At 51.0% G+C, this 47,398-nt stretch carries 45 protein-coding genes; 39 read left to right on the forward strand and 6 right to left on the reverse strand.

Features of this window, described 5'->3' with window-relative positions; genetic code table 11:
- The 7 genes from AB4Z33_RS20575 to AB4Z33_RS20605 form a co-directional block, all read left to right on the forward strand.
- On the forward strand, positions 1-458 hold a 458-nt coding region (locus AB4Z33_RS20575), incomplete at its 5' end, for a hypothetical protein (protein ID WP_442051682.1).
- A 205-nt stretch (positions 459-663) separates the two neighbouring features.
- Positions 664-1,689 (forward strand): heat-inducible transcriptional repressor HrcA, encoded by a 1,026-nt coding sequence (gene hrcA, locus AB4Z33_RS20580; RefSeq protein ID WP_442051683.1) that lies wholly within the window; start codon positions 664-666, stop codon positions 1,687-1,689.
- A 22-nt stretch (positions 1,690-1,711) separates the two neighbouring features.
- Entirely contained in the window at positions 1,712-2,266 is a 555-nt protein-coding gene (gene grpE, locus AB4Z33_RS20585) for a nucleotide exchange factor GrpE (protein ID WP_442051684.1), read from the forward strand.
- Positions 2,267-2,329: 63 nt separating this feature from the next.
- Positions 2,330-4,171 (forward strand): molecular chaperone DnaK, encoded by a 1,842-nt coding sequence (dnaK, locus tag AB4Z33_RS20590; protein WP_442051685.1) that lies wholly within the window; start codon positions 2,330-2,332, stop codon positions 4,169-4,171.
- A 230-nt stretch (positions 4,172-4,401) separates the two neighbouring features.
- Positions 4,402-5,529: a molecular chaperone DnaJ gene (dnaJ, locus tag AB4Z33_RS20595; RefSeq protein ID WP_442051686.1), complete on the forward strand. Its 1,128-nt coding sequence runs from the start codon at positions 4,402-4,404 to the stop codon at positions 5,527-5,529.
- A 337-nt stretch (positions 5,530-5,866) separates the two neighbouring features.
- Positions 5,867-6,028, forward strand: a complete 162-nt coding sequence (locus AB4Z33_RS20600) for a YfhD family protein (RefSeq protein ID WP_442051687.1) — start codon at positions 5,867-5,869, stop codon at positions 6,026-6,028.
- 1 nt (position 6,029) lies between these two features.
- Positions 6,030-6,236 carry a hypothetical protein gene (locus AB4Z33_RS20605; RefSeq protein WP_442051688.1) on the forward strand — a complete coding sequence of 69 codons (207 nt, stop codon included), beginning with the start codon at positions 6,030-6,032 and terminating at the stop codon, positions 6,234-6,236.
- Between the two features lie 80 nt (positions 6,237-6,316).
- Here the strand turns inward: AB4Z33_RS20605 and AB4Z33_RS20610 are convergent, their stop codons facing one another.
- From AB4Z33_RS20610 to AB4Z33_RS20630, 5 genes are all read right to left on the reverse strand, one after another.
- On the reverse strand, positions 6,317-7,153 hold the full coding sequence (locus AB4Z33_RS20610) for an ABC transporter ATP-binding protein (RefSeq protein WP_442051689.1): 837 nt from the start codon (positions 7,151-7,153) through the stop codon (positions 6,317-6,319).
- Positions 7,154-7,167: 14 nt separating this feature from the next.
- Entirely contained in the window at positions 7,168-8,283 is a 1,116-nt protein-coding gene (locus tag AB4Z33_RS20615) for a taurine ABC transporter substrate-binding protein (RefSeq protein WP_442051690.1), read from the reverse strand.
- 30 nt (positions 8,284-8,313) lie between these two features.
- A complete protein-coding gene (locus tag AB4Z33_RS20620; RefSeq protein ID WP_442051691.1) occupies positions 8,314-9,090 on the reverse strand; it encodes an ABC transporter permease subunit in 777 nt (258 codons plus the stop codon).
- Positions 9,091-9,106: 16 nt separating this feature from the next.
- Positions 9,107-10,234, reverse strand: coding sequence for an FMNH2-dependent alkanesulfonate monooxygenase (gene ssuD / locus AB4Z33_RS20625; protein ID WP_442051692.1), 1,128 nt, complete (start codon positions 10,232-10,234; stop codon positions 9,107-9,109).
- 250 nt (positions 10,235-10,484) lie between these two features.
- Positions 10,485-11,078 carry a TetR/AcrR family transcriptional regulator gene (locus AB4Z33_RS20630; RefSeq protein WP_442051693.1) on the reverse strand — a complete coding sequence of 198 codons (594 nt, stop codon included), beginning with the start codon at positions 11,076-11,078 and terminating at the stop codon, positions 10,485-10,487.
- Positions 11,079-11,253: 175 nt separating this feature from the next.
- Here AB4Z33_RS20630 and prmA point away from each other — a divergent pair, with 175 nt between their 5' ends.
- Genes prmA through AB4Z33_RS20660 form a run of 6 tightly spaced genes read left to right on the forward strand, consistent with a single transcriptional unit; the run spans position 11,254 to position 15,805 of the window.
- Positions 11,254-12,249: a 50S ribosomal protein L11 methyltransferase gene (prmA, locus tag AB4Z33_RS20635; protein ID WP_442051694.1), complete on the forward strand. Its 996-nt coding sequence runs from the start codon at positions 11,254-11,256 to the stop codon at positions 12,247-12,249.
- A 14-nt stretch (positions 12,250-12,263) separates the two neighbouring features.
- Positions 12,264-12,959, forward strand: a complete 696-nt coding sequence (locus tag AB4Z33_RS20640; protein ID WP_442051695.1) for a site-2 protease family protein — start codon at positions 12,264-12,266, stop codon at positions 12,957-12,959.
- A gap of 35 nt (positions 12,960-12,994) precedes the next feature.
- Positions 12,995-13,783, forward strand: a complete 789-nt coding sequence (locus AB4Z33_RS20645) for a 16S rRNA (uracil(1498)-N(3))-methyltransferase (RefSeq protein WP_442051696.1) — start codon at positions 12,995-12,997, stop codon at positions 13,781-13,783.
- A gap of 5 nt (positions 13,784-13,788) precedes the next feature.
- The gene (gene mtaB / locus AB4Z33_RS20650; RefSeq protein ID WP_442051697.1) at positions 13,789-15,180 is read left to right on the forward strand and encodes a tRNA (N(6)-L-threonylcarbamoyladenosine(37)-C(2))-methylthiotransferase MtaB; all 1,392 of its coding nucleotides are present in this window, start codon (positions 13,789-13,791) and stop codon (positions 15,178-15,180) included.
- A gap of 19 nt (positions 15,181-15,199) precedes the next feature.
- Positions 15,200-15,325, forward strand: a complete 126-nt coding sequence (locus AB4Z33_RS20655; protein ID WP_442051698.1) for a hypothetical protein — start codon at positions 15,200-15,202, stop codon at positions 15,323-15,325.
- Between the two features lie 48 nt (positions 15,326-15,373).
- Positions 15,374-15,805: an NUDIX hydrolase gene (locus tag AB4Z33_RS20660; RefSeq protein ID WP_442051699.1), complete on the forward strand. Its 432-nt coding sequence runs from the start codon at positions 15,374-15,376 to the stop codon at positions 15,803-15,805.
- Between the two features lie 19 nt (positions 15,806-15,824).
- On the opposite strand, the gene AB4Z33_RS20665 is transcribed toward AB4Z33_RS20660, so the two are convergent.
- Positions 15,825-16,802 (reverse strand): Na/Pi cotransporter family protein, encoded by a 978-nt coding sequence (locus AB4Z33_RS20665; protein WP_442051700.1) that lies wholly within the window; start codon positions 16,800-16,802, stop codon positions 15,825-15,827.
- 129 nt (positions 16,803-16,931) lie between these two features.
- Between AB4Z33_RS20665 and AB4Z33_RS20670 the strand changes: the two genes are divergently transcribed.
- From AB4Z33_RS20670 to dnaG, 26 genes are all read left to right on the forward strand, one after another.
- Entirely contained in the window at positions 16,932-18,311 is a 1,380-nt protein-coding gene (locus AB4Z33_RS20670; protein ID WP_442051701.1) for a class I SAM-dependent rRNA methyltransferase, read from the forward strand.
- Between the two features lie 50 nt (positions 18,312-18,361).
- Positions 18,362-21,871, forward strand: a complete 3,510-nt coding sequence (gene addB, locus AB4Z33_RS20675; protein ID WP_442051702.1) for a helicase-exonuclease AddAB subunit AddB — start codon at positions 18,362-18,364, stop codon at positions 21,869-21,871.
- A gap of 8 nt (positions 21,872-21,879) precedes the next feature.
- Positions 21,880-25,791, forward strand: coding sequence for a helicase-exonuclease AddAB subunit AddA (gene addA, locus AB4Z33_RS20680; protein ID WP_442051703.1), 3,912 nt, complete (start codon positions 21,880-21,882; stop codon positions 25,789-25,791).
- Between the two features lie 37 nt (positions 25,792-25,828).
- A complete protein-coding gene (locus tag AB4Z33_RS20685) occupies positions 25,829-26,425 on the forward strand; it encodes a hypothetical protein (protein ID WP_442051704.1) in 597 nt (198 codons plus the stop codon).
- A 106-nt stretch (positions 26,426-26,531) separates the two neighbouring features.
- Positions 26,532-26,885 (forward strand): histidine triad nucleotide-binding protein, encoded by a 354-nt coding sequence (locus AB4Z33_RS20690; protein WP_442051705.1) that lies wholly within the window; start codon positions 26,532-26,534, stop codon positions 26,883-26,885.
- 86 nt (positions 26,886-26,971) lie between these two features.
- Complete coding sequence (gene rpsU, locus AB4Z33_RS20695; RefSeq protein ID WP_005547957.1) at positions 26,972-27,145, forward strand: 30S ribosomal protein S21; 174 nt, start codon at positions 26,972-26,974, stop codon at positions 27,143-27,145.
- Positions 27,146-27,160: 15 nt separating this feature from the next.
- Positions 27,161-27,604, forward strand: a complete 444-nt coding sequence (locus AB4Z33_RS20700; RefSeq protein WP_307201876.1) for a GatB/YqeY domain-containing protein — start codon at positions 27,161-27,163, stop codon at positions 27,602-27,604.
- Positions 27,605-27,770: 166 nt separating this feature from the next.
- Complete coding sequence (locus AB4Z33_RS20705; RefSeq protein WP_442051706.1) at positions 27,771-29,150, forward strand: NfeD family protein; 1,380 nt, start codon at positions 27,771-27,773, stop codon at positions 29,148-29,150.
- Between the two features lie 41 nt (positions 29,151-29,191).
- Complete coding sequence (gene floA / locus AB4Z33_RS20710; protein ID WP_442051707.1) at positions 29,192-30,187, forward strand: flotillin-like protein FloA; 996 nt, start codon at positions 29,192-29,194, stop codon at positions 30,185-30,187.
- A gap of 3 nt (positions 30,188-30,190) precedes the next feature.
- On the forward strand, positions 30,191-30,640 hold the full coding sequence (locus AB4Z33_RS20715; RefSeq protein ID WP_442051708.1) for a hypothetical protein: 450 nt from the start codon (positions 30,191-30,193) through the stop codon (positions 30,638-30,640).
- A gap of 208 nt (positions 30,641-30,848) precedes the next feature.
- On the forward strand, positions 30,849-31,127 hold the full coding sequence (gene yqfC, locus AB4Z33_RS20720; protein WP_442051709.1) for a sporulation protein YqfC: 279 nt from the start codon (positions 30,849-30,851) through the stop codon (positions 31,125-31,127).
- 36 nt (positions 31,128-31,163) lie between these two features.
- Entirely contained in the window at positions 31,164-32,357 is a 1,194-nt protein-coding gene (gene yqfD, locus AB4Z33_RS20725) for a sporulation protein YqfD (RefSeq protein ID WP_442051710.1), read from the forward strand.
- Between the two features lie 12 nt (positions 32,358-32,369).
- Positions 32,370-33,335 (forward strand): PhoH family protein, encoded by a 966-nt coding sequence (locus tag AB4Z33_RS20730; RefSeq protein ID WP_442051722.1) that lies wholly within the window; start codon positions 32,370-32,372, stop codon positions 33,333-33,335.
- A 15-nt stretch (positions 33,336-33,350) separates the two neighbouring features.
- Entirely contained in the window at positions 33,351-35,600 is a 2,250-nt protein-coding gene (locus AB4Z33_RS20735) for an HD family phosphohydrolase (protein WP_442051711.1), read from the forward strand.
- Positions 35,597-36,094 (forward strand): rRNA maturation RNase YbeY, encoded by a 498-nt coding sequence (ybeY, locus tag AB4Z33_RS20740; protein ID WP_442051712.1) that lies wholly within the window; start codon positions 35,597-35,599, stop codon positions 36,092-36,094. The genes AB4Z33_RS20735 and ybeY overlap by 4 nt, the downstream gene beginning before the upstream one ends.
- Entirely contained in the window at positions 36,094-36,459 is a 366-nt protein-coding gene (locus AB4Z33_RS20745; protein ID WP_337101610.1) for a diacylglycerol kinase family protein, read from the forward strand. The genes ybeY and AB4Z33_RS20745 overlap by 1 nt, the downstream gene beginning before the upstream one ends.
- A 155-nt stretch (positions 36,460-36,614) precedes the next feature.
- On the forward strand, positions 36,615-37,049 hold the full coding sequence (gene cdd / locus AB4Z33_RS20750; RefSeq protein WP_442051713.1) for a cytidine deaminase: 435 nt from the start codon (positions 36,615-36,617) through the stop codon (positions 37,047-37,049).
- Between the two features lie 8 nt (positions 37,050-37,057).
- Positions 37,058-37,987 carry a GTPase Era gene (gene era, locus AB4Z33_RS20755; RefSeq protein WP_337101613.1) on the forward strand — a complete coding sequence of 310 codons (930 nt, stop codon included), beginning with the start codon at positions 37,058-37,060 and terminating at the stop codon, positions 37,985-37,987.
- Positions 37,988-38,086: 99 nt separating this feature from the next.
- Positions 38,087-38,248, forward strand: coding sequence for a YqzL family protein (locus AB4Z33_RS20760; protein ID WP_442051714.1), 162 nt, complete (start codon positions 38,087-38,089; stop codon positions 38,246-38,248).
- A gap of 96 nt (positions 38,249-38,344) precedes the next feature.
- Positions 38,345-39,097, forward strand: coding sequence for a DNA repair protein RecO (gene recO / locus AB4Z33_RS20765; RefSeq protein ID WP_442051715.1), 753 nt, complete (start codon positions 38,345-38,347; stop codon positions 39,095-39,097).
- A gap of 118 nt (positions 39,098-39,215) precedes the next feature.
- Complete coding sequence (locus AB4Z33_RS20770; RefSeq protein WP_442051716.1) at positions 39,216-40,796, forward strand: MDR family MFS transporter; 1,581 nt, start codon at positions 39,216-39,218, stop codon at positions 40,794-40,796.
- 361 nt (positions 40,797-41,157) lie between these two features.
- Positions 41,158-42,045, forward strand: coding sequence for a glycine--tRNA ligase subunit alpha (gene glyQ, locus AB4Z33_RS20775; RefSeq protein ID WP_442051717.1), 888 nt, complete (start codon positions 41,158-41,160; stop codon positions 42,043-42,045).
- Positions 42,038-44,119, forward strand: coding sequence for a glycine--tRNA ligase subunit beta (gene glyS, locus AB4Z33_RS20780; protein WP_442051718.1), 2,082 nt, complete (start codon positions 42,038-42,040; stop codon positions 44,117-44,119). The genes glyQ and glyS overlap by 8 nt, the downstream gene beginning before the upstream one ends.
- A gap of 67 nt (positions 44,120-44,186) precedes the next feature.
- A complete protein-coding gene (locus AB4Z33_RS20785) occupies positions 44,187-45,002 on the forward strand; it encodes a pyruvate, water dikinase regulatory protein (protein WP_442051719.1) in 816 nt (271 codons plus the stop codon).
- A 97-nt stretch (positions 45,003-45,099) separates the two neighbouring features.
- Positions 45,100-45,573, forward strand: coding sequence for a YaiI/YqxD family protein (locus AB4Z33_RS20790; protein WP_442051720.1), 474 nt, complete (start codon positions 45,100-45,102; stop codon positions 45,571-45,573).
- Between the two features lie 41 nt (positions 45,574-45,614).
- A partial coding sequence (dnaG, locus tag AB4Z33_RS20795) for a DNA primase (RefSeq protein WP_442051721.1) occupies positions 45,615-47,398 on the forward strand: 1,784 nt, incomplete at its 3' end.

The following is a 47,398-nucleotide window of genomic DNA, read 5'->3' on the forward strand; positions in this document are numbered from 1 at the left end:
CATTTGTATATAACGGTATTAGCTATATGAAAGAAAAATTGTTTGCCGAATTAAGCGAAGAGATTGCTGCAAATAAACCAGTAAAAAGCCAAATTGGATACTTAGAATTCAATAAACCATTCATATCCAACGATAACGGGATGACTGTTTTAATGAAAGAAATTGTAGTATCGGATAAAGGAGACTACAAAGAATATACGTTTACATACGTGCAATCGAATAATACGAAGAAAGAAATAGATGAAGCGACTTTTAAAATATACTTTGAAAATGGCGAATCGGAAGCGCAGTACGGGTTTTTCGGAAAATTAATGCCAAATGAAACATTGGAGAGAACGTATACCTTTAAAGCTACGAATGATAAATTGGGTTATTGCTTGGAATATGGCGTAGACACGTTCTTTAGTGAAGAACCAGCAGCGGAAACATTAAAATGGAAGGTTGCTACAGAAAACTAAATGGAATTAAACAAGAACATGCATGTAGATGGAAAGTTAGCCAAAAGAACGGTCTGATCTTATTTCAGCTTTATTACAAACAAAAAATACCGAACCGACTTGACAATCGTTAAGCTGGTTTGGTATTTTTGTATTAATGATTAGCACTCGAATCGATTGAGTGCTAACGATGACGGTGATCAACAATTACGTAGGGGGAATTCGAATGCTGACGGATCGACAACGGATGATATTGCATGCAATAGTGGATGATTATATTCGCTCGGCTGAACCGGTTGGTTCACGCAGCATCTCGAAGCGAGGCGACGTAGCTTTCAGTCCGGCCACCATTCGCAACGAAATGGCCGATTTGGAGGAGCTTGGCTTTCTTGAACAACCGCATACGTCTGCCGGACGCGTGCCTTCTACAAAGGGATACCGTTATTATGTCGACCATTTGGTGAAGCTAGGCGAGGTTAATGAGCATGACCTAGGTATGGTTCGCTCGTTCGTTACGGATAAGATGAGCCAGATGGAGGAAGTGATCCAGCATGCTGCCGGCATTCTGTCCAATCTGACGAACTATACGTCGATCTTGCTCGGACCGGAGCTGTTCTCTAATTCCTTGAAGCATTTCGGCTTAGTACCGCTTGACGATACGTCGGCTGTAGCCATCATTGTTACGAATACAGGCCATGTCGAGAATCGGACGATTTCGCTGCCGCAAGGTTTTAAGATGGACGATATGCAGAAGGTCGTTAACATTTTGAACGAGAAGCTGACAGGCGTCCCATTGATCCGCTTAAAGTCGAAGCTCTATTCCGAGGTTGGCCAAGAGCTGGAGCGGCATGTCGATCATTTCGAGCAGGTGCTTCAAGTGCTTGACCATGCGCTGCAAAGCGACGATGAGCATCGCATTTTCTTAAGCRGAACGACGAACATGCTGACACAGCCGGAGTTCAAGGATGTCGACAAGGTGAAAACGATTTTGGATTTGCTTGATGAGACACCGGCAATAATGAAAATGTTTTCCGCTTTGCCATCAGGTATACAAGTACGTATTGGAACAGAAAATGACCACAAGGCGATAAGTGACTGCAGCTTGATTACGGCAACCTATGCCGTCGACGGCCAGTCGCTTGGAACGATCGGCATTTTAGGTCCTACCCGGATGGAATACGGCAAAGTAATCAGTTTGCTTGATCTAATATCCAAGGATATGGCGCTCTTAATGAGCCGCTGGTATAAGTAACGACTTTTAAGGAGGTGACAAGGTGACTAACGAACAACATAACGAAGCAGCAGAAGCAGTAGAAGAGCAAATATCCGAAGAGCAGCAGCAAGCTGCCGAGGAGACCTTCGCAGAGGACGTAGCAACAGATTCCCGTTATGCTGAGCTCGAGAAGCAAGCTGAAGAAGCACAACAACGATACTTACGCGCGCAAGCGGACTTTGATAATTTCCGCCGCCGTACGACGAAGGAGAAGGAAGAGCTCGCGCAATACGCTTCCATGAAGCTGATTACGCAATTGCTTCCAGTGGTTGATAACTTCGATCGCGCTATGGCTGCAGCTTCCGCAAACGGCGATTTTGAATCGCTCGCCAAAGGCGTGGAGATGATCTTCCGACAATTAGAGCAGACACTTACGGGTGAAGGGCTGAAGGCGATGAATGTCGTCGGCGAACCTTTTAATCCGGAATTCCATCAGGCTATTATGCAGGTAGAGTCCGATGAGCATGAAGAAGGCATTATTGTCGAGGAAGTGCAAAAGGGCTACATGCTGAAAGATAAAGTATTGCGTCCAGCGATGGTTAAAGTAAGCGGTTAGTTGCTTACGAAGTAAGTTTTGCTCCACTACGTTACACAAAACTTTTTAGGAGGAAATAAAACGATGAGTAAAGTAATCGGTATCGACCTTGGTACGACGAACTCTTGCGTAGCAGTTATGGAAGGCGGCGAAGCCGTCGTTATTCCAAATCCAGAAGGCAACCGCACTACGCCTTCCGTAGTAGGCTTCAAGAAAGACGGCGAACGTATTGTAGGTGAAACGGCAAAACGCCAAGCGATCACAAATCCTGATCGTACGATCAGCTCGATCAAACGCCATATCGGCACGAACCATAAAGAGCAAGTAGACGGCAAAGATTTCACGCCGCAAGAAATTTCCGCTATTATTTTGCAAAAGCTGAAGTCCGATGCAGAAGCTTACCTCGGTCAAACGGTAACGCAAGCCGTTATTACGGTTCCAGCTTATTTCAATGACAGTCAGCGTCRAGCAACGAAGGATGCAGGCAAGATCGCAGGTCTTGAAGTGCTTCGTATCGTTAACGAGCCGACAGCGGCTGCGCTTGCATACGGCCTTGAGAAAACGGAAGACCAAACGATTCTTGTATATGACCTTGGCGGCGGTACATTCGACGTATCGATTCTTGAGCTGGGCGACGGCTTCTTCGAGGTTAAAGCGACTAGCGGCGACAACAAGCTCGGCGGCGACGACTTCGACCAAGTGGTCATCGATCACCTTGTTGCTGAATTCAAGAAAGAGCAAGGCATCGACCTTTCTAAGGACAAAGCTGCCGTTCAACGTCTAAAAGACGCGGCTGAGAAAGCGAAAAAAGAATTGTCCGGCGTCCTGACTTCTTCGATCTCTCTTCCGTTCATTACAATGGTTGACGGCGTTCCTCAGCATTTGGAGATGAGCCTGACACGTGCGAAATTCGAAGAGCTGTCCGCAGCGCTCGTAGAGCGTACGCTTGGACCGACTCGTCAAGCGCTTAGCGATGCTGGCATGTCCCCGAGCGACATCGACAAAGTTGTACTTGTAGGCGGCTCGACGCGTATTCCAGCCGTTCAAGATGCGGTTAAGAAGCTAATCGGCAAAGACCCTCACAAAGGCGTTAACCCGGATGAGGTTGTAGCCCTCGGTGCTGCCGTTCAAGCAGGCGTATTGACTGGCGACGTGAAAGACGTTGTATTGCTCGACGTTACTCCGCTATCACTCGGTATCGAAACAGCTGGCGGCGTGTTCACGAAAATGATCGAACGCAACACGACGATCCCAACAAGCAAATCGCAAGTTTACTCGACCTATGCTGACAATCAGCCAGGCGTAGAAATACACGTATTGCAAGGTGAGCGTTCCATGGCGAACGGCAACAAAACGCTTGGTCGCTTCACGCTGAACGATATTCCTCTTGCTCCGCGCGGCGTACCGCAAATCGAAGTTACTTTCGATATTGACGCGAACGGTATCGTTAACGTATCCGCTCTGGACAAAGGAACAGGCAAGAGCCAAAAAATTACGATCACTTCGTCGAGCGGTTTGAGCGACGCTGAGATCGAGCAAATGATGAAGGATGCTGAGCTTAACGCAGAGGAAGACCGTAAGCGTCGCGAGCTTGTTGAAGCGAAGAACAGCGCTGATCAGCTCATCTACTCCGTCGACAAAACGATCAAAGACCTTGGCGACAAAGTAGATGCTTCCGAAATCGAGAAAGCAAATGCAGCGAAAGAAAAATTGACTGCTGCGCTTGCTACTGACGATATCGAACAAATCAATGCTGCGGCTGCCGAGTTGACTGAAATCGTTCAACAGCTTTCCGTGAAGCTCTATGAGCAAGCACAAGCTGCACAAGGCGCTGAAGGCGGAGAGCCAGAAGCAGGCGCTGGAGCTTCGAAAGGCAAAGATAACGTTGTCGATGCCGATTATGAAGTTGTAGACGACCAGAAGTAATAGGCGTTTAGCAGGAGCGTGAGGTCAAGGGCAGGCGTAGCCTGTCTTTGACCTCCTTTCGTGAATTCTAAGCATTATAAGTTTTCTACTTATAAAATGCTTAGAATTCTTCGCGAAACGGTTGCTGAAAGCCGCCATAGGGAAGGCATTGGCCGTTTACGCTTGCGAAAGCCAATAATGATGGGCCATTTTGCAGATGAAATCATAGCATATAGCGGAGGTGAGAACAGATGGCAGATAAACGCGATTATTATGAAGTGTTAGGCGTTGGCAAAGATGCCTCCGCAGACGATATTAAGAAATCATACCGTCATCTTGCTCGCAAGTTTCATCCCGACGTCAATAAGGAAGCGGACGCGGAGTCGAAATTCAAGGAAGTTAAGGAAGCTTATGACGTCCTAAGCGACGATGGCAAACGTTCTACTTACGACCGTTATGGTCATGTTGATMCGAATCAAGGCATGGGCGGCGGCRGAAATGGCGACTTCGGCGGCTTCGGAGACATTTTCGATATGTTCTTCGGCGGCGGCGGAGGCGGCAGACGCGATCCGAACGCACCGCAGCGCGGCAATGACTTGCAGTATACAATGACCGTCGAGTTCAAGGAAGCRGTATTCGGTAAAGAAACGGAAATTACGATTCCTCGCACCGAGACATGCGACACTTGTCATGGTTCTGGCGCGAAGGTTGGCACGAAGCCTGAAACGTGTACGATCTGTAAAGGCAGCGGCCAGCAAGAGGTTGTTCAGAATACGCCGTTCGGCCGTATGGTCAACCGTCGTGCTTGTACGAATTGCAGCGGCACGGGACGCGTTATCAAAGACAAATGCGGAACATGTCACGGCGCTGGCAAAGTGAAGCGTCAACGCAAAATCAACGTTCGTATCCCGGCGGGCGTGGACGAAGGTGCACAAATCAGACTTTCCGGCGAAGGCGAAGGCGGCTTGCGCGGAGGTCCAGCAGGCGATTTGTACATCGTTATCCGTGTCAAAGCGCATGAATTCTTCGAACGCGACGGCGACGACATCTATTGCGAAGTTCCGCTTACGTTCGCTCAAGCAGCGCTTGGCGACGAGATCGAGATCCCGACGCTTACAGAGAAGATTAAGCTGAAGGTGCCCGCGGGAACGCAGACGGGGACGTACTTCCGCTTAAAAGGAAAAGGCGTACCAAAGCTTCGCGGCTACGGCCAAGGCGATCAGCATGTGAAGGTAACGGTCGTTACTCCAACGAGTCTGACCGAAGAGCAAAAAGATTTGCTTCGCCAATTGGGCGGCCCGGGCTCCGAGTCTGCCGGCGATCAAGAACATCATGAATCGATATTCGAGCGCATGAAGAAGGCGTTCCGCGGTGAATAACCCGGAACGTCTTTTTTTTTAATATCAAAGATATTGAGATTGGATTTGATACAGCCAAAAATGGCCATGTGACAATCAAGTTTCAGTTTGAATGGAAAAAGTACAGGCAAATAGGAGTTTGTGGCGGGAATGAGCTGTTTCGGGCGGATTAGGTTGGAGATTATCCAGTCAAATGCAGATTTGTTGTCAAAAAGACCCATTTGACTATACGTAATCCATGCTAACGATTAAAGATATGAAATTAGGAGCTGTATAGAAAGTGAATTCAGCGAGCACTCTATTCAGGTAATGCAGTTATACGCATACGCGAAGAAGTAAACTAAAGGAGACGATACAGATGACAGATAATCAAAAGAATGAGCTCGAGAAAGTGAATTTTGCTCAATTGCCGATCGGGAAAAACGAGGACGTAGAGTTTTCCGAAGAACTGGCGGACGAGGCGGATCGCCAAGCTGCCCAGCGCGCAGCTGAAGCGGATCAACGCGCTCAGGAGCAGTAAGATGAACCAGGTCGAGATCAAAGCGACCTTCAGCGGCGAGAGCGCCGCGCAGGAGGCGCTGCACAAGCTGCAAGCGCTTCGGGTAGTCGATGTCGGCGGGCTGTATGAACAGGGCTTGCTGACCGCTACCGTTGATGCGGCCATTGCAGACAAAGCGCTGCGTCTTATCGAACAGATCGGCGGTCAAGCAGACACGTCGATTTTGTAACAGATAGACAAGAAAAGGGAGCTATCTCTTAAGGTTATTCCTTGAGATAGCTCCTTTTCTGTTTGTAAGCATGATGCTTATTATTGGGTAGAGGCAGGATCGTGCTGCGGCGTTCGCAGCGACCTGACAAGACTTTCGCGAAGTTCAGCGAAGCGAGGATGCTTGCGTCCGCTTGCGAACGGTTCTATGCGGCTGTTAAGGGGATTGGCGATATCCGAATGGATGCGGCCCGGTGATCCCTGCATCGTAATGATGCGAGTGCCTAGCAGCAGTGCTTCATCCACGTCATGGGTTATGAACAAAATGGTTTTGCCCGTCTGTATCCATAGCTTGCGCAGCAATTGCTGGAGCGCTTCTCTCGTGAGCGCATCGAGCGAAGCGAAAGGTTCATCCAGCAGCAGAATGCGCGGCTGCGGGGCTAGTGCTCTCGCAATGGCGACTCGCTGCTTCATGCCGCCTGACAATTGATAGGGAAGCAACGAGGCATAATTCGAAAGCCCAACCTGTTCGAGGACATTGTCTGCTACTTGCTTGCGCTTCGCTTTTGGCAGACCGGACATTTTTAGTCCGAATTCCGTATTTCGCTGAACCGACAACCAGGGAAACAGGTTAGCGTGTTGGAACACGACGCCGACCTCAGGATGCGGCTTGCCATGAGGCCGTTCAAACACGCTTACCGTACCAGCGGAAGGCTGCTCATAACCGGCGATAACCTTAAGCAGAGAGGTCTTGCCGCAGCCTGAAGGACCGAGCACGCATACGAATTCTCCCTCTTCAATCGTAAGATCGATACGGCGCAGAACCTCTGATTGAGCTGTTTTGCCCGGATAGATCAGGCTGATATTCTCCAGCTTAACAGCTTCCGCAGCCGCGATGTCTCCTGCTGGCTGTATGAATGGGTGAGCAGCTTCCGTCATCGCTTTTCCTCTCCTTATCGCTTAATTCCTTCGTTCCAAATTCCTTTTTGATACACATCTGCTTCCGGGGCAGTCGGAATAGTCTGCTGCTCAACGAGAAATTGCCCAGTCTGTTGCAGTACTTGTGCGAATCCGCTAATGCTGTTGTCTGTACCTAAATACTTCGCATCCTGCTGTTCTGCCGATGTCAGCCATACGAGCTCATGCAGCTGCGGCAGCGTGTCGGCTTCGGATTGGCTGAGCAGCGGCGCTACCGCTTTGGCCGCTTCTTCAGGCTTGGAGCGGTATAATTCGACAGACTCATCGAGCAGCGAGACGTAATCTTTCACGAACTGCGGATATTGCTCCGCGAAGCTGCGGCTCACAATGCCTACGTCGGCCGTAATGATGCCTTGCTCCGATAACTGCTTGGCAGAGATAAGTATTTTGCCGTCCTCAGCAATGAGCTTGGCGAGTGAAGGCTGCCAGACAAACGCTCCATCGATATCTTTACGCTGCCAAGCTGCAACGATATCCGGCGGCTGAAGGTCGAGAATCGAAACCGTAGATGGATCGACGCCTTCTTTCTTTAATGCAGACAGTAAGCTGAAGTGAGTGGTCGAACCGAATGGGACGGCAATCTTCTTGCYGCTTAAATCTTTGATGCTGTTAATATTGGAGCTATTGCGCACTGCAAGCGCTTCGTTATCGCCGATAATATCGTGCAGGAAGTATACTTGATACGGCAGATCGCTGGCAAGACCAATAGCTACAGGAACAGAACCGGCAAGACCGAGATCAATGCCGCCTGCTGCGAATGCAGTATTCACGTCACGACCGGAATCGAATTGAACCCAGGTTACTTTGACACCGGGAAACTTTTTCTCGGCTAAGCCCAGCGCTTTCGTGAGCAGCTCCGCATTCGGAATGACTTGGAAACCAATGCGGACCTCCTTAGGCAACTGCTCAGCGTTCTCAGGCTCTTCAGTGCTTTCACTTGGCTTAACGGTTTCTTCAGCCTTTGTCTCCGGCTTACTGGTCTGACTCTCTGTATTATTGCCGTTGTTCGAGCTGCATCCCGATAAGATGCCGACAAGCGCAATCAACATAATAATTGCAATAGAAACGGTTTTGGTTCTTACAGTCTTCATTAGACTCCACTCCTTAACAATATGTTTTATTTACTCTTTGCCGCTCCAAGGAACAAGCTTCCTCTCGAGCAGGCGGACCGCTGAATCGATAACTATGGCGATTAATCCCATTAGAATAATGCCTGCAAAAATAATATCGCTCCTAAGAAATTTGCTCGCGTCCAGCACCATCCAGCCGATGCCGGACATCGCGGCTACCATCTCAGCTGCAACAAGCGTCGTGTAGCTAACGCCRATCGCTGTTCTTATACCGGTGAAAATCTCGGGCAGCGAGGAAGGCAACAGTACATGCAGATACAGCTTGCTTCGGGTCGCGCCGAGCGTCTTGGCGACGCGAATGCGGTCAATCGACACCTTTCTGACACCGGCAACGACAGCAATGTAGAGCGGGGCGAAGGCCGCTAGGTACAGTAGGGCGATTTTGGATGAATCGCCGATTCCGAGCCACAGAACAAGCATGGTGTAGTAGGCGAGCGGAGGCAGCGGTCTGTAGAACTCAATGAAAGGATCGAGCAAAGCTCTGACAGTCGCCGAAGCTCCGCTAATGAGACCTAGCGGAATCGCGGTTATAACCGCGAGCGCGAAAGCACTCCCCAGGCGGAATAGGCTGTCGGCGACGTGCAGTCCGAGGGAATGGCCTTTATATCCGGATTGCCAGATTTGTGCGAATGCTAGCCATACTTTTTGTGGTGACGGGATGAATAACGGGTTGACCCAGTTGAGTGCTGTTACAGCTGTCCACACGATAATTACGAAAGCTACAGACAGTGCGGAATACAGTAAGTGACGATAATTAGCGTTTGACATGGCAGTCTCCTAACGTTTAGCGGCCGTGCTTCGGATCGTAGTGGTAAGCGATCATCTCACCGCCGCGTGACGCCGCCGGTTGGCTATCAGCTTGCTGTGATCGCAGTTTCGGAAAGAGAAGCTCGGCAACCCGGTAGGCTTCCTCTAAGTGCGGATAGCCGGACATAATGAAAGTCTCGATACCTAGTGCAGCGTATTCCTTCATTCGAGCAGCAACCAAGTCGGGATCACCGACTAGAGCTGTACCGGCTCCGCCTCTGACTAGTCCGATACCTGCCCATAGGTTAGGCGATATTTCGAGATTGCTTTGGCTCCCGCTATGAAKCTCGGTCATTCTGCGCTGGCCATGGGAGTCCATGCGCGCATAGATTTGCTGGGCTTTGGCAATCGTACCTTCATCCAGGCGGCTGATGAGACGGTTTGCTTCCGCCCAAGCCTCMGCTTCAGACTCTCTGACGATGACATGCAGCCGAATGCCGAACTTGATTTCCTTCCCCGCCCGAGCGGCAATGTCTCTCATTCGATCGATTTTTTCCTTCACCTGAGCTGGGGGCTCTCCCCAAGTTAAGTAGTAATCCGCATGTCGGGAAGCGACATCCATTGCGGCGGGCGATGAGCCGCCGAAGTATACAGGCGGGTAAGGACGCTGGAGAGAAGGGAGCATATTGATCGCGTTCTTCACTCTAAGATGGTTTCCGTCGAAGGTGACAGACTCGTTGCTAAGCACTCTGCGCCACACATCCATGAACTCGTCGGTAAGCTCATAACGTTCGTCATGGTCCAGAAACAAGCCGTCTGCTTCAAGCTCATCGGGATCACCGCCGGCAACGACATTGACGAGCAGACGTCCCTCTGAATTGCGGTCGAAGCTGGAGGCCATGCGAGCAGCTAGCGTAGGAGACATAAGGCCCGGACGGACAGCGACGAGAAATTTGAGATTTTTCGTTACGGGAATTAACGAAGCGGCGGTCACCCATGGATCTTCGCAAGAACGCCCGGTAGGGAGCAGTACCCCATCATAACCAAGATCGTCGGCTGCAGCGGCAATCTGGCGATAGTAGGCAGGCGTTGTTGACCTTGCTCCGAAATCTGAACCAATATATCGGCCGTCACCGTATGTCGGTATAAACCAAAATAGCTTCATAGCGCTCATCCTCTTCCTTTTAGTTGACTAATTAATCTCATCGGATAAGTTGGTATAATGGAAATAAAAAAAGCATAAAGACTCTTCTTTGCGAAGTTGTCCTTATGCGTCTCCAGCGGTCTGGTAGACTTGCGATGAATAATTATTCACTATGTACACATGATAGCAGCAATTTCCAAAATGAGTCAATCTTTTTTTCAAATATAAGAAAGTATAAAATTTGCTGCTTATTTCACCTTGGATAAAGATGTTATTTGAGCAGCAATGCAATCATTTTATCCGGAGTAAGCGTGGCGATTTCTTGAATACCCGGAATACTGTGCAAAATAAGGCCCTCCATCATCGACACATAAATAAGAGCAAGCTCGAAGCTGTCTCCGTTCTTGAAAATGCCAGCCGTTTGGCCTTCGGCAATAATCGCGGCCATTGGCCGCAAGTTGTCAATGAAGCGTTCGCTGACCGCCAGCGTTACTTCATGAGGTACGGCTTCCGATGTGCGTGCGTATTGAAGGATAGCGGTAATCGCCCAGCCGTTGCGGTAGACGAGCCAGTTCTCGGTATACCAATAGAGCTTATCGTATGGTGATGCGTTTAATTGCAGCGCCTCCTCGACGAACACCCGATATTCGCGCTGTCCGTTTTCGACCAAGGCTTTAAAGATTTGATCCTTTGAGAGGAAATATTTATATACATTTCCAACGCTAATTCCAGCCTGTGAGGCAATGTCCGCGATCTTCGTTGCAGGCAAGCCGCGCCGCGCAATAACGTGCATCGCTGCCTCAAGAATCTGGCTTTGCCTCTCGTCGCGAAGCCTTTGATCTTTCTCGATATTTCTAGGTGACATGGTGCTGCAGCCCTCCTGAACGTTGTATCAAAAAAGCAATCAGCAAGATTGCTTCCAGCATTTAGTAAGCATTGTAGCATAATTATCGCTAAAGTTCGCTATAACACTTTTGTGCAAAAGCCGCTCGTGGTGTACAATAGATGTTAGGTTTTTATTGTATTGGAGGACGTTATCTATGAAATGGCATGAACTAACGATCGCGACAACAGAAGAAGCGACGGAAATGATCTCGAATTTTTTGCATGAAATGGGCGCTGGCGGCGTATCCATTGAAGAATCAGGCACGCTGAACAAGCCGCGCGACACTTCGCTTGGACAATGGTATGAGCTGCCGCTTAACGATATACCGGAAGGCAAGGCCGTGATTAAAGGGTATTTTGCGGAAGAAACGAATGTTGAAGAACTGATTGCAGCGATTAAGCCGCGCGTTGAGCAGCTTAGAGAATTTGATATAGATCCGGGTAATGTGGAGTACATGTCTGCGGAAGTGGACGATGATGACTGGGCAACGGCATGGAAGCAATACTTTAAGCCGCTCCGCATATCGGATAAGCTCACGATCAAGCCGACTTGGGAAGATTATGAGGCTGGTCCAGACGAGCGGATCATTGAGCTTGACCCTGGAATGGCCTTCGGAACGGGAACTCACCCGACTACTGCTTTATGCTTGCAGACACTCGAGTCTGTCGTGCGCGGCGGGGAAGAGATGATCGATGTCGGCACAGGTTCTGGCATTCTTGCAATTGGCGCATGCCGACTTGGCGTGAAGAGCGTACTGGCGCTGGATCTTGATCCGATTGCCGTATCAAGCGCCACGGAAAATGTGCGGTTGAACGATCTGTCTGAGCAGGTGGAGGTTCGTCTGAGCGACCTGCTGGGCGTTCTGAGCGAAGATCAGGCGGATTCGGCGGGCATCGAGCACGGACTGCGCGTTACCGTTCCAGTAGATTTGGTTGTGGCGAACATTCTCGCGGAGATTATACTGCTGTTCATCGACGATGTGTTTGAAGCGCTTAAGCCAGGCGGTACATATATTGCGTCGGGCATCTGGAAAAACAAGGAGACTGACGTTGAGGACGGCTTGATCCGTTCCGGCTTCGAGATCGTAGAGAAAAGACGCGATGAGGATTGGATTGCATTCGTTGCTAGAAAACCGCAAAGGAGTGAATAAGCCTGGAAAACTTTTTGTGGTATCCGCTGGAGGACCTGCCGTTCATCGCGCTCGTCCTCATCATCGCGTTCACTGTGCATGAGTTCGCTCATGCCTACAGCGCCTACAAGTTCGGCGACGATACAGCCTATCTGGCGGGCAGGGTTACGCTTAACCCGCGCGTTCACTTGGATGTGCTGGGAACGATCCTACTGCTGATCGCAGGTTTCGGCTGGGCGAAGCCTGTACCCGTAAGGGCAAGCCGCTTCAAGCATCCGAGATTGATGGGCATTGTGGTATCGGCCGTAGGGCCGCTGAGCAACTTGCTTGTCGGGGCGCTTGGCGTTGTCCTCCTATATGTATTGAACGAGACCGGACTTCTGCATGCAGGATCAATTGGCGTTTACAGTGCGCTAGTTCATTTCTTTTATTATCTGATCACCATTAACCTGTTGTTATTCGTCTTTAATTTAATTCCGCTGCCGCCGCTGGACGGATACCGCATATTAGCTGATCTATTGCCGCTCCGCATCCGTTTCAAGATGGAGCAGAACGTGCAGTGGGGCATGTTTATTTTTCTGCTGATCGTGTTTATTCCGCCGCTTAGGGCGGTAACGCTTGATCCGATTTTGAATTTGTCCTCAGAGATATTTTTTATGCTTATTAATTGGTGCGAAAGCCTATTTACGCCGTTTGACTGGCAACGGTTTATCATGGATTTTACGAAGTGAAACATGCTATGATGAAGGATGGTTAGAGACTCACGATGCAGCGATACTTTGTAGCAGCAGATCAATTTACCGAGACGCAGGTGCGTTTGACGGGCGAGGATGCCCATCATGCGGCGCGCGTTATGCGCATGAAGCCGGGCGATAAGTTCATCGTAAGCGATGGCGCGGCTCGTACGGCGATAGCGGAAGTGAAGGATGCGTCCGCTACGCTCGTCGAAGCCGACATTGTAGAGCAGCTGTCCATGGACAGCGAGCCTCTCTGGTCGGTCACGATTGCCCAAAGCTTGCCGAAGGGCGATAAGATGGAGCTTGTTATCCAAAAGGGAACGGAGATTGGCGCTTACGCGTTCGCGCCATTCCAGTCCGAGCGGATGATCGTGCAGTATGACGGCAAGAAGGAAGCGAAGCGGCTCGAACGCTGGAGCAAGATCGCCAAGGAAGCGGCGGAGCAGTCTCATCGCAACCGTGTGCCGGTCATTGAGCAAGTGCAGAGCTGGCGCGAGCTGATGCAAGGGATCAAGAACTATGATCTTGTTCTGTTCTGCTACGAGCGCGAAGGGGATGCTGCGCATGGCAAAGGCATCCGAACGGCGGTTCAAGAGTGGATATTGCCCAGCGAACGATCCGGGAAACAAACTTCGCCTGCCAACATCATGCTTATTGTCGGTCCTGAGGGCGGCTTCACCGACCGCGAGGCTGCTGAGGCGGAAACGACAGGAGCCGTGCTTGTCGGGCTCGGCAAACGAATACTTAGAACGGAAACAGCAGGAATCGTCGGATTAACCTGCTTACTATATGAATCCGGAGAAATGGGAGGAGCGTGACCACTATGCCAACGGTCGCATTTTACACCTTAGGCTGCAAAGTTAACTTCTACGATACGGAAGCGATTTGGCAGTTATTCAAAAACGAAGGCTACGAGCAGGTCGATTTCGAATCGACGGCTGACGTCTATCTTATTAACACATGTACGGTTACGAACACGGGCGACAAGAAAAGCCGCCAAATCATTCGCCGTGCGGTACGCCGCAACCCGGATGCCGTTATCGCGGTAACGGGCTGCTACGCGCAGACATCGCCTGCCGAGATTATGGCGATTGAAGGCGTCGATCTTGTAATCGGCACACAGGACCGCGACAAAATCATGTCGTTCGTCGATCAGATTCAAGACGATCGCAAGCCGGTCAACGCCGTTCGCAACATTATGAAGACGCGTGACTTCGAAGAGCTTGACGTGCCGGACTTCTCGGACCGTACACGCGCTTTCCTGAAGATTCAAGAAGGCTGCAATAACTTCTGTACGTTCTGCATCATTCCATGGTCGCGCGGCTTGTCGCGCAGCCGCGATTCGCATAGCGTCATCGAGCAAGCGAAGCAGCTGGTTGCTGCCGGCTACAAGGAAATCGTCTTAACGGGCATTCATACCGGCGGCTACGGCGACGATATGGAGAACTATAATCTTACAAGCTTGCTGTGGGATTTGGACAAGGTAGAAGGGCTGGAGCGTATTCGGATCAGCTCGATTGAAGCTAGCCAGATCGACGACGCCATGATCGACGTCCTCAATCGTTCGAGCAAAATGTGCCGCCATCTTCATATTCCGCTGCAAGCGGGCGAGGATTCGGTGCTTAAGCGGATGCRCCGCAAATATACGACGGAGCAATTCGCGGCGAAAATTAAACGTCTGCATGAAGCGATGCCGGGTGTTGCGATTACGACGGACGTTATTGTCGGATTCCCTGGAGAGACCGAGGAAATGTTCGAGAGTGGCTACCGTTTCATGGAGGAGCTTGGCTTTGCCGAAATGCACGTATTCCCTTATTCCAAGCGGACAGGAACCCCTGCCGCGCGTATGGAAGATCAAGTGGATGAAGAAGTTAAGAATGAGCGTGTGCATAAGCTGATTGATCTGTCCGAGCGTATGCAGCTTCAATATGCAAAAACGTTCGTGGGCGAAGTGTTGGACGTGATACCAGAACGGGATTACAAAGGCGCGCCTGGCACCGGGCTCATCATGGGCTACACGGACAATTACATTCAAGTCGTGTTCGAAGGCTCGGAATCGCTGGTCGGCAAGCTCTGCCGCGTTAAGATTACGGAAGCGGGCGTTAACGAATGCCGCGCAACACTCGTAAGAGTGCTTGACGACGAACAGGCGATTATGCGCGAGTCTGACGTTCATAGCTTCGTGCTGGAGCGTCCTGAAGCCATTCGTGCTTAGTTTCGGATAACGGCTTTATATGGGATTCCTTTTCTTTTCATTGCTACTGGAAAAGAGGAAGGAATCCTTTGCTGCAATTATAACCAACTATGGCTTGTCTGCAATCGATCCTGATGATGAGCAATTGCTGGCAGCAGGCAAGTGATCCATGCTGGATATACTAATCATTAAACGTAGCAAGGGGGAAGCGGAGATGAAGGAAATATCTGCTGGAGGCGTCGTCTATCGTCGAACTGCGGAAGGAAAGCTTCAAATTCAGCTTATTCAGGACCGATACGGCAAAGTATCGCTGCCCAAAGGCAAGATGGAGACGGGCGAGACGGTTGAGCAGACGGCGCTTCGCGAGATTGTTGAGGAGACGGGAATGGAAGGCGTCATTATTGCTCCGATCGATCAAATCAAATATCAGTACGAGCATGAGAAGTTTGGATTAGTGGACAAAGAAGTTCATTATTATTTGGTCGAGGCTGTCGGAGGCTCGCTGCAGGCGCAGGTCGAAGAAATTCGCGGCGTCGATTGGTTCGAACCGAAGGAAGCGTGGAGACGCCAGAAGCAATCCGGCTATGACAACAATCATCGGATTGTCGCTGGCGCATTCCAACTTCTTGGGTTGTCGACTGATTAACGGTTTCTGGCTGAGGTTCTTACTTCTGCGGATCGAGTCCGCGCACGGCGGGCAAGTAGCAGAAAGGAAGCGCCAGCAGGGAACTTAGAATGTTGAACACGGTTTGGGCGCGCGCGATCTGTCCCGCAGGTGATTCAGACAGCCACTCTGACAGATTGGAGAGCTCTGGAAGGAAAGGCAAGAACAGCAATGCGCCCCCGGCATTCAGCAGGACATGGGACAGCGCTACATACTGGCCTGCCTTCGAGCCGCCAATCGACGCAAGCATGGCGGTGAAGCAGGTGCCGATATTGGCGCCGAGCACAACGGTGATTCCAATCTCCAGCGGCATTGCGCCAATCGCAGTGAAGCCCATTACTAAGCCAATCACGGCTGCGCTGCTGTGAACGGCAGCAGTCAAAAGCGCACCCGCTGCAATTCCCCACCACAGGCTGTCGTCCGCTTTTCCAATAAACCAATTGAACATATCGCTTTGCTGCACGGCAGGTCCAATGGATTGCATCATCGCCATGCCAGTCAAGAGCAGGCCGAAGCCGCATAGAACAACTGACGCAGAACGGATCGGATTGAGTTTMGGAGCCAAATGTCGAAGCCACGGGAGCAGCCTGACCTCCCCGGTCAGAGCAGTTAGCAGCCAAACTCCGATGGACACGATCATGATCGGAATAGCGAGTTTGTTCAAATTTAATCCGATAAGTTCCGTTGTCAGACAGGTGCCGATGTTCGTTCCTAATATGATGCCAAGCGTTCTTGGAAAGGTGAGCAGGCCTGCGTTGACGAGACCGATCGAAATGACGGTTACAGCGGTGCTGCTTTGGAGAAAAGCAGTCGTTGCCGTGCCGATGGCGAGTCCGTGGACGGGCGTCGCGGTCGAACGCCGCAGCATCATTGTCAGATAAGGTCCCGCAAGTTGATGAAGGGCAAGCTCCATAAGCTTCATCCCGCACATAAATATGGAGAAGCCAAGCAGCATGGGGATAAGGATGGATTGAAGCATAGCGAATCTCCTTTTATGAATATATGAGTGCCATCAAAGGTGCCGACAAGCCGTTAGCGGCTGCAACTATACATATGCTGGAAGTAAGACAAGCATGACAAGCTATGAGCAGAGAGGGCGTTAAGAAAAATGGGTAATGCAAAACTTTTTCTACTGAAATCGCGCAAAAAGAGGTTGGAGCAAGGCCATCCGTGGATTTACGCAAGTGAAATCGATCGCTTGGAGGGTGAGGCGAAAGCAGGGGATCTCGTCGATGTCGTGAACCATCAAGGGCGGTATTTGGCGTCGGGCTATTGGAATCCTAAATCGCAGATTACCGTTAGGATTGTATCTTATTCGCCGATGGAGGAAATGGACGGCTCATACTTCCGCAGCCGATTCGAGCAATGCAAGGAGCATCGCGCTCGGTTCGTGACCGATTCCGATTGCAGACTCGTCTATGGCGAAGCTGATTACCTGCCGGGACTCGTTGTCGATCGATTTGGAGGCGTACTCGTCATTCAAGTGCTGACGCTTGGAATGGACGCACGCAGAGAAACCATTGTAGAACAACTGGTTGCCGTGTTCCAGCCCAAAGGTATTTATGAACGCAGCGATGTGGGCGTACGCGTGCTAGAGGGGCTTGAGGAGCGGACAGGCGTCTTGTACGGTGATTGCCCAGCTATCGTGGAAATTGTAGAAAACGGACTCAAAGTCGAGGTAGATATTGTCGAAGGTCAGAAGACGGGGTATTTCTTCGACCAACGGGAGAATCGCGCTTCCATTGCACCCCTCATGAAAGGCTGGGGTGCCCGCAGCGGCATTCATTTGCAGTCTGATCCGTCCTTGAAGAACGAAGGTTCTGATGGCGGACAAGACCGTCTTGTTCCGGTTAATGCGAACGGCAAAGTTGTGACATTTCCCTATTGGGACGGTGCCACGGTACTGGAATGTTTTGCCCACACGGGCAGCTTCACGCTTCACGCATGCAAGTACGGAGCGAAGAAGGTCACTTGCCTGGATATTTCGGAGCATGCGATCGATACCGCGCGTCGTAATGCGGAGCGCAACGGTTTCACCGATCGGGTCGAGTTCGTCGTTGCGGATGCGTTCGATTATTTGCGCTCGCAGGTGAAGGGGCTGGATGAACGCAAGCAACGCGGCAGCGGAGGCGTTGACACGTCGAAGCCGCTAGCGAGTGCAGGACGATCATKGGATGTCGTCATTCTCGATCCGCCGGCCTTCGCGAAGACGAAGAGCGCGGTGCCTGGGGCAATACGCGGTTATAAGGATATTAACCTGCAAGGGATGAAGCTCGTTAACGAAGGCGGATATCTTGTAACGGCTAGCTGCTCTTATCATATGAAGCCGGAGCTGTTCTTGGAGACGATCCAAGATGCCGCTGCCGATGCTGGCAAGCTGCTGCGATTAATCGAGTGGCGCGCTGCAGGCAAGGATCATCCCCAGCTTCTCGGTGTAAGCGAAGGACATTACTTGAAGTTCGCCGTATTCGAGGTTAGAAGCAAGTAAGCTAGAAAGTACGAAAGTAAACAAGGTGTGGGAGAAGGGGAGAATGGGTTATGTCGCTGCGCTATGTCATCGGTCGATCGGGAGCAGGCAAGACGACCTGCTGCCTTAATGAAATTCGCGACAGGCTTAAGGAGAAGCCTGACGGCGGACCTCTTATAATGCTTGTGCCGGAACAGGCAACATTCCAAACCGAATACGCACTCCTCCAGGATAGCGATTTGAACGGTACGATCAGGGCGCAAGCGCTGAGCTTTCGCCGACTTGCTTTCCGCGTTATGCAGGAGACCGGCGGGACGTCTCTTGTGCCGATTAATGATACGGGCAAGCATATGCTTCTATACAAGATCGTTCATAAGTTTGGTTCGCAGCTTAAGCTGTTTCAGAGCGGCGCTGAGCAGCCCGGCTTTATTGATCGGCTTGCCGAGCTGCTGACGGAGTGGAAACGTTATGGCGTCGACTCCGAGCAATTAAAGCGCAATATGAGTGAGCCTTCAAGCGAGCACTCGGAACTGCTTAAGCGCAAGCTGCATGATCTCCAACTAGTGTATGGGCAGATGGAGCAAGAGCTTGCCGGCAAATATATCGACGCAGAGGATTATTTGTATTATTTGCGTCAAGGGTTCGCCGATGCGCCGTCGATGCGCGGTGCTGAGATATGGATCGACGGCTWCTACGGCTTCACGCCAACGGAATATGAAGCGCTGGGGGCGCTGCTCGCATCAGGTGCGAGCATAACGATATCGCTAACTTTGGATCGTCCCTATGCTAACGGAGAGCAACCTCATGAGCTTGAACTGTTCCATCCGACGGCAGAGACTTATAACAAGCTGATGGAACTCGCGGTTGCTAACGATGTAGAAGTGCTGCCTCCTGTGCTGCTCGGAGATACGAAGCTGGGCCGATTCAGCGGTAGCCCGATGCTGGCTCATATCGAGAAGCATTACGGCGATCGCGTACCGATGTTACTGCAAGGTAAGACGTTACTGCAAGCCGAGCACGAACATTGCGGCTTGTCTTTGCATGCGGCCGTGAACAGGCGGGCAGAGGTAGAAGCAGTAGCTAGAGATATGGTTAGAAGAGCAAGAACAGAGCAGCTGAGATGGCGCGATATGGCTGTTATGGTTCGTAATGCGGAAGATTATTCGGATTATATCGGACTTATTTTTGCCGATTACGGCATTCCCTTCTTCGTCGATCAGAAGCAGAAGGCGCTTCATCATCCGCTCGTTGAGTTCATTCGCTCTGCCTTGGAAACGGTGCTGTTCGGCTGGCGTTATGATGCCGTATTTCGGTGCATTAAGACGGAAATGCTGTTCCCTATTGAGGACAGCCTTCCGAGAGAATGGTTCGACTTATTGGAGAATTATGCGCTCGCGGCCGGCATTGACGGGTGGAAGTGGCTTGACCGGAAGCGCTGGCAGCCTCTCGTTCAGCAGTCGCTGGATGACGATTCCGATATGGAGACAAAGATTAGCGAGAAGCAGCAGCGCGAATTCGACATCGTCTTCGCAGCCAGAGAAGCGGTTGTGCCTCCGCTTCGCCGTTTCGGCGAGGCGTTAGCCAAAGCGGATAACGTGCAAGCGATGTGCGAGGCGCTGTACCGATTGCTTGACCATATCGATGCCGCTGATAAGTTGGAACGTTGGAGCAGGCAAGATACGGAAGCCGGCAATGTGCAGCGGGCCAGAAGCCACCGACAGCTTTGGGACGGCGTCATGCTGCTGCTCGATCAGCTTGTCGAGCTTGCCGGAGGGCAGCAGGTTACACCGGAGCTGTTCGCTGGCATGGTAGAAGCGGGATTGGACAGCTTGAAGCTGGCTTCTGTTCCGCCTGCGCTCGATCAGGTGCTGATAGGCAGCATGGATCGGACACGATCTGGACATGTAGGGGTTTGTTATGTATTAGGCGCTAACGATGGCGTTGTGCCGTTGCGTGTGAAGGAAGACGGTATTTTGACCGAGGCGGAGCGGGAACAGCTTGCCGAGGATGGCACCCCGATGGCGCCTGGCGTCAGACGCCGATTACTGGACGAGCGCTTCATGATCTACAACGCTTTAACGACGCCAAGCCGGCACCTGTGGCTTAGCTGGGCGCAGGCGGACGAGGAGGGCAAGAGCTTGCTCCCTTCGGAGATTGTGCGGCATATGAGGCAGCTGTTTCCCGGCATACCTATTGACGCTTCGGCGGCGCAGCCGTCAGCAGCCTTGTCCGACGAGGAGCAGCGCCGATTCAWTGCACATCCGCAACGGGCCTTATCTTATTTGATTGCTGCGCTTCGGGATTACCGGCAGGAAGGCCGTATTGCTCCGTTTTGGTGGGACATCTACAACTGGTTCGCGGTTCGGCCGGAATGGCAGCATAAGCTTGAAGGGCTCGTCTCGTCGCTAGGCTATATTAATCAGGAGTTATATATTCGTCAGGAAACCGCAAGAGAGTTGTATGGCGAACGGCTTAAGGTAAGCGTCTCGCGAATGGAACGTTTCGTCGCTTGTCCGTTCCAACACTTCGCCATTCACGGTTTGAAGCTGCGCGAGAGACGGATGTACAGACTCGCAGCGCCCGATGTGGGACAACTGTTCCATGCCGCGCTTAGCCGGATGGCTAGCGGACTCGGAGGCAAATGGGGAGCGATGCCGCCTGTGGAAATTAAGGCAGCGGCAGATCAGACTGTCGATGAGCTGATTCCGAAGCTTCAATCGCAGATATTGCTTAGCAGCGGACGCTTCCAGTATATAGCGCGGAAGCTGAAGGAAATCGTAGGACAAGCGGCAGCCATGCTAGGTGAGCATGCAAGAAGAGCGCAGTTCCAGCCAGTAGGCACGGAAATTGATTTTGGACCAGATGGCACTCTGCCTTCACTTATCATTCCGCTGCCTGCCGGCGGCGAGATTGAGATCATTGGAAGGATTGACCGCGTCGATGCTGCTCAGACGGATGACGGCTTGCTGCTGCGCGTTCTTGACTACAAATCCAGCGCAACACACTTGAAGCTGGAGGAAGTCATTCACGGCTTGTCTCTGCAAATGCTGACGTATCTCGACGTGCTCGTTACCCATTCCTCGGTATGGCTTGGACAGGAAGCTTCCCCGGCAGGCGTACTTTATTTCCATGTGCATAATCCGGTGCTGACACTGCCTAACGGAATTGGAAAAGCTGAAGCAAGCGGACAGCTGCTTAAGCGGTTCAAAATGCGAGGTCTCGTCACCGCGCATGCGGAGACGGTCAGACTGATGGATGACGAGCTGGAAACCGGTTACTCGGAGCTTCTTCCTGTAGCGCTTAAGCGTGACGGAAGCTTCTACAGCAGCTCGTCGGTCGTAACGAATGATCAATGGGACAAGCTTCGCCGATCCGTTCGCGGTGAGATTGCCCGTATCGGAGAGTCGATTCAGGGAGGCAAAGTATCGATTGAGCCCTATCGGATGGGGGCGAAATCCCCTTGCCAATATTGCGATTATAAAGCGGTATGCCAATTTGACACGCTGTTCGAAGGCAATGAATACAGAAAGCTGAACAAGCCAGGCAAGGATGAAATATGGCAGCAGCTCGAGAAGGAGTGACGGCACCGATGACAGCAACTGTACAACAACCAAAACCTGCGAACAGCACTTGGACGGACGATCAGTGGGATGCGATCGTGACGAGCGGCTCTAACGTGCTTGTCGCCGCTGCTGCCGGCTCGGGCAAGACTGCCGTCCTTGTTGAGAGGATTATTCGCAAAATATCGGCTAATAGCGACGTTGACCGATTGCTCGTGGCTACCTTCACGAAGGCCGCAGCGGCAGAGATGAAGGATCGTATCCGCATTGCGCTTGAGAAAGAGTTGGAGCGTAAGCCGGATTCGGAGCATTTGCGCAAGCAGCTTGCCCTCATGAACCGCGCTTCGATTACGACATTGCACTCTTTCTGTCTAGATGTCATCCGCCGCTATTATCCATTAATCGGTCTAGATCCGGGTTTTCGAATTGCGAATGAAACGGAAAGCGAGCTCATGCGTCTCGACGTTCTAGACCAGCTGTTCGAGCGCAAATACGAGTCGCCGGGCGATAACGGTGCTTTTCTGAAGCTTGCCGACAAATTCGGCGGCGAGCGCGGAGATGAGCCGCTCTACCGCCTTGTGCAGCAGCTGTATGATTTTGCGCAAAGCCATCCTTGGCCTTCCTATTGGCTGAGTCAGACTGCCGCGGCATTTGAGCTTAACGATACCGCTGAGCTCGGCGAGAGCGAATGGGTGAAGAGATTGTCGGGCCATGTACTTCTAACGTTGGAAGGGGCGGCTTCGCTGCTGCTGCAGGCGATGGATTTAACGCGTCAGCCAGGAGGTCCTTCGCCATATGCGGCTACCTTCGAAGAAGATTTTCAGCTCGTAGAGCAATTGATTGCAAGCGTGAAGGCGCAGGGCTGGGAGAACTGGTCTGAGCCGTTCCAGACGGCACAGTTCGGCAAGCTGAAGGCGATGCGCGGCGACGAATATAACAAGGACCTCCAAGAGCAGGCGAAGGCGCTTCGCGATCAAGCGAAGAAGCTTATAGCCKGGCTGGCAGCCGAATTATTCGGACGGGACGCCGAACAGTTTCTCGGGGAGTTGCAGGAGCTGGCGCCGTTAATGGCGACGCTGGCAGAACTGGTTATTGCATTTGGTGAAGGTTATGAAGCGGCCAAGAGAGCGAAAGGGCTGCTGGATTTCGGCGATTTGGAGCATTATTGCCTGCGGATACTTCGTGATCCGAGCTCGACGCCGGGCGAGCTGAAGCCTTCGATTGCCGCGATCGAGTTCCAGCAGCAATTCGACGAAATATTGCTGGATGAGTATCAAGATACGAACATGGTGCAGGAAGCGATCGTTTCGCTGATTGAACGAGCAGGGAGCGGCAATCGGTTCATGGTTGGCGACGTGAAGCAGAGCATCTATCGATTCCGTCTTGCCGATCCTACCTTGTTCTTGCGGAAATACAAATCTTACGCGACAAGGAAGGAGCTTGAGGCTGCCGGTATTGCGAATGCGGAGCAAGGGCTGCGCATTGACCTCGCTCGTAACTTCCGCAGCCGATCCGAAGTCGTGGACGGCGTTAATGACGTATTCCGTTCCATCATGCGAGAGAACGTGGCCGAGATGGATTATGACCGCCGGGCTGAGCTCGTATGCGGAGCATCTTATCCGCCGCCTCCATTGCAATCATCGAATGCTTTCCAAATTCAATTCGCCGTGTTGGACAAAGGCAAAGGCGGAGATCAGGAGGACAGCGAGGACGAAACCGGAGAAAGCGTCTACTCATCGGCAGCAGAGGATGAATCTGATGATGAAGCGGCCGGCGGAGCGGTTGCCATAGATAACRCGCAAGAGCTTAAGACGGCTCAGCTTGAAGCGAGATGGATTGCCGAACAGATTCGTTCTATGCTGGATAACGGCTTTAACGTCTACGACGGCAAAAACCGCGTGAACAGGCCGATGCAGTGGCGCGACATCGTTATCCTGCTTCGGGCGACACAGCAGTGGGCTCCGATCATCATTGAGGAGCTGCAAGCGGCAGGCATTCCCGCTTATGCGGAGCTTAGCAGCGGCTACTTCGATGCAACGGAGGTGGAGACGATGCTCTCCATGCTGCGGGTCATCGACAATCCGTATCAGGATATTCCGCTGGCCGCCGCGCTTCGATCACCGCTCTTCTCGCTTCAGGCGGAGGAGCTAGCGAACATCCGCATTCCATCTCCTGGCTCCACTTATTACGACGCGGTTCTTCGGGCGGCTGTTGACGGCCGTCTGGACGAAGAAACGAGACGCAAGCTGAATGGCTTTCTTATTCGTCTTGATAGATGGCGCAATGAAGCGAGACAAGGTTCGCTTGCGGATTTGTTATGGGATATTTATCGGGAGACCGGCTACTTTGATTTTGTCGGCGGCTTGCCGGGAGGCGTTCAGCGCCAAGCTAACTTGCGAGCGCTTCATGACCGCGCGCGCCAGTATGAGGCGACTTCATTCCGAGGTCTGTTTCGTTTCCTCCGCTTCATCGAACGAATGAAGGACAGCGGCGGCGACTTAGGTACGGCAAGAGCGCTGGGCGAACAGGAAGATGTCGTAAGAATTATGTCCATTCATAAGAGTAAAGGACTTGAATTCCCGATTGTATTCGTTGCTGGGCTTGGGAAGATGTTCAATCAGCAAGATATTCGCAGCTCCTTCCTCATGCACAAGCAGCTTGGCTTCGGCCCTCGTGTCGTCGATACGGAGCTGCGCATCAGCTATCCGTCATTATCCAATCTGTCCATTAGACGTACGATGCGCATGGAGATGCTAGCGGAGGAAATGCGTATTCTATACGTCGCCTTAACGCGTCCGAAGGAGAAAATGTTTCTTGTCGGCACCGTTTCAGACGCCGAAGTCAAGCTTAAGCGCTGGCTGACCTCAATAGATGCGGAAGGACAGTTATCCGATTTCCGAATCGCTTCGGCTCGTTCGTTCATGGATTGGTTAGGTCCGCTTGCAGCAAGCCAGATGCAGTTATCGTTATCGGATGCCGAGGATGAACGCAGCGCGTCCGTACTGGAATGGAGGAGCGGCATCGTGCCGGCGTCGATGCTCGGCATGGAAGCGGCAGCCGCTGCCGAACAACATGAGCTTGGTGCCGAGAAGGAAGAACGGCTGCAAGCTGTAGCCTCGCTCGCCCTGCTTGAGGACGCGGCAGTCGATGAGCAGCTTCGCAGCCGCTTGGAGTGGGAGTATCCGCACCAAGAAGCGTCAAGAATTGCTGCGAAAACATCGGTGACCGAGATGAAACGTCTATATGCGGAAATGCCTGAAGAAGCGGCCGCCGAACATCATACATGGGAAGAAGGACAACCGCAAACGGGATCAGACAGCCGATCATCATCGCAGGTTAGTCCGACTTCTGAGACCGCCAGCGGCAGCTATACGTTCAGGCTTCGCAGGCCCGCCTTCATGGAGGAAATCGCCTTAACTGCAGCCGAGAAAGGATCGGCGAACCATCTGCTTATGCAGCATGTGTCGCTCACGGCGCCAGCAGATCGGGAGCAGTTGCAGAACACGCTCGATTCGATGATAGATAAGCGGTTATTGTCAGTAAAGCATGCAGAAGCAATTGATTTGGATGCTGTAGCAGCATTCTTTAAGAGTAAGCTTGGTGAAAGGCTTCGCGGCGCGCAGTGGGTTAGACGAGAGGTTCCGTTCAGCTGTATGTTCCCGGCGAATCGCGTCTATCCAGGATCTGGAGATACGCTTGCGGCCGAGCCGATATTGATTCAAGGCGTTATCGACTGTTTATTCGAAGATGAGAACGGTGTTGTCCTGCTTGATTACAAGACTGACCGCATCTACATGAAGGACTGGGATCTTGCTGCCGAGCGTCATCGTTTCCAGCTTGAGCTGTATGCTGAAGCGATTGAGGCGGTATTGGGAAGACATATTGACGAAAGCTATGTGTTTTTCTTCGATGGCGGCACATCGGTTAGGATTAGGGGTTAGAGGTTCGAGGTTAACAGTGAAAAGGAGTGCTGAAGCAATGGAGAAGCAGAACGCGGGCAAACGTCCGATCGCATTGCCCATTACGCTTGTCCTGCTCGTATTCAGCTTGATCGGCAACGTGTTTTTATATTCACAATATTTGCAGAACAAGCAGCAGAACAATTACGAGTTTGGACAAACAGTTGTTGAGAAGCTGACGGAATCACGTTTATACGCGCAAGAAATGATCAAAGTGATTGATGGGCTAGCGCAGAGCTCCACTCAAGCAGACCGTTACGAACTTGCCTATCAGATCGGCCGGGCAGCTGCGGTTGGCTATGCCGTCAGCGAGCTGATGACCGAAGCGGGAGGGCTGTCTGAGTCTGATGCCGCAAGCGGAGCAGAGGAAGCGGAAGCGTATATCAACGCTGCGGCTGCCAAGCTGACGGGAATTGCCCATCAGGAAGGAAGGCTAAGCGATAATGATCAAGAGCAGCTTGCTGCGCTTAAGGCTGATTTCGAGGAGATGGAGCAAGCGCTTGGCGGCTTCAATTACGCGATCGGCGAGAATCGGGCAGCGTCGATTCGGCTTGCAAGCGGACTTGAATGGCTGGATATCGCGAAGAAAATGGAGCAAGTAATCAAGCAGCAATAAATCAAAATCGACACCTCCTTTGCACCGTTTTCACGTTGGATTGGACGAAGACTCTATTTTTCGTTATGATAGTAGAGTAAATACGGTCGCAAAGGGGTGAATTCAAATGGATTGTCTTTTTTGCAAAATCGTTGAAGGAACAGTTCCGTCGACGAAAGTGTATGAAAGCGACTCAGTTCTTGCATTCCGTGATATCGCACCTGCAGCGCCCGTACATATCATAATCATTCCGAAGAAGCATATTGMGACGATGAATGACGTTACCGAAGAAGACGATGCCGTGATAGCTGAAATATTCAAGGCTGCCCGCTTCATTGCGAAGGAGCTAGGAATAGCAGAGTCTGGCTATCGGTTAATTAACAACGTAAACGCAGACGGCGGTCAGACCTTTTTTCATCTTCATGTCCATCTGTTAGGCGGCAAGAATGTTGGCCCATTATTGGCAGATAACCAAAGTTGACTTTCGCTTTTGGTTTGACATATAATGAAATTTGATAAACCGTGTTATAAGCTCTGGACGGTCTGTTTCGGAGGGAGGGAAAACTGGTGTCTGAAACTAAAGTTCGTAAAAACGAAACTATTGATGCTGCGCTTCGCCGCTTTAAACGTTCCATCGCTAAAGATGGTGTTTTAGCTGAGGTGAAGAAACGCAAGCATTATGAAAAGCCAAGCGTGAAGCGCAAGAAGAAGTCCGAGGCTGCGCGTAAGAGAAAGTTTTAGGAGGATCCTTCCACAATGAACCTGAGCGAAAGATTGAACGACGATATGAAGCAAGCGATGAAGGATAAGGACAAGTTTAAGTTGTCCACAATTCGTATGATGCGTGCGGCAATGAAAAACTTGGAGATCGATCTTAAGCGCCCTTTGGAAGATACCGAAGTGCTTGATATATTAAGTCGTGAGATCAAACAACGTAAAGATTCCCTCCAAGAATTTAAGAAGGCCGGCCGTGACGATCTCGTTACGGATCTTGCAGCGGAAATTGAAATTATTAGTCAATACCTTCCCGAGCAGCTGACTGAAGAAGAGATTAAAGCGATTGTAACGCAGACCATCCAGGAACTCGGTGCTTCTTCCAAAGCCGACATGGGGAAAGTTATGGGCGCTCTTTTGCCAAAAACAAAAGGACGCGCTGACGGTAAACTAGTAAATCAGTTTGTACAGCAATTTCTGCAATAACGATATGTTCGGACTGCAAACACCCCTTAACCGGGGTGTTTTTTGCTATGTGCACGTATCAAGGTGAAACGACTGACGCCTTCCACTTTCCTATATTTTTAATTGAAACAATTTCGTCACAATTTCGTAGTAGGGAATACGACAATGAAAAGGGGGTAGCCTTATCTTGTACAATTCGAAGTGGCGCAACAAGGCGGTCCGCGTTTCAATAATAACGCTGCTGCTGACTGTGCTGATAGCCGGCATGTTGCCGTGGTTGACGGAAACAGCGCAAGCGGATACGACGTCTCCTATCGGGCCTGCTGTCTACATCGTACCGGTCAAGCAGACGGTGGAGTCAGGACTTCAGTCTTTTCTAGAAAGGGCTTACAAGGAAGCGGAGGAAGCAAATGCCGAGCATATTATCCTCGTAGTTAACACTTTAGGCGGTAAAGTCGTTAATGCGGAGCAGATCGGGCATATGATTCGGTCCAGCGATATTCCGACAACCGCTTTCGTAGAAGGGAAAGCTGTATCGGCCGGGACCTATATCGCACTGAATGCGGAGCATATCGTGATGCAGCCAGGCAGCACGATTGGCGCAGCGGCAGTCGTGAACGGTTCAGGCGAGCTGATCGACAATCCGAAGACGGTATCGTTCTGGGTGAAGGAAATGATGGAATCGGCCCAGCTGAATGGACGGGATGGCGATATTGCAGCGGCAATGGTCGATCCGAATGTCGAGTTGAAGCTGACTGACAAGATCGGCAGAGATAAGCTCAAAGGAAATATTCTTACGTTGTCGGCAAGCGAAGCGGCAGTGGTCGGTTATTCCGATTACACGGCAAGTTCTGTGAACGACGTCATTGAGTGGTTGCAGCTGGATGGAAGAACACTCGTAGAAGTGAACCCTTCTTTGGCTGAAAATGTCGCAAGATGGCTAGTTAATCCGATTGTGATGACTATTCTGCTTCTGCTTGGCATTGCGGGCATCGTTATCGAGTTGCTCATGCCTGGTTTCGGGGTACCAGGGATAGTCGGCTTGCTAGGCTTTGGACTTTACTTCTTCGGCCATTATGTAGCAGGCTTCGCCGGGATCGAATCCGTCGTGCTGTTCATAGTCGGCATCGCGCTGCTCGTTATTGAAATTTTCGTGCCGAGCTTCGGTATTCTTGGCCTGTTAGGAACGGCAGCTCTAATTACAGGCGTAGTCATTGCGGCTTCCGATCCAATGACCGCTTTCATCTCCATCGTCGTCGCACTTGTGGCGGCTGTACTCGTTATTGCTTTTGTGGTGAAAAGGTATAAGACCAAAGGCATTTGGAATAAGTTTATTTTGCGCGACAAGCTGACAACGGAAGACGGTTATGTATCGGCTGATGCGAAGGACTCTTTGCTGGGACTAGAGGGCATTACAGTAACGCCGCTGCGCCCGTCCGGCACGATCGTGATCGGCGATAACCGCGTCGACGTCGTGACAGCTGGAGAATTCATTCCTGCTGACCRCAAAGTTAAAGTTGTAAAAGCAGAGGGCACATGGGTTGTTGTTAAAGAATGGATAGAGTAAGCTGTCTCTAACTGCTCAAATTCGAATTGGAGGTTGAATAAATGACACTTGATCCTGTTGTATCGTTCTTGATTATTGCAGTTGTCGTTATCGTCTTGTTATCTGTTTTTCTAAGCTTCTTCCCGATTATGCTGTGGATATCCGCACTAGCTTCAGGCGTGCGAATCGGCATTATTACGCTCGTCGCAATGCGTCTGCGGCGCGTTGTTCCGAGCCGGATCGTCAATCCGCTCATTAAGGCGACGAAAGCAGGGCTGGGCCTTAATATTAATCAGTTAGAGAGTCACTTCCTCGCGGGAGGCAATGTAGACCGCGTCGTGAACGCTCTAATCGCAGCGCAGCGTGCCAATATTCCGCTAATATTCGAACGGGCGGCAGCCATTGACCTTGCGGGCCGCGATGTGCTCCAAGCGGTTCAAATGAGCGTTAATCCGCGCGTCATTGAGACGCCTATCGTTGCAGCCGTAGCGAAGGACGGTATTGAAGTGAAGGTTAAAGCCAGAGTGACCGTTCGGGCCAACATTGATCGACTTGTCGGCGGTGCGGGTGAGGAAACGATTATCGCCCGTGTCGGCGAAGGTATCGTAACGACGGTAGGTTCGGCGAATTCCCATAAGGACGTCTTGGAAAATCCGGWTATGATCTCGCGCACGGTGCTTGGCAAAGGACTTGATGCGGGTACGGCTTTCGAAATTTTATCCATCGATATCGCGGACGTAGACGTAGGCAAAAACATCGGCGCTCATTTGCAAACCGAGCAAGCTGAGGCCGACAAGAAGATCGCCCAAGCGAAGGCGGAAGAGCGGCGTGCAATGGCAGTTGCGCAGGAGCAGGAGAACAAAGCGAAGGTCGTCGAAATGGAGGCGCGTGTCGTCGAGTCCGAATCGCAGGTTCCTTTGGCAATGGCGGAGGCGCTGCGAAGCGGCAAGATCGGCGTTATGGACTACATGAATCTAAAAAATATTGAGGCCGATACGCAAATGCGCAGTTCGATCAGCAAGACAGACGGGCCGGCAGACGGTAAGGACGGCCGTTAAGAGATGCAACTATTCCAGTTCCTGCTCGATAACATCGTTGCGATAGTCGTTATATTAGGCTTCGTAGCAACATTTATGGGCAAGGCGAAGGAGAAGCGTAAGCCGAGGCAAACGGCCAGCTTCGGCGGACAGCCGGCATCTAGCCATGCCGAGGAGCTCCAGGAAGAGCGCAGGCGTCAGATCGAGGAACAGCACGCATCGATAGAGAGAGAGCGTCAGAGGGCCCGTGAGGCTGATTTGGAGCAGGGACGACGTTTGGCTGAGCGCAAGGCGCGAGAAGAGGCTAGGCGGGCGTCAGAGGCTTCTGGAGCGTCTCGCGCCAATATGGCGCATCGCTCAACCCAGATAAGCGGCAATGCAAAGCAGGAATTGCGAGCGGAGGACATCAGACGGGCGGTAATTTGGTCGGAAATATTAGGCCCGCCGCGTGCGAAGCGTTCCTTCCGTAAGTAGTCCGGTTAATACCATATGATTATTCGAGAACGGCTAAGTGAGGCGAGAATGCCTTGCTTACCGTTCTTTTTGTTGTGTCTTAAAGGCTTCATATTTCCAGTCCGCCGAGCATATTTTTAAAAGATCATCGTGTAATCGAAGCGGGTTTGGCCTTTTATAACAACAGGGCTGGCGGGATAGATCATATCGAGGGGGCATGGAACGAACAATGAGTCGCTTGAAAAAGAGATTTCGCAAACTAACAGCCGATCTGCTTGATATGCCTCAGGACGTCGTCTACGACCTTCCCCGTTTGACAATGATCGGGGATCGCCAACTATATATCGAGAATCATCGGGKAGTCGTCCATTTTTCCACGGATCGTCTGCGTCTCGCTCTCACGAAAGGAGAGCTTGAGGTAACGGGCAGCGATCTGGTTATACGGACGATCTGGACAGAGGAAGTGTTCATCGAAGGTCAAATTGCCAATATCCAGTTAATTCCGTGACTTAGGACATGAAAGACAAACGAGGAGGGGAAAGTAGTGAAATTGCAGAGCACACCGTGGATGAAAGGAATCGTGACGGTTCATATCCGAGGGGGCAAGCCTGAACAGCTTGTCAATAAAGCGTTGAMGGGGGGACTCGAACTGTCTTCCATACGTTGGACGAGCGGGGGCTTGCTTCAATTTGAAGTATCCGTGAGCGACTATTTCAAACTTCGTGCGTATTTAAAAGAGACAGGCTGCCGCGCGCATGTGGTTCGGCGGAAAGGATTGCCGTTCTGGCTTGTAAAAGCGGAGAAGCGATTGCTGTTCACATCGGGTATTGTTTTGTTTCTGGCTATTATTTTCTTATTGTCCTCGCTCGTCTGGAGTGTCGAAGTGAAAGGCAACGTGAAGCTTACGGAAGAGCAGATTCGCGCAGTTGCCATGCAAGAGGGGCTGTATCCGCTGCAGTGGTCGTTCAAGCTTGCTGATGCCGACGTATTGTCCAAGCGTCTCGTTACGAAGCTGCCGGGGACGTCGTGGATCGGCGTTGAGAAGAAAGGGACTAAGGTCGTCATCCAAGTCGTAGAATCGACGTCGCCCGACCTGCCGGAGCTGCAGAGCCCGCGTCACTTGGTCGCATCTGCCGATGCGGTCGTTACGCAGATTATTGCCGAGAGAGGCAGACCTGTCGTGAAGAAAAATGCGTTCGTCAAAAAGGGACAAACACTCATCTCGGGAACGATCGGCAACGAGATGCACTCTCAGACCGTCGTCGCCGAAGGCGTAGTCAGAGGGCTCGTCTGGTACCAATTCGACATTGCCGCTCCTCTTACACAGAAGGCGAAGGTGTATACGGGCGAGAAAAAAACGAAGTGGCATCTTGTGCTTGGTTCGCGTGCTCTGCAAGTCAGCGGGTTCGGCGGGCATGACTATGAGCAATCGGAAACGATTCGTGTGGAGGAGAAGACGGCGTGGCGTCATTGGACGCTTCCGATTGGGCGTTTGAAGGAAACGGTCATGGAAACGGAAATCCAGGAAAGAGAGCTCACTGAAGCTGACGCGCGAGGAATCGGATTGATGGAAGCGAAGGCTGCGGTCATTGATAAAGCGGGAGCCGATGCCGTCATTGTGGACGAAAAGGTTTTGCATGAAAAGACAGACAATGGTAAAGTTTATATGAAAGTTRTTTTTGAAGTCGAGCAATCTATCGTAACCGAAATGCCATTAGTTCAATTACAGGGAGATTGAGAATTGTTGCAAATGGAGACGAAGTCAGTAAAGATCCCGCTCGGTAACGCGGCGGAAGGGTTAGCCGTATTCGGCCCTCAAGATAAGTATTTGCGTATGGTGCAGCAACAGGTTGAATCGTCTATTTCTTCACGGGAAGCAGAAATTGTCATAACCGGCCCATCTGCGGAGGTTGACTCCTTAGAACAATTGTACCAGGTGCTGTTGCAGCTCGTTCGCGGCGGATATACACCGTCGGAGCGCGACGTATCCTATGCGCTGGATTTGGCAAGATCGATGCAGGCAGAAGAGCTGCTCGATCTGTTCAAAGCGGAAATTACGACCACGTTTAAAGGCAGGCCGATCCGAGTTAAGACGATCGGTCAGCGCCATTATGTCAAGTTGATTCGCAAACGGGATATTGTGTTCGGCATAGGTCCAGCCGGCACGGGTAAGACGTATCTAGCCGTTGTGCTTGCGGTAGCAGCACTTAAGGAAGGCTCGGTGAAGCGCATCGTGCTTACACGTCCGGCTGTTGAAGCGGGCGAGAACCTTGGTTTCCTGCCTGGCGACTTGCAGGAGAAAGTGGATCCTTATTTGCGTCCGCTATACGATGCGCTCCATGATGTGCTTGGTCCTGACCAGACGGCGAAAGCGCTTGAGCGCGGCTCTATCGAAATTGCGCCGCTTGCTTATATGCGCGGACGTACGCTTGACGATTCTTTTATTATTTTGGATGAAGCCCAGAATACGACGCCGGAGCAGATGAAGATGTTTCTCACCAGGCTCGGCTTTGGGTCGAAGATGGTTATTACAGGCGATGTAACGCAGATCGATTTGCCTAGGGGCAAAAACTCCGGTCTGATCGAAGCGCGTCGAATCTTGCAAGGCATCGAAGAGATCGGCTTCATGATCTTCTCCGAACAAGATGTCGTGCGCCATACCTTAGTTCAGAAAATCATTGTTGCCTACAATACAGATGCTGAGAACAGAACCTAGAAAGGACTGTGCTGCATGAACCAAACTCAAGCGGATAAACAGCCAAGCAGCTCGCAGTCGCTCGGATCGGCTCGCTGGAAGCAGAGCACGGCCGTGCAGTGGGTGCTGCTGTGTTTGTTCGTCCTGCTGTTCTATTTCAGCTTGGCGCCGTATTTGGTTCCGGAAACCTATGATATACAAGAAGGCGCCGTAAGCGAGAAAGATATTAAAGCGCCGTTCCAGATTAAGGACGAGAAAGCGACGCGGCAAGCGGAGGAAGACGCGGCAGAGCGAATCGATACGATCTACTCGATCGTTCCGCTTCGCAATGAAGCGCTTGCCGAACAAATTCTTGTTCGGATTGAGCAATTGAATGCGGATGACCAGGTATCGACGCAAAACAAGATCGAAATATATCGCAACGAAATACCGGGCCGTTATTCTGCCTATATTGACAATTTCATTAAGACGAATAAAGGCAAGGGCACGTATAATGATGGGCTGTTAGAGGAAATGTCTCTTGTTGCTAAGGATCAGCAATATACGATTCCAGAAGAAGCGTTCTACAAGATGCCGAATCTGACGTCCGAAGAGCTGGCCGAAATGCGGGACGTTGCACGCGATATCGTGCGCAAGCTGTCCGTCGAGCAGCTTCGCGAGGCGGAGACGGCGCGTACGCAGGTAGCGGAGCTTGTGAATGCGAGCCCTCTGGCGAATCGGACAAGCCGTGAAATCGTTCAAGAGGTTGCACGATTCGCCATCATGCCGAACAAGTTTCTCGACAAGCAGGCGACCGATGATGCGAAGGCGCTTGCGAAGCAGAATACGACGCCTGTCGTCATCAAGGAAGGCGATCTAATCGTCAAGCGCGGACAGACGATTACTCCTGACCTGTATCAACTGCTAGTCGATTCGTCCTTGCTGCAGGAAAAGAAAAACTATTGGCCGCAGCTGGGATTATTGATGATGTCGATTATGTTCACCGTGCTGCTATACGCTTACTTGCACAATTCCGGCAGCATTAACGGCATCAAGCCGAAGTACAATAATTCACAGTTGCTTATGCTGTGGCTTGTATTCCTAATTAACATTATTACGATTCAGATCGTTGCTCTTACACAGACCGATACGGCTTCGTATGTCGGTTTCCTCGCCCCGGCGGCGATGGGAACGATGCTTATTACACTGCTGCTGGATATTCACCTGGCGATCGTAAGTTCATTCCTGTTCGCGATCATGGGTAGTATTATACTGAATACGTCGCAGCATCAAATATTCGACTTCGAATACGGCTTCTTCATCATCGCCGTATCGTTCGCCGCAATCTTCTCGATTCATCGCGCCAGTCAGCGCTCTACGATCTTGAAGGCCGGCATTATGGTCAGCTTGTTTGGCTCGTTGTCGGTTATTGCGATGCTCCTGCTTAATGAGCAGCTCGACCGGATGCCATTCATCTATTCAGTCGCGTTCGCGTTCGCGAGCGGACTTGTTACGGCGGTGCTCGTTATCGGTCTGATGCCTTTCTTCGAGATAACGTTCGGAATTCTATCGGCACTCAAGCTCGTTGAACTATCGAATCCGAATCATCCGCTGCTGCGCAAGCTTCTTACCGAGACGCCGGGTACTTACCATCATAGCGTAATGGTCGGCAACTTGTCCGAGGCGGCGGCGGAAGCGATAGGCGCAGACGGCTTATTATGCAGGGTGGGCTCATTCTACCACGATATAGGGAAGACGAAGCGACCGAACTATTTCATCGAGAATCAGACCAATATCGAGAACCCGCATGATACGATCGATCCGAAGCTGAGCAAGTCGATTATTGTGGCGCATGCCAGAGATGGCGTAGATCTGCTAAAAGGACATAATATCCCTAAGCCGATCCGCGATATTGCAGAGCAGCATCACGGTACGACTTCGCTTAAATACTTTTATCATAAAGCATATAAGCAGGCGGAGGAGCAAGGCATCGAACCGACATTTACAGAGGATGACTTCCGGTATCCGGRGCCGAAAGCGCAATCGAAGGAAGCGGCAGTTGTCGGAATTGCGGATTGCGTAGAAGCAGCAGTAAGAAGCTTGCGCAACCCGACGGTTGAGCATATAGAAGCGATGATTCACAAAATAATTAAAAGCAGACTTGACGATAATCAGTACAACGAGTGCGATCTGACGCTGAAGGAATTGGACAAAATCGCGCAGTCGCTTAAGGAAAGCGTTATAGGCATCTTCCACTCGCGGATTGAGTATCCCGAAGATGTGAAATCAAAGGAGCGTTTGTCATGAGCTTGCAGCTCGATTGGAGCAATGAGCAACAGAAGGTAGAAATTCCGGAAGTTTGGATCGGCAGGCTGGAGCAGTTGCTTCGCATTGCAGGCGAGAAGGAAGGCATCGCAGGAGGAGAGGTAACGCTCACTTTCACGGACGATGAGGAAATTCATAAGCTGAATCTTGAATACCGCAATATCGACCGGCCGACGGATGTGCTTTCCTTCGCGATGCAGGACGACGGAGTGGACGAGCTTAACATTATTTTTGAAGTGGAATCGGAGGATGAAGTGGATCCGATATCCGGCATGCTTGGCGATATCATTATATCGGCCGAGACGGCTTTGCGCCAAAGCGAAGAGTATGGCCACTCCCTTGAGCGGGAGATCGGCTTCCTATTCGTTCACGGCTTCCTGCACTTGATCGGTTACGATCATCAGGATGAGGCAAGTGAAGCGGAAATGACGGCGAAGCAGGAAGCTGTGCTTCAGCAAGCTGGCTTGTCACGCTAATGCGCAAGTTCCTCCATAGCTTATCGGTTGCGAATGCAGGCATTCGGTTTGCCATTCGGACGCAATTGCATATGAGAATCCATCTAATTGCCGCGGCGCTAGCCTGCGGCATTGGTTTATTGGTGTCATTGCCGCGAGGAGACTGGGCAATCCTTATCTTAACGATCGCCCTCGTCATCTCAGCGGAGATGGTTAACACGGCAATCGAACAGGCAGTGAACTTAGCCAGCCCCGATATACATCCAATCGCCAAAGCGGCGAAGGATGTCGCGGCTGGCGCTGTTCTTCTTGCGGCTATTGCGGCAGTTGTAATTGGGTTGCTCTTATTAGGTCCGCCGTTATGGCGACTTTGCTTTGACGTATAGGAAAGTATATGAGTTTGCTCATACTTTCTCTATACGATTCGACGAAACGATGGCGTCTATAGAAAGGATGCCATCAGGCGTTTCTTCTTAGAATATAAGGTTGCTGCTTGCCGGTTGAATAATAGACGCAATGATATTGCAGGAGGTATGGTACAATGAATTACGAAGGTCTATCGGAAGCCTATACGTCGTTGCTTCACTCGGCTAAGGAAGCGATGGAACGCGCTTATGTGCCTTATTCGAACTTCCAAGTCGGAGCGGCTTTGCTAGACGACGAGGGCCATGTTCATTATGGCTGCAACGTCGAGAATGCTGCATACGGACCTACTAACTGTGCGGAACGTACCGCGCTGTTCCGTGCTGTCGCAGACGGAAAGCGACCAGGCCAATTCAAGGCGATTGCGGTCATTGGCAATACGGATGGACCGATTGCGCCATGCGGTGTATGCCGACAGGTACTTGTAGAATTGTGCTTACCGGATATGCCGGTTATTATGGGCAATATGAACGGACACTGGACGGTGTCGACCGTCTCCGCCCTATTGCCGGGGGCGTTCACGCCTGCTTCACTAGAGAAAGGGGAAAGCTAGAGCCTATTATGAATCAACAATCATCGAACAACCGCGGGGACGGCAAAGGAAAGTTCCGTTCCGGCTTCGTAGCTATTATCGGACGGCCGAATGTCGGCAAGTCGACCCTGATGAATCATCTGATTGGTCAGAAGATTGCTATTATGTCCGACAAACCGCAAACGACACGCAACAAAATTCACGGGGTTTATACGACGAATGATACGCAGATCGTATTCCTCGATACGCCGGGTATCCATAAGCCGCAATCAAAGCTAGGCAATTATATGATGGCCACGGCGGAAAGTGCGCTGAAGGAAGTGGAAGCCGCTTTATTTCTGATAGATGCTTCGGAAGGGCTTGGGGGCGGCGATCGCTTCATTATCGAGCAGCTTAAGAAAGTAAAGACGCCGGTATTCCTCGTCATGAACAAGATAGACAAAGTGCTGCCTGAACAGCTTCTACCTATGATTACGCAATATAATGAGCTGTTCGACTTTGCTGAAATCATCCCGATCTCTGCTCTGCAAGGAAATAACGTGAGCACGTTGATCGAGCAATTGTCGCGCTATATGCCGGAAGGACCGCAATACTATCCTGCCGATCAGATCACGGATCATCCCGAGCAATTCGTTGTCTCGGAGCTTATCCGTGAGAAAATATTGCATATGACCCGCGAAGAAATTCCGCATTCCATTGCCGTAACGATTGAAGATATGAAGGTACAGGACAATGGCGTCGTCTATATCGGAGCCGTCATTTTCGTTGAGCGTGATTCCCAGAAGGGGATTATTATCGGCAAGCGAGGGGAGCTGCTGAAGGAAGTCGGCAAGCAGGCTCGCAAAGACATTGAGGCGCTGCTGGGCTCGCGCACATTCCTCGAATTATGGGTGAAGGTGAAGAAGGATTGGCGCAATCAGGAGCGAATTCTTAAAGATCTCGGCTTCAGGCATGATTGACCTTCGCTGACGTAATTTGCTAAGGATAGTCCTCGTTTCTTTATCGCATCCTAATACCGTCTGGAGCAGCATTTCCGACACGGAAAGGGATGGATACGAATGCGAGATTTTTCGTGGAAGTATTTTACGTTGACCGGGGATGTCGAATCCTTCATGCTGTACAAAGAAATGGATCAAATGGGCATCTTGGAACAGGATGGCGCGCAAGCTGGAGAAAACGACGATTATGCCATGATGGAATTAGAGGATAGCTCCAGCTAGCAGCAGCTTGAGACAAAGCATCATTTCAATTGCRAAAAAATGTGCTTACGCCGATATGGGACGGTGTAAGCCATTTACGCTTTAAGGGGAAATAATATGCTGTATCGAGTGGAAGGAATCGTTATCCGCAGCATGGATTACGGAGAAGGAAATAAGATCGTAACGCTGCTGACGAATACGAATGGCAAGGCCGGTGTCCTTATTCGCGGCGCCAAGAAGGTGAAGAGCAAGCACGGATCGCTTGCGCAGCCTTTTACATACGGGGAATTTGTATACTTTCGCACGAGCGGTCTCGGAACGCTTAATCATGGTGAGATCATTGAATCTCACCATCTTTTGCGTGAGCAATTAGATAAAACGGCTTATGCAGCTTATGTTGTTGAGCTGACGGACCGCGCGCTGCAGGATGATGAGGTCGGCAACTATCATTTTGAGCAGTTGAAGGCTTGCTTGTCAGCACTAGAGGAGGGCAAGGACCTGCAGATCGTGTCGCATCTGTATGAGATGCGGATGCTCGACTCAGCGGGCTATGCGCCCGAGTTCGACCAATGCGTGCATTGCGGCAATGTCGTAGGACCGTTTCGGTTATCGCCTTATGCCGGCGGCGTGTTATGTTCAAGATGCACAGGCAAAGATCCTTTCGCCATGCCGCTTAGCGAAGGGGCATATAAATTGCTGAAGTTATTTCGCAGATTGGATATGCGCAGGCTTGGCCAGATCCAAGTAAGACCGGAGACGAAGGCGGAGCTGAAGCTTTGCATGCGCAAATTAATGGATACGCATATGAGCTTGCAGCTTAAGTCGCGAAGCTTCCTCGATCAGCTTGATAAGCTCAGTCCGCCTGAGTAGCGTCTCCGTCTAGAGACCGAGACAGGGCTACTGCTGTCGATGGTTACATACAGCTGATCCATGCAGTATGCTTGATGATGTTGGTTGGCTATATACAAATGATGGAGGGAATGACATTATGTCAGCAAAACAAAGCAGACTAGGCTTCGTTGTCGCGGGCTTGCTGCTCGGCATTCTAGTCGCTTCGATCGATAACACAATCGTATCGACGGCGATGGCGACAATCGTGTCCGATCTTGGCGGTCTGGACAAATATGTGTGGGTAACTTCTGCTTATCTTGTCACCGAAATGGCAGGCATGCCCATTTTCGGAAAACTGTCGGATATGTATGGGCGGAAACGGTTTTTCGTACTCGGCATATCGTTATTTTTGATTGGTTCCGTATTATGCGGAACGGCGGAATCGATTACACAGCTTACGATTTATCGCGCGATTCAAGGGATTGGCGGCGGCGCTATGATGCCGATCGCGTTCGCAATCGTATTCGATATTTTCCCGCCGGAGAAGCGCGGGAAGATGGGCGGTCTCTTCGGTGCCGTATTCGGCACGTCCAGCTTGTTCGGTCCGCTTGCCGGAGCTTATTTGACGGAATATGTGAATTGGCGCTGGATTTTCTACATTAACGTACCAATCGGTCTTGTTGCATTGGCATTCATTATTATTTATTACAAAGAGTCTTTGTCGCATGCTAAGCAAGTAATCGACTGGTGGGGCGCATCGACGTTAGTCGGCTCGATCGTTTGCTTAATGTTTGCCCTAGAGCTGGGCGGCGCGGAATATGCTTGGGATTCCGTTCAAATCATCGGTCTCTTCGCAGCCTTTGCGGTTCTGTTAATCGCATTCTTCTTCGTGGAAACAAAAGCGAAAGAACCGATTATTGCGTTCAGCATGTTCAAGAAACGGTTGTTTGCCAGCAGTACCGGAGCAGGCTTATTCTACGGTGCAGCCTTCATTACGGCGGCACTCTATATTCCGATGTTCGTTCAAGGGGTCTTTGGAGGCACGGCCGTCAATGCAGGCCTAACGCTGCTGCCKATGACACTAGGCTCGGTATTCGCAGCGCAGCTTGGCGGTTTTCTTGCCAATAAGATTTCATACCGCAGTGTCATGACGTTATCGGCGGTTATCTTTATTACCGGCATTATACTGTTATCGACAATTACGCCTGATACGACGCGCTTCTTATTGTCGGTTTATATGTTCATTACCGGCTTCGGTATCGGTTTCTCCTTCTCCGTTCTTGGCATGTCGTCGATTCATGACTTCGATATGCGTCAGCGAGGAAGCGCGACATCGACGATGTCATTCGTGCGTTCGCTCGGCATGACAGTCGGCATTACGATCTTCGGCATCATTCAGCGCAATCATTTTACGAGCGGCATGGCCGAAGCATTCGCAGGCAGTGAAGGAAGCGGAGGTGGGGCGCCTATGACGGATAACGCACGCGAATTGCTTTCTCCGGAGAAGCGCGCAGAAATTCCAGCTCCGGTCATGGATAAGATCGTGGCTGCATTATCGGAATCGGTATCGGTCACTTTCCTATGGTCCATCGTTCCTGCCGGTCTTGCCTTCGTATGCGTCCTTATGATGGGAAATGCGGGCATGAAGGATCTGCTGGAGAAACGTGTACATGGCAAAGCGGTCATAGCGTCCCATAACGACGATGCGTCCCATAACGACGATACTCGCAGTCATTAGGCTAGAAGCCATTTAGTTGACATTGCATGGCAAACCGAATACAATAACTTAATATGTATATGGACTATGAAGGAAAAAGTAATCGTAATAATCGACGTGAATAGCGAGCCAGGGATAGTGAAAGCCTGGACGAACGATGACGATGAAGAGGCGTTCCTGAGTCTGAACGAACGAAAAGAGGGTTTGCTTCTCAATAAGCGAACCAAGTAGGGTGGAACCGCGGGATACAACTCTCGTCCCTACGTCTGGCAACAGGCGTAGAGGCGGGAGTTTTTTGTGATTCCAGTTACCCATCGCCTCTGCCGATGTCCAGCCACAGTCCGACAAAGGACAATAAACGAGGAAGAAGGAGACGGTTTTGATGAATTTTCAAGGTATGATATTGACGCTTCAACAATTTTGGGCTGAACAGAACTGCATTCTCGTTCAACCTTACGACACCGAGAAGGGTGCGGGTACGATGAACCCGATGACCTTCCTGCGATCGATCGGGCCAGAGCCATGGAACGTGGCCTATGTAGAGCCTTCGCGTCGTCCTGCAGACGGCCGTTATGGCGAGAATCCGAATCGGCTCTATCAGCATCACCAGTTTCAAGTGATCCTGAAGCCGTCGCCGGACAATATTCAAGAGCTATATCTGGAGAGCTTAAAGCGTCTCGGCATCGATGCGCTTGATCATGATATTCGGTTCGTTGAGGATAATTGGGAATCGCCAACGCTTGGCGCTTGGGGACTTGGTTGGGAAGTATGGCTGGATGGCATGGAAATTACGCAATTTACGTACTTCCAACAAGTTGGCGGCATTGATGCGAATCCAGTTGCTGTAGAGATTACATACGGCATGGAACGTCTTGCCTCCTATATTCAGGAGAAGGAAAATGTGTTCGATCTGGAGTGGGTTGAAGGCGTTACGTACGGTGACGTGTTCAAGCAGCCGGAGTTCGAGCATTCCAAATATACGTTCGAAACATCGGATTCGGCTATGCTGTTCACGCTGTTCAATATGTATGAGGAAGAAGCGAAGAAGACGATGGAGCAGAAGCTCGTATTCCCTGCATACGATTATGTGTTGAAATGCTCCCATACGTTCAATCTTCTTGATGCCCGCGGGGCAATCAGCGTAACGGAGAGAACGGGCTATATTACTCGCGTCAGAAACTTGGCACGTTCATGCGCTGCGACTTATCTGGAGGAGAGAGAACGTCTCGGATTCCCGTTGCTGAAGAAAGGAGTGGAGCACAATGGCTAAAGATTTATTGCTGGAGATCGGACTTGAGGAAGTGCCGGCGCGTTTCGTGCGCGGTGCAATGAATCAGTTGAAGGATAAAATGGTCAAATGGCTCGCAGAATCGCGCATCTCGCATGGCGAGGTTGAGGCGTTTGCGACTCCGCGCCGCTTGGCGCTGCTTATTCGAGATGTCGCTGAGAAGCAATCGGATATGAAAGAGGAAGCGAAAGGACCTTCGCGCAAAATCGCGCAAGATGAGCAAGGAAATTGGAGCAAAGCGGCTCTTGGCTTCGCACGCAGCCAAGGCGTAGAGCCGGAGCAGCTTTATTTCCAAGAGCTTGCCGGTGTTGAGTATGTATATGCTACGAAGAGCAGCATTGGATCGGAAACGGCTGGCGTGCTGCCGGAAGGTTTGCCGTCGCTTATTACATCGATGTCATTCCCGAAAAACATGCGTTGKGGCGCGCATGAGCTTCGTTTCGTTCGCCCGATTCGCTGGTTAGTCGCGTTGTTCGGAGCGGAAGTTATTCCGTTCGAAATTACAGGCGTGGCAACGGGCAACATTTCCCGCGGACATCGTTTCCTTGGCGGCGAGGCCGTTATCGAAGAAGCTGGTCAATACGCAGAGAAGCTTCGCGAGCAGCAAGTTATCGTTGATGTAGCCGAGAGAGAGAAGCTGATCGTTGCGCAGATCGAAGAGCTTGCAGCGGATAAGGGCTGGGAAATCGCCATTAAGGAAGACTTGCTGGAGGAAGTGCTGTTCCTCGTTGAAATTCCGAACGTATTGTTCGGCACATTCGATCCGGCATTCCTTCACATACCGCAGGAAGTGCTTATTACTTCGATGCGTGAGCATCAGCGCTACTTCCCCGTATTCAACAAGGAAGGCCAGCTTCAACCTAACTTCGTAACCGTGCGCAACGGCGACCGCAGATCGATTGAGCTTGTTGCAAAAGGTAATGAGAAGGTTCTTAGAGCTCGTCTATCCGATGCGAAGTTCTTTTATGAAGAGGATCATAAGCTTGAGATTGCTCAGGCACTCGCAAAGCTTGAAAATATCGTGTATCACGAGGAGCTAGGCTCTGTTGCGGATAAAGTAAGAAGAATTCGTGCAACGGCCGACTTGCTGAGCAACAAGCTCCAAACGGACAGCCAAACGGCGTCCGACGTCAGCCGTGCTGCGGATATTTGCAAATTCGACCTTGTTACGCAGATGGTCTATGAGTTCCCAGAGCTTCAAGGTATCATGGGCGAGGATTATGCTCGCAAGCTTGGCGAACGCGAAGCAGTAGCGAAAGCCATTAATGAGCACTACCAACCGCGGTTTGCTGGCGATCGCGCTCCATCGTCGCTTACTGGAGCAATCGTAAGCTTGGCAGATAAGATCGATACGATCGTTGGCTGCTTCTCGATTGGCATTATTCCGACCGGCTCGCAGGATCCGTATGCACTGCGCAGACAAGCGGCGGGTATCGTCCAAATTATTTTGTCGCATGGCTTGAAGCTGAAGCTTAGCGAGTTGTATGAGGCGGCTTTGTCCGTGCACGAAGCATGCGGTTTGAAACGCAGCAGTGCCGACATCCGTAAAGACTTATCAGACTTCTTCGCGCTGCGGATCAAAAACGTATTGTCCGAGCAAGGCGTACGCTACGACGTAGTCGATGCGGTTATGGCAACRGGCCTTGACGATCTTAGTCTTACGATTGAACGCGCAACGGTTATTCAATCGCTGGCTGCGGGCGAAGAACGTTCTGAATTCAAGCTGACTGTAGAAGCATTCAACCGTGTATGCAATTTGGCTTCCAAAGCAACCGTATTCGAAGTGTCGGCTGCGCTATTCGCCGAATCGGCTGAGTCCGAGCTTTACGCAAAATGGAAAGAGCTGCATGTTGGCTTTGAGGCTGCAGTTAAGGAAGGTAATATAGCGCAAGCGGTTCAACTGCTGTCTTCGCTGAAACCAGCAATTGACGCATACTTCGAGCATGTTATGGTTATGGCGCCTGAAGAAGCGGTTAAGAACAACCGACTGGCTACATTGGCAGCTATCGCAGGGGATGTATCTTCCATTGCTGACTTCTCGAAGTTAGTGTGGTAGCTTACCCGAAGTATATCGATCTGTTTGCCGCCGGACTTCCGGTATATTCGCAAAGGGGGATGATTGAATGTCTAATTCAACAGCAGAAGTAATCGTATATGTCATTTCTGACGCTGCTGGCGATACGGGTGAGCTTGTCGTTCGCGCAGCTATTGCTCAATTTCATCCGATTAACGCCGATATTCGCCGAGCGCCGTTTATTACCGACGAGCTTACGTTGTTGCGTATCATCGGACAAGCGAAGCAATGCGGAGCCATTGTGCTGTATACGCTGGTCATTCCCCAATTACGCGATAGCGTAAAGAAGCAGGCTGATGAAGCGGGAGTCGTTGCAATTGATTTGCTCGGCTCCTTTATCGAGACGCTGGAAGAACGGACAGGAAGAAAGTCACGCCAAGAGCCGGGGCTTAACCATGCGCTGGACGAGGATTATTTCCGTAAAGTAGAAGCGGTCGAATTCGCGGTGAAATATGACGATGCGCGCGATACCTCAGGCGTACGCAAAGCGGATATTGTTCTAGTTGGCGTATCCAGAACGTCGAAAACGCCGTTGTCCATGTATCTGGCTCATCAAAAATTTAAAGTCGCCAACGTCCCGCTCGTTCCCGAAATTAAGCCGCCGGCAGAGTTATACACGATTCCAAAGCATAAAATTATCGGCTTGACGATCGGCGTGCCTTATTTGAACATTATCCGCAAGGAGCGCCTTAAGGCACTAGGCCTGCCAAATACGGCACCGTATGCCACAACGGATCGGATCGAGAAAGAACTCGCGTACGCTGAAGATATTATGAAGCAGCTGGGCTGTGTGATCATTGATGTCTCGCATCGGGCCGTTGAGGAAACAGCCAGTCTCATTATGGAGCAGGTCAGACTGACTTAGCCACGTTGTTTATAGCAGCAGTATGCAGGATTTTTTCGTTATTTGCCGTATATAATAGTACAGTATAAATGTGAAAATCGAGAACGAGCGGTGATTCATGATAAAGGACAAGCCTAGGGCTGTTGTTGTCGATGCGGACGCTTGCCCGGTTAAGCAAGAAATTGCGGAAGCGACCAAATCTTTTCCCGTACGCGTCCTGATGGTCGCATCCTATGATCATCGGCTGGAAGCGCAGCCGGGAATTGAAGTCGTGCAAGTGGACCGCAGCGACCAATCGGTGGACTTGTATATCGTTAACCATATTACGACCGGCGACATCGTCATTACTCAGGACTTCGGTCTCGCTTGCATAGCCATTGGCAGAGGCGCGATCGTATTGTCGCCTCGCGGCGAGCAATATACGAATGACAACATTGATTACTTGATGGAACGCCGTCATGAGCTTGCCAAACGGAGGCGAAGCGGGGGTAAGACGAAGGGGCCGAAAGCGATGAATGATGCCGATCGTGAGCGATTTCAACAAAAGTTGACAAAAGTTTTACGAATTGAGCAGGAGAAACATGACGCATAGCGAATATTATTTACGTGTTACTAGGATGAAGGTGATGAACGATGACATTCGCAAAAATACCCGATGAGGTCATTAGCGAGATTTTGAAGCACAATGACATCGTGGAGACGGTCGGAAAATACGTTCATCTCACGAAGCACGGAAAATATATGAAGGGCTTATGTCCGTTCCATTCCGAGAAGACCCCGTCGTTCACCGTTACGCCCGAACGCCAAATCTTCTATTGCTACGGTTGCGGGAAAGGCGGCAACGTCATTCGTTTTCTTGAGGAGCTGGAGGGATATTCTTTCCCTGAAGCTGCTCGGGCACTAGCGGAGGATGCCGGCATTGCGGTACCTGACAGCTGGAGCTCAGATGATGGCGGGAGCAATAATCCGGAGAACGCCGAGCGCGCCAAGCTAATCGAAGCGCATGAGCTTACAGCTAAGCTATATCATTACATGCTGAACAATTCGAAGCAGGGCGTAGAAGCAAAGCGTTATTTGCGCGAGCGGGGACTAAGCGATAAGCTGATTGATCACTTCATGATTGGCTTCGCGACGGACGAATGGAATCGATTAGCAGACTTCTTAGAGAAGCGCGGATTTGACCTGGCCTTGATGGAGAAGGGCGGATTGTTATCGGCAAAAACGGATGGAAGCGGCTATGTGGATCGGTTTCGTAATCGCATCATGTTTCCGATATGGGATAAAGACGGCAAAACGACCGCGTTTGCGGGGCGCATTATAGGCGACGGACAGCCGAAATACTTAAATTCCCCGGAGACAATGCTTTTTACGAAGAGCAGAATCGTATATAACTTGCATCATGCACGGACAGCAATTCGCAAGAGCAAGCAGGCTGTTATTTTTGAAGGCTATATGGATGTCATTAAGTCATGGAGCGCTGGTGTCAAGAACGGCATCGCGACGATGGGAACCGCACTTACCAAGGAACATTGCGCCATCCTTCGCAGACAAGCGGAAGAGGCGATCGTCTGTTATGACGGCGATGATGCTGGACAAGCGGCTGCGTTCAAATCGATCCCGCTGCTGGAAGCGGCAGGTTTGAAGGTGACAGTGGCAATTCTCCCGAAGGGGAAAGACCCCGACGAATATATAGGTGAATACGGGCCGGACGCATTTCTGCGCGAGATCGTCGATCAAGCGGTATCCGTTACAAAATTTAAGCTTATATATTCAAGGAAAAACCATATACTGCTAAAAGAAGAAGGCAAAAAAAACTATCTGCTGGAAGCAATGGATATCGTAGCGGAGCTTAGCTCGCCCATTGAACGCGAAGTGTATTTGAAGGAATTGTCCCGCGAGTTCGATATTTCGCTYGAGTCTCTGAAGCAGGATTGCCATCGCAAGGTGCAGGAGCTGCAAAAAAAGAAACCGCAAGGGGATAATAACGACAATTCGTGGAATAATGGTAGAAATGAAAAGCGCCGTACGTCCGGACCTCCGGCTGTATTGCCTGCCTACACGCATGCCGAACGAAGGCTGTTGTACGTTATGATGCGAGACAAAGAGGTTGCTGAAGCCGTCCATAACCGAATCGGTGACGCATTTAACATGGAGGATCATGCGGCACTCGCTGCTTACTTATACGCTTATTATGCTCAAGGTCATGAATCGGATGCCAGCCGCTTTGTAGCTACGCTGCAGGATGATCAATTAGAGCGTACGGCGGCATCGATTCTCATGATCGACAGCGATTTTCCGTTTGATGAGACAACGATGAACGCTTATATCCGAGATATTGTTAGGGTACCGCAATTTAAGGAAATTGAACGCAAGAAAGAAGAAATGCTGCGCGCCGAGCGGTCAGGCAACGCTTTGCT

The sequence above is a fragment of the Paenibacillus sp. 2TAB19 genome (assembly GCF_052115185.1).
GTDB lineage: Bacteria > Bacillota > Bacilli > Paenibacillales > Paenibacillaceae > Pristimantibacillus.

Excerpts from the sequence above, each read along its gene's own strand:
- AB4Z33_RS20630 (WP_442051693.1), bottom strand. The coding sequence starts at position 11,078 with ATGTCACCTAGAAATATCGAGAAAGATCAAAGGCTTCGCGACGAGAGG.
- AB4Z33_RS20610 (WP_442051689.1), bottom strand. The coding sequence starts at position 7,153 with ATGACGGAAGCTGCTCACCCATTCATACAGCCAGCAGGAGACATCGCG.
- AB4Z33_RS20655 (WP_442051698.1), top strand. The coding sequence starts at position 15,200 with ATGGGATTCCTTTTCTTTTCATTGCTACTGGAAAAGAGGAAGGAATCC.
- AB4Z33_RS20660 (WP_442051699.1), top strand. The coding sequence starts at position 15,374 with ATGAAGGAAATATCTGCTGGAGGCGTCGTCTATCGTCGAACTGCGGAA.
- AB4Z33_RS20605 (WP_442051688.1), top strand. The coding sequence starts at position 6,030 with ATGAACCAGGTCGAGATCAAAGCGACCTTCAGCGGCGAGAGCGCCGCG.
- AB4Z33_RS20790 (WP_442051720.1), top strand. The coding sequence starts at position 45,100 with ATGATAAAGGACAAGCCTAGGGCTGTTGTTGTCGATGCGGACGCTTGC.
- AB4Z33_RS20730 (WP_442051722.1), top strand. The coding sequence starts at position 32,370 with ATGGAGACGAAGTCAGTAAAGATCCCGCTCGGTAACGCGGCGGAAGGG.
- cdd (WP_442051713.1), top strand. The coding sequence starts at position 36,615 with ATGAATTACGAAGGTCTATCGGAAGCCTATACGTCGTTGCTTCACTCG.
- AB4Z33_RS20715 (WP_442051708.1), top strand. The coding sequence starts at position 30,191 with ATGCAACTATTCCAGTTCCTGCTCGATAACATCGTTGCGATAGTCGTT.
- AB4Z33_RS20760 (WP_442051714.1), top strand. The coding sequence starts at position 38,087 with ATGCGAGATTTTTCGTGGAAGTATTTTACGTTGACCGGGGATGTCGAA.
- ybeY (WP_442051712.1), top strand. The coding sequence starts at position 35,597 with ATGAGCTTGCAGCTCGATTGGAGCAATGAGCAACAGAAGGTAGAAATT.
- AB4Z33_RS20600 (WP_442051687.1), top strand. The coding sequence starts at position 5,867 with ATGACAGATAATCAAAAGAATGAGCTCGAGAAAGTGAATTTTGCTCAA.
- glyQ (WP_442051717.1), top strand. The coding sequence starts at position 41,158 with ATGAATTTTCAAGGTATGATATTGACGCTTCAACAATTTTGGGCTGAA.
- AB4Z33_RS20785 (WP_442051719.1), top strand. The coding sequence starts at position 44,187 with ATGTCTAATTCAACAGCAGAAGTAATCGTATATGTCATTTCTGACGCT.
- AB4Z33_RS20745 (WP_337101610.1), top strand. The coding sequence starts at position 36,094 with ATGCGCAAGTTCCTCCATAGCTTATCGGTTGCGAATGCAGGCATTCGG.
- AB4Z33_RS20700 (WP_307201876.1), top strand. The coding sequence starts at position 27,161 with ATGAACCTGAGCGAAAGATTGAACGACGATATGAAGCAAGCGATGAAG.
- prmA (WP_442051694.1), top strand. The coding sequence starts at position 11,254 with ATGAAATGGCATGAACTAACGATCGCGACAACAGAAGAAGCGACGGAA.
- AB4Z33_RS20645 (WP_442051696.1), top strand. The coding sequence starts at position 12,995 with ATGCAGCGATACTTTGTAGCAGCAGATCAATTTACCGAGACGCAGGTG.
- AB4Z33_RS20685 (WP_442051704.1), top strand. The coding sequence starts at position 25,829 with ATGGAGAAGCAGAACGCGGGCAAACGTCCGATCGCATTGCCCATTACG.
- recO (WP_442051715.1), top strand. The coding sequence starts at position 38,345 with ATGCTGTATCGAGTGGAAGGAATCGTTATCCGCAGCATGGATTACGGA.
- era (WP_337101613.1), top strand. The coding sequence starts at position 37,058 with ATGAATCAACAATCATCGAACAACCGCGGGGACGGCAAAGGAAAGTTC.